The sequence below is a fragment of the Mesorhizobium carmichaelinearum genome (assembly GCF_900199455.1).
GTDB lineage: Bacteria > Pseudomonadota > Alphaproteobacteria > Rhizobiales > Rhizobiaceae > Mesorhizobium > Mesorhizobium carmichaelinearum.
In genome coordinates, this window is the sequence record NZ_FZQR01000015.1 from 56,606 (window position 1) to 110,660 (window position 54,055).

Below are 54,055 nucleotides of genomic sequence, written 5' to 3' on the forward strand. Positions count from 1 at the left end.
AAGCTCGACGAAGGTCACCACCCGCGCGCACTAAACCCCCTCCGCCATGATCTCGCGGCCGATCAGCCAGCGCCGGATTTCGCTGGTGCCGGCGCCGATCTCGTAGAGCTTGGCGTCGCGCAGCAACCGCCCGGTCGGATAGTCGTTGATATAGCCATTGCCGCCCAGCAGCTGGAGGGCGTCGAGCGCCATCTGCGTCGCCTTTTCGGCGGCAAACAAAACGCAGCCGGCGGCGTCCTTGCGTGTCGTCTGGCCGCGATCGCAGGCGGCGGCAACTGCATAGACATAGGCGCGTGCGGCGTTCATCACCGTGTACATGTCGGCCAGCTTGCCTTGCACCAGCTGGAATTCGCCGATCGGCTGGCCGAACTGCTTGCGCTCGTGCACGTAGGGGATCGCCACGTCGAGGCACGCCGCCATCAGGCCGATCGGGCCGCCGGCAAGCACCGTGCGCTCATAGTCGAGGCCCGACATCAGCACTTCGACGCCACGTCCTTCCTCGTGCAGCACATTGTCGAACGGCACTTCGACATCCGAAAAAACCAACTCCCCGGTGTTGGAGCCGCGCATGCCGAGCTTGTCGAGTTTCTGCGCCACGGAAAATCCCGTCATCGCCTTCTCGACGATGAAGGCGGTGATGCCGCGCGATTTTCGCTCCGGATCGGTCTTGGCATAGACGACCAGCGTATCGGCGTCCGGCCCGTTGGTGATCCACATCTTGGTGCCGTTGAGCACATAGCGGTCATTGCGCTTTTCGGCGCGCAGTTTGAGCGAGACGACATCCGAGCCGGCGCCGGATTCCGACATCGCCAGCGCGCCGACACGCTCGCCCGAACACAGCGGCGGCAGGAACCTTTCCTTCTGCGCCGGCGTCGCCCAGCGGTTGATCTGGTTGACGCAAAGATTGGAATGGGCGCCGTAGGAGAGGCCGACTGAAGCCGAGGCGCGGGAAATCTCTTCCACCGCAATTACATGAGCAAGGTAGCCCATGCCGCTGCCGCCGAAATCGGGATCGGCGGTGATGCCGAGCAGGCCGAGTTCTCCGAGCTCGCGCCACAGATGCGCCGGAAATTCGTTCTGGCGATCTATGTCGCCGGCGATCGGCGCGATCCTGTCCTGGGCGAAGCGCCGCACCAGGTCTCGCAACGCCTCGATGTCCTCGTTATGCCCGAAGCTGAGCGTGTTCGTGTACATGGCGTTCCTCCTGCCGCATGACCCCGAAAATCGACTTCGATTTTCGGAAAGGATCATGCGCAAAATTCAAGTGCTACAGCGTCCTTTGCACGTCCGAGGGGCGTGCGGCGCTGTAGGTATCCATCCTCGCGCCAACCAGGCGCATTGTCATTGAAAGATATGTCGCCGTTACTTCAGGGACCGACAGCCGCTCGCCCGGACGGAACCAGACGATGACGCCGGTCATCATCTGGATCAGCGCCATGGCCGTCAGGCCGGTGTCCTCGATGCTGAAGGCGCCGGCGTCGGCGCCTTCGCGCAGGATGATGCGAAGTTCCTTTTCGTAGGCCGTGCGCATGCGCAGGATCTGTGTCAGCCTGTCGGGCGACAGGCTGCGCAATTCCATGTTCGACACATGCGTGGCGTGCCGGCGCTCGATGTGGAAAGCGATGTGGTTGCGCACATAGGCCGCAAGCTGCTCCACCGGATCGGCGCTGGTTGGCCTGATATGTTCCCAGGCCTCGCGAAGCCCTTCCATGTGCTCGCGCATCAGGGTGAACAGCAGGTCTTCCTTGGTTGGGAAATAGCGGTAGAGCGCGGCCGCCTGCACGCCGACCTCGGCGGCCAGCTGGCGCATCGACATCGCCTCGTAGCCATAGCGTGCGATAAGGTTGACCGCCGCTTCGCGGACTGCCGCTTCGGTTCGCTCGCCGTCGGATCCTGTGGTGCGCGCCATGATCGCCTCGTCAATGCGAAGATAATAAAACGAACGTTCAATTAATTCAAGAGAGTCCGATGAATTCAAGACGCACATGCGCCTATGCGACGATCCTGAAGTCTCCAGGCGTGGTCCAGGTCTCGAACTCCTCCACGTCGACCCGTGAGACCGAAGCGCCCGCCGGGCCTTGCCAGAGCCGTTCGATCATGGCCGAAACCGCCGCGTCGGCGCCGGCAAGCCATGCCGTCACCGAGCCGTCTCTTTCGTTGCGCACCCAGCCCACCAGCCCAAGCCCGGCCGCTTCGCCTCTCGCCCAGATCCTGTAACCGACGCCTTGCACCCTGCCGTATATGCGGGCCTGCACTGCCCTTTTCCGATCGTTCATGGCGCGCTCCCTTGCATAGAGTCTGGCGCAAGATCGATCGAAGGCAACTGGCTTTAAGGGGAGTCTATCGAATATGAGCCGAGGCTTGTTCGCAAGATGAATGACTTGATCCAATAAATAGTTGACTTGGTCAACTTTCCGGTATGATCTGCCGACGTGGAATCTCATGGAAGGCGCCTGACATGCCAACCGACCGGAATACCTTGGTCCGCGACCTCAGGGGCTTCAACCGGTTCTATACCGGTCTGATCGGGCTGCTCGACGAAACCTTGACGCACAGCGCCTATACGCTGACCGAGGCGCGGGTGCTGTTCGAACTGGGCCGTCGACCCGGCCATATTGCCGCCGACTCCGGCAGCAAGGCAGGCTTTTTGGCGCGGGCGTTTCAGATCGATTTCGGACCGGCAGCGTCCGACATTGCCCGAGAACTCCAGTTGGAGCCGGCCTATGTCACGAGAATCCTTCGGAAATTCTCTGCCGCCGGTCTAGTCGAAACGCGCGCCGGCCCCGATCCTCTCCGCCGGCGTGTTCTCTCACTCACCGCACGCGGTCACGCCGCGCTTGCCGCACTTCAGTCGGCCGCAGATCGCGATCTCACCCGCCTGGCCGCAAACCTAGACGACGAGGAAGTCGCTGAGTTGTCGGCTATGCTGACACGCGTCAGGCATCTGCTAGGCGAAGCGCCGGCATCCGAGCGCGGCGAAATCACCTAGTTCCCTCGCGCCGCCGCCAGCGCGCCGGGCAGTTCCTCGGCAAAAATGTCCAGTTCATGGTCGAGGCCGACGCTGACGCGGATGCAGCGGTCGAGCCCTGGTGCCATCGGCTTGCGGATGAACACATCGCGCGACAGCAGCCCCTGCAGCACTTTCAGTGCGAAGGCTCCGTCATGGCCACAATCGATGGTGACGAAATTGGTCGCCGAGGCCAGCGGCTGCAACCCGTTCTGCTCGGCGATCGCCGCGATGCGCCGGCGCCCGGCAGCCACCCGCGCCACCACCGTTTCGAGATAGGCCTGGTCGGCGAGCGCCTCGACGCCGGCGATCTGCGCCATGCGGCTGACGCCGTAATGGTTGCGGATTTTCTCGAAGTCGCGGATCACCTGGGCCTCCGCAATCGCATAGCCGCAGCGCATGCCGGCAAGCCCATAAGCCTTCGAAAAGGTTCGCATGCGGATGACATTCGGTCGCGAGATATCGATCGGCGGCAGGGCCGAGGCCGGCCCCAATTCGCCATAGGCCTCGTCGAGCACCAGCATGGTGGTCTGCGGCAACGCTTCGATGAAGCGGATCACCTCGTCCGCTTCCCACCAGCTTCCCACCAGCTTCCCATCGGATTGTCCGGATTGGACAGATAGACCAGCGGTGCCTTCTCCTTGACGACCGCCGCGAGCAGGCCGTCCAGGCTTTCGTGGTCGTTCACGTAAGGAACGGCCACCAGCCGCCCGCCAACGCCGGCAACATGGAAGTTGAAGGTCGGATAGGCGCCGAGCGAAGTGACCACCGCATCGCCAGGCGCCACATACATGCGCGCCACCAGGCTGAGCAGGCCGTCTATGCCTTCTCCGACAACGACGTTCTCGACCGCCACGTCGTGATGCGCGGCAGCCGCGACCTTCAGCTCGAAATTGTCGGGATCGCAATACATCCACATGTCGCGGGCGATCTCGGCCATGCGGGCGATGACGCGCGGCGAAGGGCCAAAACTGCTCTCATTGGCACCGATGCGGGCACGGAAGGCCCGTCCGCGCTCACGCTCCTGCGCTTCCGGGCCGACAAACGGCACGGTCGAGGGAAGCGCTGCGACGAGGGGCGTGAGGGGAGGGCGCTGGTGCATGGCAGAGGCTCGCTTGGAAAGGGAGTTTCTTGCTAGCGTGGCGACAAGGTGGGCGCAAGCTTGCGGAGTGTGCAGAAGGCTGGATTCCTTCGTCGCTTTTTGCTAGCAAGATTCAATGAACAACCGTCTGCCACCCGCCTGGGCAAAACACCTCAAGTCTGGTCCCGCGCCGAAGCCGCGCTTGCCTCAAGCAAATCCGATAGTAGCAAAACCACTCGAGCGCGCGGCCAATGACGCGCGTGCGCGGGCTGATGACCAATTGCTGGTGCAGGCGTATGAACATCAACAGGCCAAGCGGCTGGCCGAGGCCCAGGACTTATGCCTCGAGGTGCTGACGCGCACGCCGAATCATCCGCTGGCTCTCTACATCATGGGCACCGTTTATCTGGGCTACGACGACGAAGCGGCTTTGCGCTATTTCGGACGTGCGATCGCTGAGGAGCCTAGAAATCCCTACTACCATCTTAGCCTCGGCGAGGCCTATGGGAAGCTGAGTGAATTTTCAGTTGCCGTAAATCATATCCAGTACGCCTTGGAAGTGCGGCCCGACCTTATAGAAGCCCTGTGTGCCTTGGGGGGTGTTTATACCCAGTATGACAAACCCGACCTGGCCTTGCCGCTTTATGAGAAGGCACTGAAGATTAACCGTAATCACCCCAAGGCGCGGATCGGCATGGCAGCTGCGCTCACTGGTCTTGGGCGCATGGACGAGGCCGGCGTCTTTCTTAAAGAGGCGATCGAACGCCGCGTCGACGTAGGGGCGGCCTATTACGACCTTGTGCAGACCCGAAAATTCACCGAGGAGCCGGCCGAACTCCAGCCGATCCTGCGCGAGTTGGAGAGTCCGGGAATTAAGCCGGAGACGAAAGCGAAACTCAACTACGCCGCCGGTAAGGTGGAAAACGACCTCAAGCGCTATGCGGAAGCCTTCGACCATTTCAAGAAGGCGAAGCAGGCCGAAGGCTATAGATTCGACATAGACCAGTACCGCCGCTTCATTGACGCATCGATCGAGACCTTCACGGCGGACTTCTTTGCAGAAAGGTCCGGCTACGGCAATCCTTCGGAAGCCCCTGTGTTCGTGGTCGGGATGCCGCGCTCCGGCACAACGCTTACCGAACAGATATGCGCCAGTCATCCGGAGGTCCATGGCGCCGGAGAGCTCAGAAAACTGAGTCGGGTAGCCAACGCGATCGGTCTGCAATCCTCGGCTTCCGATTTGAAAAAGCCGGTCATGACGGTCACTGAAAGCTTGTCCAGGACGTTGGCCGAAGAGCATCTTTCCTATCTGCGGGAGCGCGCTCCAACCGCACAGCGCATCGTCGACAAGATGCCGCACAATTTCGAATTGATCGGCCTCCTCACCCTGCTCTTTCCCAATGCCCGCATCATTCACTGCCGCCGCGATGCCATCGACAATTGCGTGTCGTGCTTTGTCCTGCCTTTCAGTTCGGCACACAGCTACAATACAGACCTGCGGACACTCGGCCTCTACTATCGGGAATATGACCGCCTGATGCGCTACTGGAGCGAGGTTTTCCCGGGTCGTATCTTTGAAAATCGCTATGAGACACTTGTAGAGGATCAAGAGGCACAATCGCGCCGGCTCATCGATTATCTCGGGCTTCCCTGGGATGACGCGTGCCTTCGTTTCTTCGATAGGGAAGGGGCGGTCACCACGCCCAGCCGCTGGCAGGTCCGTCAGCCGATCTACAAATCGTCCATGAAGCGCTGGAAGAATTACGAAAGTGAGATCCAGCCTTTGATTGAAGCGTTGGGCGACCTCGCCGACGTTTGACCGATAGTTTCACAGGCCAAGGCATGTCAAAGAGCTAAGCGCAGAAGCGAATCTGAAAGATCGCGACGCGCTTCGGCGCTTGGTAGAATCGCCAATGCGACGCCAGTGCGCCGCAGTCATCCTTCGGGCTGGACCCGGCTTGATCCGAGGATCCTTGCCGTGACCTGAGAGCGCCGCCGCAGTGCAGAACTTGCTCCACCGCACTCCTCGGCAAAAGCCATGCATGGACCCTTGGGGCCTCGCTCTGCTTCGTGTTGCCCCGCCGCAGGATGACGAAGCAGTGGGCTTCAGCCATTGCGAACATTTGCGGTGATTCATCCAAACGAACTGTGGCTGACGACATGTCTGCGACCTGGCAAGTGACACCGCGATTTCGGCTGCCGAATGCAGCACTGCGCACCTTGGCTATCGCTGATGCATGTCGCCCAAAGTGCGCAGCGCCATTGGAACAACGGTATGCATCAACACAAAAAAGAAAAACCCGGCGGTCGCCCGCCGGGTTTTCGATTTCGACTTGCCGAAATCTATTAGAACGAGCGCTGGAAGCGGAGGATGCCGCCGACGCTGTTCTTCTTGTCGGCGTTGGTCCAGTTGCGATCGTCAACATCTCCGAACTTACCGTCGTGAGCATAGTCAACTTCGGCCGTAACCGTGAGGCCGGGAACGACGTCATAGGCGATGTTCGCCGCGACGCCATAGTTCTTGTCCCCGTCAACTGACGCCTGGAGGTTGAACGAGGTTTTCTCGTTGAACTTGTAGGTGCCGCCGCCCCACACTGCCCAGTGGCCGCCCCACTGCTTGTAGAAGTTGCGGTCGATATTCTTGTCGGAACCCCAGCCGCCAATGATGAACAGCGACAGTTCGCTGGTCGCATTGACGTCCAAGCGGACCTTGCCTGCGTACTCATCCCAGGTGCTGTCATAAGCGGCGACGCCACTGATGGCCCCCCAGCCCTGCGTATACTTCACGCCGCCGACGACGTCCGGTACGTAGCTGTCGATCGAATCATTGCCCGAATTGCTGGCCTGGTAAATTCCGTGCGAAGCGCTGGCGCTACCCGAGCCTTCTTCCAAAGAAACCACAGCCGACAGGCCGTTGCCGGCATCGAAGTAGTACTGCACGACGTTGGTGTCGAAGCCGCCGTAAGGGACCAAAGTGTCGTTGATGACGTTGCCGGCGTAGCCGATGAACGTATTGAAGGCCGATTCATCCTTACCGACGCGGAGACCACCGAGCTGGATCCAGGCGAAGTTCAGCGTGATGCCCTTGTTTTCAGCATAATTGTCGCTGCTGTAGTTGTTGTGGTTGCCGAAGTTGATGCGGGTCTCGGTATAGGTCTTCAAGGTGCCGAGTTCGGTTTCCTGGCCGGTCCAGGTCTTCAGTGTGAAGCGGGTGTTCTTGAACCAGGTGCTCTGGTCTTTGCCGGACCGCTGATCCTCCGTCTTGGCACCGTCGAACGAGCCGACGTCACCGAGGCCAATGTCGTAACGGACATAGCCGCCGATGCGCAGGCAGGTTTCGGTGCCGGGGATGTAGAAGTAGCCAGCGCCGTAGACGTCGCAAATCTTGACGTATTCAGCGGGTTCCGGCTCGGCGACGACGACGGCGTCGGCGGCGCGCGCACCGGAAACTGCGATCAGGGCCGCAGCGGAGCCGAGAAGAAGGCTCTTGATGTTCATTTTCTGACCTCCAGTCAGAATCGAGATCGGAGGTCAGCGAAAAGCAGATCGGATGGCCGTTTCCCGTTTTATATCAGATAGATAGCGTCATGGGCCATCAGTGGGGCTCAATTCGCCAAAATCGTTTGCTCGCAAAAGCCTTGCCCGATCCGGTCTTGAAATACCGCTCGAGCTGCCGTGCATTGGCCTCGGTTTCGACGGCGATATACGTCTTCAAGGCGACAGGCAGATAAGCCTTGGTCGAAGTCACATAGCCCGACTGATGTGATTCGAACCGGCGTCGAAGGTCGTTTGTCGACCCGACATAGATGTCACCATTATGGAGCTGCAGGAAATAAACGTACCACATAGTCCCCCTACGCTACTTCGTAGCTTCGGGCGACACCCCACGCCCAAATGCGGCTTCGGGTGGCCTGCCACCCGAAGCCCGCAGGGCGTAGGATGGCGGAGAGGATGTCCTTCCGCCTAAGTTCCAGACCGTTCCATCTCATTCCACAAAGCCATGGCCCTCAAGGGTTCGAGGGCTAAAATAGTTCTAGACAATGCCAGAACGTTCCAGTACGTTCCAACAATGATTTGTGGGTAGGAATGTGGGATCATGTCACGGACAATCAACAATCTAAGCGCAGCCGAGGTTTCGAAAAAGAAGGAACCCGGCATGTATGCCGACGGCGGCGGCCTTTATCTGCAGGTTGCCAAAAGGACATCTAAGACGGCGGCTGACGGGGATGTAACCAAAAGCTGGATCTTCCGCTTCATGCTTGCCGGCAAGGCCCGCTACATGGGGCTCGGGGACGTGAACACCTTCTCGCTGAAGGAGGCCCGCGACAGAGCCAGGGCAGCCCGCCAGAAGGTCACTGACGGTATCGACCCGATAGAGGTTAGGAAGGAAACGAAGGCTTCCCTTCGTGCCGACGATGCGAAGCGCATCACCTTCAAGGAAGCATCAACCCGCTACATCGCCGCGCATAAGGCCGGTTGGAAAAACGAAAAGCACTCAGAGCAATGGAAAAACACGCTCGAAACCTATGCAGGGCCCATCATCGGCGATCTGCCAATTGCGAAGGTCGATGACGGACACATAAGCCAGATACTTGATCCGATCTGGGCCACGAAGAACGAGACAGCCACCCGTGTAAGGGGAAGGGTTGAGAGCATTCTTGATTGGGCTCGGGTGAAGGGCTTCCGGCCGAAAAACAGCGATAATCCGGCGCGCTGGCGGGGCCATCTGGACAAAACGTATCCCGCGCCGTCGAAGGTCAAGAAAGTCGAGCATCAGCCGGCGCTGCCTTATGCTGAACTCCCGGCCTTCATGGGGAATATCCGCGGACTGGACTTTGTATCGGCAAAGGCGCTCGCCTTCTGCATTATGACGGTGTCGAGAACACAGGCTGTCACTGGCGCAACGTGGTCTGAAATCGACATGGTTGCAAAGATCTGGACCATTCCGGGATCAAGAAAGGGAACGAAGCTCAATGACGAAGGGCGCATCCACCGCGTTCCGCTATCTGATCGTGCGATCGAAATCCTGAAGAGCCTGCCTCGCGAAGAGGGCAATCCGCATTTGTTCATTGGCGGCAAAAAAGGTAGCGGGCTAAGCACCGCAGCTATGGCGGAACTTCTGAAGAACTATGACCTGCCGTCTGACGTGCCTGGGCGGCAACCAGTGGTCCACGGCTTCCGCTCGACCTTCCGCGATTGGGCCGCCGAACGCTCCAATTTCCCGCGCGAGATTGCTGAGGCCGCGCTTGCGCACGTCGTCAAGGACAAGACCGAGGCCGCCTATCAGCGCGGCGATCTGTTGGAAAAGCGTCGGCGGCTGATGACTGCGTGGGCGCAATACTGCGCAGAGAAGCCCGCCAAGAGCGGCAATGTCGTCGTGGCTATGATGGGAGGACGTGCGTAAATGTTCGCGCCTTCTGGTTTTTTGACCGTGCTGGACGCCTTGAACGAATTGGGCCGTGAGCTTTTCAATGAAAAATGGACAGGGAAGGAAAACAGCGCCAGGGCGCGATTGATCACCGCAGAACAGTATGAACTCGATAAAATTACTCCCGGCACCGGCTCCAGGGGCAGCGCCGCGGGCTTCCCTGGACGCGGCGGTCCGGGCCGCGGCTTCTACATTGAGCCGGACCCGCTCAAGCGGTATCCGTTCGGAGATCCCCATTCCGATGAATACAAGGCGGAACTGGCAGCTAGAGAGCGATTGGAAACTGCCCGTGTCGAAATGCACCGCCGCCTGGAGGCGACAGCCATGGTGTCAAGCGTACTGGACACCAACAGCGGAGTTATGAAAGCCATTGATGCCGCGACATGGCGCCGTGCCGATGCTCCAAGCATGATCGAAGGCGGTTGGGCGCCGTCATATAGCAACGGCAAGGGTGTTCTTCTGATCGCAAAATGGCCACAGCCCACCGCTGCGGCTAAAGTTGGTGCGGAGAAAAGGCGAACCGTTAGCTTCAAAGCCCTTAGAGACTTTTTGAGCCGGATCTCCGACGAGACGAAAAAAACCGAAAAGCAATTCAGGGATGCCGCCGATCTGGAGTTTCCAGATAGACACATTCCCAGGCGATTATGGACTGATGCATTTGCTACCGTTCCGGCTTCATCGCGGCGAGGTCGCGGCGAGAACGACGCGACCCTGCGCAAGCTAGGCGTGCTCGACAAATAAATCCCCCGAATAATCCCCGCCATAATCAGCCGGTTTTTCGCCCCGGCTGATATGGCGCATAATTCTCAGATTTTGAGGAATGTCTACCTTCCTTCACATGCCGGTAGGTTCCGGCTGGAACGAAGGAAAAGGCGATGAACAACGATTTCATTGGAGGCGACCAGCCGCAGCGTTTTCTGCGTCGCCGCGACGTCCAGGCACTAACCGGCCTGCCGACCTCCACACTCTACCAAATGATGTCCAACGGCGATTTTCCGCGTCCGATCCGGCTTTCCCCGAGGATCGTCGGCTGGATCTCCAAGGAAGTAGCGGATTGGCAGAAGGCCCGTATCGCGGCCCGCGATGAGGTGGCCGCGTGACCGGCGAGCGAGAACTCCTCCTGATCGAGACGGCAGCTCAATGGTTGGCGGCAACACCGAAGAATCTGCGGCCCAGGTCGGCAACCGTAGACCTTATGGAGCGGTTCAATCTGAACCCGCTTCAAGCCGTCTCTGCGATCCGGCGATATCACCAGATGCTTATCGCGACGGGAGGCGCCGATGCAAACGCTTCTTGAAGTGCGAAAGCCCGCCGGCCAGGGCGAGCTTCGCGAAGTCATTCAAAACAGCAACACCGGTACAATAGCCGAAGATCTCCGCCTTAGGCAAGCGTCGCGGATCATCAAGCGCTTTCCGATGTCGGTGCCTGTGGCTCTCACCGTCGCGCGCCTCGCTTACGGCGGGTGCGCCGCATGACCGTTCGCCCCAACATTCCAAGTATTGACGACCTGTACCTTTTTTCGGCCCTCCAGCATCTGGCTGCCGCGCGCAACCACCTGCAGGCTGCCGTCTTCAAATTCGATGACGCGGGCTACGAACACGCCCCGACGTCAAGAGCGTACAGCTTCGTCGCCAGCATCTTCGCTGAGTTCAATGGCCGACAAGGGCCTTCCCCACCGCAGCCGGAGATGCCAGCCAATGTCATACCCGCCCATGTCGTACAGGCGGCGCGAGAGTACCGGCGCCAGACGCGGAGGGGATACTAAATGGAGAACAGCCTCAATCTTCTCTCCTATACCGACATGTGCAATCTGCCGGAGCCGGAATGGTTGGTGGAAGGGCTCATCCAGAAGCGCTCGACCGCCGTCATGTTCGGCAAGAGCAACGCCTTCAAGTCCTTCCTCGCAATCGACATCGGCCTGAGCGTCGACACAGGCCAGGACTGGCACGGCAACCCTGTCAGCCCGGGCGGTGTTCTGTTCGTGGCCACCGAAGGAGCGAACGGTGTAGGCCGACTTCGCATCCCAGGATGGTACGACCATCACCGGATCGATGAGGGCGATCGGCGGGCTTTTCTCTACCCGAAGGAGATCCGCCTGGACGTGGTTGACGACATCACAGCCTTGATCGCCGCCATGAACATTCGCGGGAACTTCGCGCTTGTCGTGATCGACATCTTCGGCGGCTCAATGGCAGGCAGCGAGATCGAGGACAAGACCGCACGTGCCTGGGTGCATGGCGTTCAGCGCATCTTGCGCGAAACCGGCGCCTCAATCCTCACGGTAGCTCATACAGGCTGGCAGGACGACAGCCGGGCTAGAATGCACACCCATTTTTGGGGCAGCTTCGATACCCGTCTGAAGGTCGAAGGAGATAAGGAAGCCTTGACCGCAACCTTGACCGTCGAGCGCCACAAGGATGCCGACAGCACCGGCTCCTGGGGCTTCCGGCTGGTGCAATCTCACGGAACTCTCGTTCCCGAGATGGATACCAGCGTGAAATCCACCGCGGCTAAGAAAACGGCCCTGTCAGCCAAAAACCGCGCAGCACTCAATGCCCTTGATGATGCGATCGTCGAACATGGTGTGCGCAAGCTGGGGTCAGACTGGCCACCGTGCAACGTCGTCATGATCGATCATTGGCGCCGGCACTTCTATCTGCACTCTGCGGACGATACCGCCGAAGCCAAACGCAAGGCCTTCCAGCGTGCTCGTGATGCTCTAAGGGAACATGGTCACGTGCAGTTCTACGATGATCATGCCTGGCGGTGTGCAGGGTGAGGCCGGGACCGGGACACCGGGACATACCTAAAGGTATATGTCCCGTCCTGTCCCGCTTTACCGTCACCAGGACACACAGGGACATGTCACGCTTTGTCCCGCTTGTCCCGCTCTAGCAAATGGGAAGTGCAAAGCAGCGCACCGACGCTCACCCGCACCCGTTGTCTTTTTCTCCCTCGGCAAGATGCAGCGAGCACGAGCGGCATGGCGGAGGGTATCTCCGCTTGAACTCCTTGCCTGCCTTGACTTTCAAGGGGATGTCTATATTCTACCCACAAATCAACCAACAAAAGATGGCTCGTGAATTGCTCGCTGATACCGACCAGATAGAAGCCGAAAGCAGCGCTGTTACCGCACCAAAGGGTGTGAAAGCGCGGTTGCGTACGCTGGACGATCTGGACCGTAGGACCAGGGCAGCACAGGCCACATTCGAGCTACGCGATTCAATCGCCAGCGACCTTGGAGGCGCCGATCGCCTCTCCGCAATGCAAAAGGAGATCGTAGACGGCGCTGCACTGCTCGGTGCGATGATCAAGGATCTCGGTGCCAACTACCTGTCAGGCGATCCCGTCGACCTTGCCGAGTTCATGGCGCTTACCAATGCGCAGCGCCGGTTGCTCGCCGACATCGGCTTGGAACGCCGTCAACGTGACGTCACGCCGACACTCGATAGCTACCTCAACAGGGGTGCTGCATGAAGCCACGCGTCACCATACGGACGGCCTTGTCTGATCCGCAGTTGCTTGGTGGAGCATTGCCGGGCGAAAGCTGGGCTATATGGCGGACACTGTTGATTGCTGCCATGGGCGAGGCCCTGACTGATGATGAGCGCAACGCGTTTGCTGCCGTTACAGGCCGTGACAGGGAGCCGCCACAGCGCGTTGACGAGATTTGGTGCGTCGTTGGCCGTCGCGGCGGCAAGACGCGTGCAGCGGGCACGCTGGCGGCGTATGTGGCCACACTTTGCGACTGGACCGACAAGCTTGCTCCTGGTGAGCGCGGCGTGCTGCCTATCCTGGCAGCGTCGACGTCACAGGCGGACCGCGCGTTCCAACATGTCCTAGGCGTCTTGCAGCATTCTCCAGTTCTCAGCGGGCAGATCATTGGGCAACCGACCTCGGACACCATCCGATTGTCAAATATGATCGACGTCATGATCAAGCCGGCGAACTTCCGCACGGTTCGATCCATCACGGCGGTTGCCGCCATCGCCGATGAACTTGCCTTTTGGCAGATCGAGGGCAGTAAAAATCCAGACAGGGAGATCCTGGCGGCGCTCAGGCCAGCATTGATCACGACTGGCGGCCCGCTGATGGTGATTTCCAGCCCGTATGCACGCCGTGGGGAGTTGTTTCGCGCCTACAGGTCGGACTACGGCCCGGAAGGCGATCCGTCCCTTCTGGTGGCCAAAGGGCCGTCCAAGGTGTTCAATTCTACCCTGCCACAGTCCGAGATCGACAAGGCTTTCAAGCGTGATCCGTCATCGGCCACCGCAGAATATGGCGGCGAGTTCAGGATCGACGTCGAGACGCTGCTGGTGCGGGAAACCGTAGAGGCCGCTGTCGATCTCAACACGACCGAACGACCGCGCCTTCCTGGGGTCCACTACTATGGTTTTGTCGACCCCAGCGGAGGAAGTGCCGATTCGATGACGTTGGCGGTAGGCCACTTGGAAGGCACCAAAGCTGTTATCGATCGCACCATTGAGAAACGGCCACCTTTCAGCCCCGAGGGAACCACAGACGAGTTTGCCGCCGTGCTGGCCTCCTTTGGTATCAATCGTGTCGTCGGTGATCGATATGGCGGCGAATGGTGTCGGGAGCCCTTCAGGCGCCGTGGCATCGAATACGCTTTGAGCGATGCGCCTAAATCAGAGCTTTATCTGGCCTTGGTGCCTGCTCTCAATTCCGGCCGCGTTGCCTTATTGGATAATGACCGCGTGATTGATCAGCTTGTCGGGCTTGAGCGCCGCACGAGCAATTCCGGCCGTGATAGCGTCGACCATGCCCCAGGCGGCCACGACGACGTTGCGAACGCCATTGCCGGCGTCGTCTTCATGCTCCTTCAGCAGCAGCCGGCGCCGACGATCTACGTTGGCAGCTATTCTCGCGGCCCGAGCCAGAACCAATATTCTTGCACCATGGGAACTCGGGACCCGTTCCGGGAACTGGAAGCCATCCTGGAAGAAGCCGCCCGAACCAACAATCGATAGGAGCCCGAAAATGAAACCCTCAGAACTGCTTGAATCCCACGCCGAAGCCGGCCGCCGATATGTGTCGGCGCTCACCGAACTGGAAGACGCGTTCATCACTTTGGCCGCGCACGACAGAGCCTTGGAAAACCAGAATGTTCCGGTCGGTCCGACACCGGTCCGTGGATTTTTTGGACATCCTGATTCCAGGCCGTGGCCACTTCGACATGCCGAGTTTGCCCCCGATGGTGGGCTGAACTGGCAAGATGCGTCCAAGACGCGCGGCAATGCGATCATCGAGGAGATGCAAAAATGAATATTCGAGCACAGCAACTCCTCAGCAGAATCCCCGATCATCCTTCGACGGCATCTTTGCGCACCGCCGCCCTTGAATGTCTCGCCCTTTCCGACCGTTTCGGCGCGCGGGCAGCCGCGATCAAGGCCGACCCCAGCTTCACTGCAATAGGGCGGGAGAAGGCCGTCAAGGACGAGGCTGCGAAAACATTCCTGCCGGGTTTGCAAGTGGCGTATGCGCCGATTGCCAGGGCGCTGGCATCGGCCAAGCAGGCCCGGGCGGCCATTTTCGCTTCGGCCTTCCCGCAGCCGGATCCTACCAACATCGCCGCTGCGCTTGAGCGGCAGGAAATTCGCGCGCTTGTCAGGGAATTGAAGCCCGGCGAGCGCATGGCGTTCATCAGTGGTAGCCGGGATGAAAGGGTTGCGGATGCAGTCCTTTCCGCACCCCCGGTCCTCTCCGGACTGTCGGATGACATGTTCGGGCAGTTTCGCGACCTGGTGATGGAACGTCGGGTTGACGGTGGCCAGGTCGCAGAAATTCAAAAGGCGGAGGAAGCCGCCGAGGCCGCCCAGGCTGCAATGATTGTCGCGCGAAACGATATCAGAACCGCCACAGGTCTTCCTGATCGGGCGTTCGAGGATCTCCAGAAATCGAGTGCGCCAACTCCCTGGCTGAAGCAAGCCGGCGACCAGGTGGTGAAGGTAATTCCGGGCGAGATGACGTACCCGGCCGCATCTGCCGACGATCTCGCGCTTGGCAAGTTTTACGCGAACGCGGACGAGTACTTCGCCGAAAATCCCGGCGCAAGAATCGCTGCAACGCCGGCTGCGGCCTGAGGGAGATGGCTATGAAAACGCTTCCCCTGGGTGGCTCCGAAGTCGTCAGCTTGCCATCCTATAATCAGCTTTCAGTCACCGTCTCGAGTGGCGGCACAGGCACGGTCGAACGCCTTGGGAACAATCCTGGCGAGCCGTCATTCGGGGCGCCGACAACGCTCAACGCGAATGCATCGTTCGGCCCGTTCCCTGTGTGGACGCGCCATATGCTGCGGTGCATCCCGTCCAGCCTTATGAGCTACGACATTGCGCCCGCAGATTTCCCGGCTGTTACCTCCGGCGTCGAGCGCATCGTCAATTTGAGCCAAGCCGAATACGACGCGCTCACTCCTGATCCCGCAACGCTCTATCTGATCGTCGGCTGAAGGAGCCACATGATGCCAACTGTCACGCTCGACGATCTCAAAGCCGCACGGGACACTGCCGCCGCGCGCTACCAAGCCGTCCTGGCTGACCTTTCGGTTGCGTATGCGGATCTGGCTGGCCTCGATATCGCCTTGGCCCAGCTTTCCGGCTCCGCCGAGATCGTCAACATCGGCAAGCATCTGGCCAAGCTGATCGGCGACCAACTGGCCAAGCCGGCTGCAATCGGAGGGGAATGAACCATGGAAACCGCCGGCAACGTCACAATCCAGATCAGCGGCAACATCGCACCCTTCGAAGCGAAGCTTGCGCAGGCGCAGCAGCTCGCGACGAAATTCGACGCTGAAATCACGGCGAAACTGAACGGTGCCGGCCTGTCTGAAGGATTGGCCAGGATCGCGGCCGGTGTCGACGCGACCAATGCGCTGCTGACCAAGCTGACGACTTCCAGCACCGGGGCAGGGTTGGCCCTGAGCAAAGTGGCGGCGTCGACCAAGGCCACAACAGAGGCCCTGACACAGGTCGCCACAGCAACGAAGCTCGTCAACGCCGAGATGGCCAGCATAGGCGGCTCTGGCGGTGGCGCGGCAGCGCTTGCAACGGGCACGATTGCAGCGAAGGATTTTGCCGCCGCATTGGAGGCCACAGGCGGCAATTTGTCGAAGATCACGCCGCAAATGGTCGGGTTGGCGACGGAAACTGAGGCTGTTGCGGTAGCAAGCAAAACCGCTGCCGTTGGCATGGCGGAACTTGGCGTTGCCGAGACTAGAACGGCTGGCCTTGGCGCTGGCGTCACGAGGGAATTTTCAGTGCTTGGCGCCGAAATTGCGCGCGGCAATTTCTCAAGAATTCCGGGCAGCCTGATCGTGCTGAACGAGCGCCTTGTCAGCACCGGCACCGGTGTCCTGACCCTCAGAAACGGGTTGACGGCCCTTGGCGGTCTCGCCTCGGCTGTCTTCAATCCGTTCACGCTCGGCTTTCTGGCCATCTCCATCGGTTCGGAGGTTGCCATCAAGGCTTTTAGCGGGATCAAGGGGAGTGTTCTCGACGTCAACACGGTCCTGGAGAACAACAAGAAACTCATCGATGACATTGCCAAGGCTTACCCAGAAGCGGCAATTGCGGCGAAGCAGTACGAGGAACAGGCAAACCAGATACCGAAGTCCATCGCAGCCGCCGATATTACTAATCAGATAGCAGATGCGAGGAAGACGCTTTCAGCGGATCTGGATGCGCTCCGCATCGACATGCATGCGCTTGGCGGTGAGTTCGCGCTGACGGGCAAGGCAGGTTCCGAGGCGTTCGAAGCCCTTTCAGGCAGGGTGCACGACGGCACGATCAGCGCCCAGGCTCTCTATAGCGAGATCGGCAAACTTGAGCTTGATCCCAAGCTGAGCGCCGAGGCGCACTCTTTCGCAAGGTCGCTGGAGGATGCGGCGAAAAAGGCCGCGGATCTGGAAAGGTCAATCTCCGCCGATACGGGGATTAACAACATCGTCCAGAACGATGCGAAGGCACAGCACACGCTCTTCGAAATCTCTGCCGGCTTCAAGGATGTCAACACCAGCGCTGGCAGTGCGGACGCCACGATTGCAAAATTGTTCGGCACGATGAACTCAGGCGGCGGCAACGGTTTCGGGGTAACGCGCTCTTTGGCTGGTCAGTTTGGCGGCCAGGTGAACGGCCAACTACAGACCACGCTCGGCATGTTCCAGCAGGTCGACGCCGCCGTTCAGAATTCCCGTCAGAACCAATTGGCCGGAATGGTCCAGCTCGAATCGCAGTTCCGCGCCACAACCACTCAGGTTGATGTGCTGAAGCAGGCTCTCGCTACCGCTGGCGGCAAGGACAATATCGACGCATTCTTCGGCGACGTCGCCAACATCAAGGACGCCAACGCCGAGATTGCCAGTGCGACCACCACGGTTCAAAAACTCTTCGCCGCGATGGCAACCGGCAACGCCAGCGTCAACGCGGTATATCAGGGCCTCGACATGGTGCGGCAGACGCTCACCAACGACGGATTCCCGGTCGACAAGGTCAACAACTTCATCGATTCGCTGGTGCGGACAAATCAGCAGCTTGTTGCCGATCAGGGCCAGGTGCATCAGTTGAACGCCGCAATCCAGGCGATGAAGGACAAGACCGTCACCATCACGGTCGTCACGCAGCAAGTCGGCACGGGCACGAAGTCGATCTATGACGTGCCCGGAGGCCCTGTAGGTGTCACCCGCTACGGCGGCCAGTCAGACATGACCCAGCAGGGCTATTCGGTTCCGTCCTACAATGGCGGCGCCGAGTCTTCCGGCTACGGTTCCTCCTATGGCCTTTCCGGCGGCACCAGCACCGTCAACGTCACGCGCTTCAGCAGCGAAGGGCCATGGCAGAACCCGAATGGCGCCACGGCGGCCGAATGGTCGCAACTCACGCCTCAGAACAAGAAGGATATCTATAACGGCAAGACCGACTACGCCCATATCCTCTACCCGGATTATTACCGTGCTGGCGGCGGTCCGGTAAGCGCACACACTCCATATTGGGTAGGCGAGCAAGGTCCGGAACTGGTTGTGCCATCCGGCAACGGCACCGTCATCCCGAACGCCCAATCCCTTGCGCTTGCTCAGTCGCTGGCCAACCCGCAATCGGCCTTCACCGGCCGCGATCCGACGCAGCAAAGCGATCGGTTGTGGACCGTCATGATGAACATCGAGGCCAACACGCGCAAGACCGCGCAGCTGCTCGATGAAGTCAATACCAGGGGCGCATCGATTGCAAGCAGCGGAGGTTCGTCGGGCGCTTCGGGCACCATGACGAAAATCGGCGGCGAACTCTACGATTCCAACGGGCTCAATGCCGGCGGCCATACCGCAGATCAGGTGGCGGCCTACAGTCGCGTCATGAGTTCCGCCATGGCCAATTATTCGGCGATCGGCGGCATGGGTCTTGTCGGCTATGGGGCGAATGGCCTGGCGGCGACCCCCCGGCAGATCGCCGATAACCTTGTCTATGGCGGCGGTCAGTCGGTGGGCATCCCCTCCGGCCGCAATGATTACGAAAACACGCTGCTCAAGACCGACATTGCCCACTACCAGCAGGAGCAGCGTCGCCATAAGGCCATCTACGGCTTTGCCACCGGCGGCATCGATAGCAGCGACACGCAAAAGGTCGAGTTCTTCAAGAACCCAAATGAGAAGGTGATCATCGCGCGTCCAGATCAGTTCGCCGATGTGCGGCCGGGATCGACGGGGACAAGTTCCAGCAGCGGCAACGACAATCGTCCGATCGTCGTCAACCAGACCCACAACTGGAATGGCAACGCGCCGCCTTCCAAGGATAGCCAGGCTGAAATCCGCAGGCAGACCGCGCTTGGCATCCGCGACGCTTTTAGGTCCGTCAATGGTCGTTGATAGGCTGATGCCGGCGCTCGCCTTCATCGCCGCCTGTGGGCTGATCCTGGCGCTGGCGTGGCCGTTCTAAGCCTCTTGGCGACGAGCCTTACCTGCCCAGCGGGGCGGCCATTTCGGCGCGCGCAATGATTTCGCGGGCATGCTCTGTCAGCCGGCGGCTGTGCTCAATGAGTTCCTGACTTTCTTTAATGTGGATCAGAGCCTGGCGCTCCCTCTCATCGAAGGGCGCAACCAGTTTTTCGGTGTCGTTGATCTGTTGCATGACGATGGCGCCTCGGTGTTCCACTAGAAATAGAAACCCGCGAGGCTGGAAATCGTTCCGTTAAAGCCATCAGGCGGAACCATTTCCTGTCGCCTGCCGTTAGGTCAGTTGGAAGGGAATTCCGCTATGATGATTGAAGAAGTAAGCAAACCGCCGCGCCCGGATAGCGGCTTCGTGGTGCGCCGTCTGGTCGATAAAACCGGCATCACCGAACCACAAGCTATCGAGGTTATCGCCTTGCTGGGGCTCAATTGGTCATCGCTGGTGCGAGAGGCCAAACTGTTGAACCCGAGGCATTAGAGCCGCACGATCTCATCCAGCCCCAAGCGGATGCGCTGGCCTTCCGCAAAGGCTAGAGCGTAGGATTCCAGTTCGTAGGTAAGGGTGGTTACCTTGCCGTCCTCGACCACGCGGACGTGCCATTCGCCGCATGCTTCGACCACTTCAACGCAAGGGCGGACCTTGCCGTTCGTCTCGCTATCCATCGCCGTTGCCTTGTAGCAAATGGTAACCAGGCGATTTTTATAAAACCGTTGAGAGCGGCCTTTCAAGCGGATTCAATTGTACATTTCATACTAAGTCGCCGGCTTCTCGTCCTTTGGAACTTTAGCCAGTCCTAATGATTGGTGATTTGCGGCAGTGGCTTCCCGCTCCGGCCGCGACCGAGTGGGCGCTTGGTCGGCCCGCGCTTCCCCGAGTAGCGCGGGCCATTTCATTTTAGCGGAACCTAACGTTCCCTGTGAGATTTATCGCTGCATGAGCACGCGCGGTACAAACTTCCTTGACCAGTGGATTCGGTCCAACGTCCCGAGGACGGTCGGTGCCGATATCATCTCAGTTGCCGAGCTGACGCAAAAACTCTTCGCCGACGCCAAAGCGATCGGCATCAGTAGCACTGAAATTGAGGAGGACACCGGCAGCGTCTACGAGGCGATCCTTGACGCAATCGTTCATCACGACGCCGGCTTGGCGGACTGAGTCCGCTTGCTCTATATCGATTAAATGGGAAAAGGCTGGACCGTTCAAACCCTCATCGACGGCAAGATGAAGCTGACGGCGTTCTGCCACGTCTCAAGCTGCAACCATAGCAAAACGCTCGACCTGGAAATGCTCAAGACCAAGCTCGGTCCTGACGCACCTGCAATGGCGGATGACTTAACCCCGAAATTACGCTGCGAGCGGTGCGGATCAAAGAAGGTCGGGCTGATCTACGCGCCAGACCCACGTAAGATGTCCGGCATGGGGCAATAGGCCCGGCTGCCGGGGGTAATCCTTGGGGGACGACAGCCGAGCCATGCCGGATGGATCTAACTCCGGCGGCGCGAACATTACCGATTCCTAATGGATTCGCAACGCCGCATCAGCCTTTGCGCAACGCCATTTCCGGCGGCTGGAGACCTTCACTCGGAATCCACTGGCCCGCAACGTATTCGCCCGATGGATGCGTCAACCGGTGCGACAGGTCGATATATCCAGCCCTCTTAAGCACAGATATCAGGACTTCCTTATCGTCCACGAAGCGGTCGAGCAGCAGCGCGGCCAATTCGTTGTAGGCGCTTTGGGTTTCCTCTTGCTTGGCCTTGAATCTGACCTGCCATTCCTCACGCTCTTTCCGCTCTCGCGCAAGCCGCGCTTTTTCCCGCGCCCTGGCCTCCGGCGATTTACTTGCTTCCTTGCGGGCGGCTTCGTCCGCTTCCTTGGCTTCCGAGAGGATCGACTTTACGGCCTTGACCGGCAGCGGCGCAGCAGATCGATGGGCTTCGTCAATGCGGGTGAGAATATCGCCGCGTACTGTGTCGGGCGCCTTCGCCATTTCAATCAAGGTCGTCGCCGGCAAATACGAAATGATTTCGCTTTTGACCCCGAGCTTTTCAGCCGCGAGCATATAGTTTTGAGCCGTGCGGGGAACGCCGGGAAACTCTGCTTCGACCCAGGCGATGAAATGGCCGTGCCCGAGACTGGCCTTCACGTCGAGCAACCTTCGGCCCATTTCCAGAATATCGGCTGACATGCGCTTGTGCGTACCGTCGATATAGGCGGCAGTCTCTTTCGCAAGCCTCGCCTGTTCCGGTGTCAGGGCATCATAGCTGAATTGCCCGGCGGGAATGGCGACCGCAACGTCCTTGGTCTCGGTCTTGATCATTCGGCTGCTCCTTTTGGCAGATAGCCCTTGGCCTCAAGTTCCGCCACGATCAGCATCTCGACATAGGCAGCGACGGTGCGCCGATCATCTTTTGCGGCGCGTTCCAGTGCTTCCTTCACAATGGGTTCGATTCTCAATCCGAGTGCGGCGGTACGGGCCATTTCGCTTCCTGTTTGCAATTGTTAGCAGACGATAGTTGACCGCTAACAGCCAATGATTTACACCTGCTAACGTTGTAACACAATGCTAGGAGAAATCCAAATGCCGAACATCACTGTTCCGGCGGCCGGCGAAGCCATGCCGTCCGCCAATCTAGCCATCATCGGAAGATTTTCAGGCCGCGCAATATTCGGTGACGTCCAACTCGCCGCTGCCGCAATGCAAATCGAACGGGATGCCGCCTCGATCGCCTCCGCCCTGGCAATTATTCACGGGGGCAACTACCGAGTCCAGATCAACCATCAAACCGGCTTTGTGCTTGTGGGGGCGTCATGAACGCGCCCGTGGCACTTCTGAAGCCCCTGGGGATGCCGAAGGGAATGAACCCGCGCGAGTGGCGCCAGTCCGTCGAGAAGCGCCTGAACGATCTCCTAGACCGCGCCATGAGCCTCATCACGGCTCTGGATCTGATGGAGGCTGATTGCGATCTGGAGGAAACGGCCGACGACGAGCCTTCGCTCGGCTGGGGACATAGCGGCGGGCAGTCATTCCTATCTGGCACCGCGCCCAACCTCCCGCCCGGCGACACTTGCGATCTGGAGCTCGACAACTGCGACGATGAGGACGGCCACGACGCCGAAGGGTATTGCCCGGAAGATTACGGCGACGGCGCCCAATGGCCCGATGATCTTGAGTCGCAGGAAGTGCTGGTGTCGATCTAAGTCACTGGTCGCGCGACCAGTGAGCGCTCAACCGGCCCGGCGGCTTCGGCTTCCGGGCCTTTTTCATTTGTGGGTAGGTGTGTGGTGGATTTTCTGTGATTTTGGGAAAATAAAGCAAAATCAAGTCGTTAGATAGCATAGATGGCGGAGAGGATGGGATTCGAACCCACGAGAAGCTTTTGACCTCTACTCCCTTAGCAGGGGAGCGCCTTCGACCACTCGGCCACCTCTCCGTTGCGCCGCTGGATAAAGAAAAGCGTCGGCACAATCAACAAGCCCGCATCATTAAATGGAAAAATAAGAGCGTACCGAGCTGCTGCCTTCCCAGGTACGGCGGTTCTGCGGCAATTCCCTGGCCGACGACTCGAGGCCCTGCCATGATTCCGTCGGCCGATCGCCGGATTCGACTGGAAACGAGCGGTTGCGGCGGGCCTGATGGTTAACGAGAGCTTTCTGAGTGAGGCCAAATCGTGTCATTTGTGCAACAACGCTGGGGGATAGCAGCCGAACAGCCCTTTCGCCGGTACGATCGTGGTTGAACGCCGCCGGCTCATGGGTAATGTCGAATTCGAAGGAGCGGCGCGGTGCGCATCTTTTTCGGTAGTGGGGATGGGGCAGGGAACGCTGTCCTTCAGCAAAGAATACCCAGACCCGTTTTTTAACTTTTGACTGGAGGTCAGAAAATGAACATCAAGAGCCTTCTTCTCGGCTCCGCTGCGGCCCTGATCGCAGTTTCCGGTGCGCGCGCCGCCGACGCCGTCGTCGTCGCCGAGCCGGAACCCGCTGAATACGTCAAGATTTGCGACGTCTACGGCGCTGGCTACTTCTACATCCCCGGCACCGAAACCTGCCTGCGCATCGGCGGCTACGTCCGTTACGACATCGGCGTCGGTGACGTCGGCTCGTTCGACGGTGCCCGCGCCGGCGACGTCAAGGACGGCAAGGACCAGGGCACCTATTACAAGCATGCCCGCTTGTCGCTGAAGACCTGGACCGGCCAGGAAACCGAACTCGGTACCTTGAAGACCTATACCGAGACCCGCTTCAATTTTGCGAACCACAACGCCGACACTGCGCCTTACGTCAACGCCGCCGGCAATAGTGGTGTTTCGCTGAACTTCGCCTGGATCCAGCTCGGTGGTCTGCGCGTCGGTAAGGACGAATCGGCCTTCGATACGTTCATCGGCTACGCCGGCAACGTCATCAACGACACGCTCGTCCCCTACGGCGGCTTCGATACCAATGTCGTGCAGTACACCTTCGATGCCGGCAACGGCTTCTCGGCCATAGTCTCGCTTGAAGAAGGCTCGGGCGGCGGCACTGCCATTACTCCCGCTACCCCTCACTTTAACGCCGGCTCTTTCACTTATTACGGCGCTGGTACCATCGACTCCTATGTTCCGCACGTCGTCGGCGGCTTGAAGTGGACGCAAGGCTGGGGCGCCATCACCGGCGTGGTTGCTTACGACAGCAACTACCAGGAAGTTTCCGGCAAGGTCCGCTTGGATGTGAACGTCTCCAGTGCATTGTCGCTGTTCATCATGGGCGGCTGGGGCACCAAAAGCCACCTCGAGGATACGACCTACGTCAGCTACGCAGGCGGTCGCGGCTTCTACAAGCCGTGGGGTGGCAGCTGGGCGGTGTGGGGCGGCGGCACCTACAAGTTCAACGAGAAGACTTCGTTCAACTTGCAGGCTTCCACCGATCAGTGGAAGAACGTCGGCGTCGCTGCGAACGTTGCCTATGACGTCGTTCCGGGCTTCACGGTCACAGCCGAAGTCGACTATTCGCATGTGGGTAAGTTCGGCACTTTTGACGGAAATTACTACAACTGGACCGGTGGCGACAAGAAGAACAGCGTCGGCGGCATGCTCCGCTTCCAGCGCTCCTTCTAAGGGCTGGTTCCTTACAGATGAAATCCAGCCCGGGCGCGCAAACGCCCGGGCTGTTTTTGTTTCGTGACTGGGTCAACGCAACAGAAGGAACAGGGGGAATCGGTAGCTGAATTGGTCCGCGGGACGATGTCGTGGGATCCGTTGATGGGCGGATGGGATCACAACCGCGTGATTAAAATCTCTTGAAAGGACGCTTCCAAGCGGATAGGGCTGATCTATCCACTCGGGGGTGTGATGAATTATGACCAACGAAGCGATTCAAGAGGGTAGCGCCCCGGATCCGTTTTCGATGTTTTCTTCTCAGAACTCAAAGATCAACTACACATACAACAAGATAAGAGAAGTAAAGTCGTACAGGGTCGGAGAGCTTTTTTCAGCTTACCGGGACATACTGTGGGATGATGGGCGGCATAAATACAATGTCAGCTCTTTCATCGGCGAAATAGACGAGATCCTCCTAGGGGAGCGTTTCAGCGCCATTGACCAAAGTACCCTTGATAACCTTATCGGCACCTTGCGCCAGCGCGGCAACAGCAACGCAACCATCAATCGAAAGATGGCTGCCCTCAGCAAACTGCTGCGCAAGGCTTACAAGATGGGAGATATCCACAGCCTGCCCGAGTTCCGCCGCCAGAAGGAGCGGGCGGGACGGATTCGTTTCCTCGAGAGGGAGGAAGAGGCAAGGCTGTTCGCTGCCATCAGAACCCGCAGCGAGGATGCCTACAGGCTTTCCGTCTTCCTGGTCGACACCGGATGCCGTCTCGGCGAGGCGCTCGGGCTGATCTGGAATGACATTCAGGAACATCGCGTCTCCTTCTGGATCACCAAATCCGGCCGCAGCCGCACCATTCCGATGACCGAGCGGGTCAAGGAGGTCATCAAACTGCCTCCGACCGAAGGCCGTCGGCCGAAAGGTCCGTTCACCAAATTGAGCCAGGCACAGTTTCGTGCGATCTGGAACGAGGCGAAAGCCGAAGTTGGCCTTGGCGCCGACGATCAGGTCGTGCCGCACATCCTGCGACACACCTGCGCCTCGCGCCTTGTCCAGGGCGGGATCGACATCAGGCGTGTGCAGATGTGGCTCGGCCATCAGACTTTGTCGATGACCATGCGCTATGCCCATCTGGCCACCAACGATCTCGACGGGTGCGTCGTGGTGTTGGAAACGCCGAGAAGCGAAGAGTCGCCGCGCGGTGCTGAAAGCTCGGTGTTCTCGTCTCCGTTGACTGCAGCTTCGACGCCAAAGCGAGGCCAGACAGGCGAGGCGGGCGCGGCGAAACCGGCCAAAGCGTCCGGGAAAAGCTCGAAGGCCAAATAGTTCGGCTGGCCTGTATATTACTGTGATGATGACCCCAGGATCAGATTTGGTCTTGGGGTTTACTTTGTTTGGTCTAGAGCATGATGCCGAAAAGTGTGAAGCGGTTTTCGGACGATATCATGCTCCAGCTCCAATGCATGTCACCTAAAATTGGCCTCGGTTTGCGAGAACGACATGCATAAAACAACGACCTAAAGCGCGTCGCATGAATCCGTTCAGACGCGACGAGCCTTAGCGTTCAGCCCGATCAAGGAAGGTCGCTATATCGCCGGGCAGGCTGCCGGTTTCGAGGAATGGCGCGTGACCTTGGCCGTCGACCGTGATCGTTTCCATCATCGGATGGTGCTCACGCATCTGCCGCATGGTGTCCGCGGAGAGCAGTCTCGAATTGGCGCCGCGGATGGTGAGCAAGGGAATGGCGGCCAATGTGTCGAACTGCGGCCACAGGGCGGGCAATGGCTGCGACAGGTCGAGATTGGCAACCGTGTCGACCAGTTTCGGGTCAAAATCCGGCAACAGCCCTTGATCCGTGTCGCGGTAGAGCGCCGACACCATCCGTGTCCAGTCGACGTCGGTGAGCACGGGAAAATCCTTGCCGTGAACGCCGCGCTGGGCATCCACCGCCTCGGCAAAAGTTTTCGGCTTCGGCGCGCGTTCGAGATAGGTCTGGATGTGGGCGAGGCCGGCCGGCTCGATCACCGGCCCGATATCGTTGAGAACAATGGCTTTCAGTGCGGCCGGCCGCAGCGCGCCAAGCACATGGATGATCAGTCCGCCGCGCGAGGTGCCGATGAAAGCCGCCTCCTCGATGCCGAGTGCGGCCAGTCCGGCAAGGATGTCGCCAGCCTCGACGCCGACATTATAGCGGCTGACGTCGGGATCGTGGGCCGATTGTCCGCGTCCGCGATAGTCGAAGGCAACCACCTTGCGCGCTACCGGGGATCGCGTCGAAAGATACAGTGCCAGCTGATGAAAATCCCGTGCATTGCGGGTCAGGCCAGGCAGGCAGACGACCGGCCAGTGTTCGGAATTCGCTTCGCCATAGACGCGCGCATGAAGTCTCAGCCCGTCTGGCGCGGCATGGAAGAAGTCGGAAAAACCTTCGATGCTCGACATCTGGACACGCCACCTTCTCGCTGCGGGATTGTCTCGGACTGCTACAGGTGACAGTGGGAGTGGTCAAACAGAAGGCGCCAACGCGCGGAGAATCTTGGAGATGTCGGAGGGACAGAGGGGGCGCGTGCAGGTCCGCCAGCCTTTGGCTAATCTGTCACCGCTTCGGTCAGCTGCGTCCGTTCACGAGGTCGCCGACAATGTCGTATTTGCCGGAAATGCGCATCTTGTAGACCTCGTAATTCTCCATCACGCGCTGCACGTAACTTCTTGTTTCCGTGTAGGGAATCCGTTCGATCCAGTCGACCACCGCATCGATGTCCTTGCCGCGCGGGTCGCCGTATTTCGCCACCCACTGGCTGGCTCGGTTGGGGCCGGCATTGTAGCCGGCGAAGGTCAGCACATAGGAGCCGTTAAAGCGATCGAGTTGCTCGCCGAGGAAGGCTGAACCGAGTGTCGCATTATAGCCGGCGTCGGTGGTCAGCCGTGCCTGCGAGAACTGCAATCCGGCCTTCTTGGCCAGTTGCCTGGCGGTTCCCGGCATCAACTGCAGCAGCCCGCGCGCGCCGGCACTGGATACGGCGCCGACGTTGAATTCGCTCTCTTGCCGGGCAATCGCATAGGCCAGTGCCTTGCCCGAGCCGGAAATATTGGCCGAATCGGGGATGACGCCGAGCGGGTGCGACAGCGCGCCGACATCGATGCCGCGTGCCCCGGCGATCTTGCCGACCTTCAGCGCCATGAAATGGTTGTCCTGCTTTTCGGCAAGGACGGCGAGCAGCGCCAGTTCGCCCGGGCTGGTCAACTGGCCGGCAAGGTCGCGATAGAGCGTCTCGGCATAGCGGTCATAGCCAGCCTCCTGCAGCCGCTTGATGGCGCTGACGGCTTCGCGGCCGGCAAAATTCTGCCGGTCGGCGGCACTTGGCGTGGGATAGACGATGTTGAGCGCCTGCCTGCCGACACGTTCGGCGGCAAGCTGGCCGTAAAAGGTCGTGCCGTAAGTGGCGGCGCGCCCAAAATAGTCCTTGGCATTGCCGGGACCGCCGACTTCCGCCGCGCGGCCGAGCCAGTAATAGGCGCGCGACAGGGTCATCGGCCCCTGCGCGAGGTCGGCAATGCGCGAAAAATGCGTCGCGGCAAGCTTGGGGTCGTTCAGGCCGCGCAACGCATACCAGCCGGCATGGAACTCCGCCTCCGCTGCATTGGCAGCACTTTCGGCGGCATGCGTGGCGACGATCTTGTACGCCGTTTTCATGTCGCCCTGGTCGACCAGTTCGCGCGACAGCACGCGGCGCTCGACCCACCACGCGTCCGGATCGACCAGAGCCTCGCGGTCCGTCGGCGCCTTCATCACAGCGGCGGCGGCGCCGGCAAAGTCCTCCTGCTTGCGCAGATATTCGGCCTGCGCGAAGAAATAGCCGGCCGAACGCTGGGATGCCGGGACTGCCTTCAAAAGTTTCAGCGCATTCTTGTCGCCTCTGTCGGCCGCGGCCCAGGCCTCGGCAAACTGTTGAGCGCCGGCAAGGCCGGCAAGGCGCAGCGCGGAATTCATCCGGTCGGCATAGAACATACGGTCCATGCGAAAACGGTGGTCGGCGGCAGGGATCAGACTGCCGAATTCCTTGATCAGCGCCGTCTCGTCCTTGGCTTCCAGGATCGTGGTGCGCCAGAACGGCGACAGCACCGAGCGTGCCGCCTTGACATTGCCCGTCGCCATATAGGCGCGGGAGAGAACCATGACGCCTTCGAATGTCTGCGGTTGGCTGCCGTCGAATGCGGCAATGACGATGTCGGGGGCGGGGTTCTCGCGATAGAGCGCGCGCTCGCTGTTCTTGCGCAAGGCAATGGTGCCCGGCCAGTTGGGCAGCATCTTCGCGGCGGCGGCGATGTCGCCGCTCGGCACCTTGTCGCCGCCGTAAAGTGCGATCGCCCAGGCCAGTATATGCTGGTCGAGCGATTGAGCGGGAAGCGTGTCGCGCACGCTACGGGCGGTAGGAATGTCTCCGGCCGCCAGTGCGTCCAGCCCGCTTTTCAACAGTGCAACGCTGGGCGTGGGGGCCTGCTGCGCATTGTCCTGCGGGCTCGGCATCGGGATCGCCGAGGTGACCCGCGCATCGACGCTGCCGCTGATCGCCACGCCGGGCATCAGCGCAGCGATGGCACCAAGCAGCGCGAAGAGGTGGGGCCGACGGGTCGGCATGATCTCGTGTCTTTCCCTAATCCAGCATTCTACCAGCCGGCGAAGATGCCTCGAAGCCTAAACTTAGGTCGTGAAGGGCTCGTAAACAAAGAGTTATCGAGGCCGTTCGAATTGCGCTTGCTGGCACCATGGCAATGCTTGCCGCGCAACCATGTCGAGACTATGGTGCGCCGCTTCGCTTTCGGTTAGAAGGCGCGCAAGACTAGACACCGATGCATGTCGCCCAAAAGTGGATACCGGTTTTGGGGCAACGACATGCATAAACCAAAGATGCATGTCGCCCAAAAGTGGATACCGGTTTTGGGGACAACGACATGCATAAACAAACAAGTCCCAAGGAGTTGGACGACATGCTGAGAGGCTCGCTTACTGCGCTCGTGACACCGTTCGAAAAGAGCGGGCGTTTCGACGAGAAAGCCTTTCGCGCGTTTGTCGAATGGCAGCTCGCAGAAGGCACGACAGGCTTGGTTCCCGTGGGCACGACCGGCGAGTCGCCGACGCTGTCGCACGATGAGCACCGCCATGTCGTCAAGGTCTGCATCGAGGTGGCCAAGGGCCGCGCTCCGGTCGTCGCCGGCGCCGGTTCCAACAACACCGCGGAAGCCGTCGGCCTTGTGCAATATGCCGAAAAGGCCGGCGCCGATGCCGCCCTGGTCGTCACGCCCTATTACAACAAGCCGACGCAGCGTGGCCTCTACGAGCATTTCGCCGCCGTCGCCAGGGCGACCAAGCTGCCGATCATCATCTACAACATCCCGCCGCGCTCGGTGATCGACATGATGCCGGAGACGATGGGCCGGCTGGCGCATGACTTCAAGAACATCGTCGGTGTCAAGGACGCGACCGGCAAGGTCGAGCGTGTGTCCGAGCAGCGCATGACCTGCGGCAAGGATTTCATCCAGCTTTCCGGCGAGGATGCCTCGGCGCTCGGCTTCAACGCCCATGGCGGTGTCGGCTGCATCTCAGTGACGTCGAATGTCGCACCACGGCTCTGCGCCGAATTCCAGGAAGCCACGCTGTCCGGTGACAGCGCCAAGGCGCTGGAATTGCAGGACCGTCTCTTGCCACTGCACAAGGCGATCTTCCTGGAGCCTGGCGTGTCCGGCGCCAAATACGCGCTGTCGAAGCTCGGCAAGGTCGAGAATGTGCTGCGGTCGCCGCTGGTCACGGTCGAGGAGTCGACAGCGGCGAAGATCGATGCGGCCATGAAGCACGCCGGCTTGATTAATTGAGGATGAGGCGCCACCTCTCCACATCATGAATCAAGTCAGAAAAGCCGATCCCAACAACAAGACCGTTGCGGAAAACCGCAAGGCGCGGTTTTCCTATGAGGTACTCGACACGATCGAGGCCGGCCTGGTGCTGACCGGCACCGAGGTCAAGTCGCTGCGCCAGGGCCAGGCCAACATCCAGGACAGCTATGCCTCGGTCGAGGGCGGCGAGATCTGGCTGATCAACTCCTACCTGCCGGAATATCTGCAGGCCAACCGCTTCAACCACGAGCCCAGGCGACGCCGCAAACTCCTGCTCAACAAGCGCGAGATGGCCAAGCTGTCGCAGAGCGTCGACCGCGAAGGCATGACGCTGGTGCCGCTGAAAATCTATTTCAACGATCAGGGCCGCGCCAAGCTGCTGCTCGCCGTCGGTCGTGGCAAGAAGCTGCACGACAAGCGCGAAACCGAAAAGCAGCGTGACTGGTCGCGCGAGAAGGGCCGGCTTCTCAAGGAGCGCGGGTGAGGAGTGGTCCGCGAAGCGGACGAAAAGCCAACGATTTGGCTTTTCGAGCTACGAACGCCCGGAGCCATAGCGAAGGGCCGGGCATCGGGCGGTAGCCCTAGAAAAGCCAAGTGTTGGCTTTCAAGTTTCGAACAACCGGAGCCTGCAAGTACCAGAGAGGATAGCCTTGAAGAACCGGATCATCCTCTGGGGGTCGGTCAGTCTGGTTTTTGCAGCGATGGTGGTGGCCGGCGGCTTCTTCTATTTCCACACCTATTCTCCCGACCGTAGCAAATATCCGGTCAGGGGCATCGACGTTTCCCATCATCAGGGCCAGATCGACTGGCGACGCGTTGCTGCCGACGATGTCGCCTTCGCCGTCATCAAGGCGACCGAGGGCGGCGATCATGTCGATCGCGCCTTTGCCACCAATCTGCGTGAGGCTCGCGCGGCTGGCATCGCCGTCGGCGCCTATCATTTCTTCACCTTCTGCCGGCCGGGCGCCGACCAGGCGAAGAATTTCATCTCGGTCGTGCCGCAAGATCAGCCCTTGCTGCCGCCGGTCGTCGACATCGAGTTCGGCGGCAATTGTCCGCAGCGTCCGTCGCCCGAACAGTTGAATGCCGAGCTCCAGGCTTTCCTCGGCCCCGTCGAGGCGGCGTTTGGCAAGACGGCGATCGTCTATCTGACCGATGAGGCAGAGGCCGCCTATGCCGGGCAGATCGCCGCGCGCCCGCTCTGGCTTCGCTCGCTGCTGATGGAGCCGGACCGCCACGACTGGGTCTATTGGCAATACCACAACAGGGGGCGCGTGGACGGTATTGTGGGTGACGTCGACCTCAACGTTTTGCAGGGCGGGCCGGAGAAATTGGCGGCGCTGCTTGCATCGGCGCGTTGAGGTCTTTCGGCCGAAGCGATCGGGTCACGCGTCCGAATCAGTTTCTTCGAAAATCGAACTATGCTGTTGCAAATATTGACGATCCGGCTGCTGCCGGCATCGTCAAACCACGTGGTTGCACGTCCCGCCATTGCTGAGCAGCTGCCGCCGCTTCAAGCCGCGGCCTGGGATATCTCCGGCGCTAGCGTCACATTCGCATCGCCCCACACTTTCAGGGCGGTGATCACCGGTTCCAGGCTTCTGCCGCGCGGCGTCAGGCTATATTCCACCTTCGGCGGCACTTCCGGATAGATTTTGCGAGCGATCAGCCCATCGGCTTCCAGTTCGCGCAACTGGTTGGTCAGCATGCGTTGCGTGCAGTTCGGAATGCGCCGGCGGATCTCGTTGAAGCGCAGCGTGCCCTCGAACAGATGGTAGAGCACAACGCCTTTCCACTTTCCGTCGATATAGCGGAGCGTTCCCTCCACCGTGCAGCCGGGGCTGCAATCGAATCGCTCATGGCGAATGCGCGGCATGACGGTATCCTTTTCGACACTATGTGCTTTATATGTGCATTCTTGCGCTTCGCGCACATAATCCGCATCTCTGCCCCAGACAAAGCTCAACAGCAATCGCGGAGATCGAAATGCGCGCCGTCGGCTATCAAATCCCAGCCCCCATCACCGATGAGGCTTCCCTTGTCGATATCGACCTGCCCAAGCCGGAGCCGAAGGGCCGTCAACTGCTGGTCGAGGTGAAGGCGATCTCGGTCAATCCGGTCGACACCAAGATCCGGAAAAGCGCGAAACCCGAAGCCGGAAGCTGGCGCGTGCTTGGTTGGGACGCCGCCGGTCGGGTCGTCGCCACAGGTCCAGACGCCAGCCTGTTCAAGTTCGAAGACGACGTTTTCTATTCCGGTGCGCTCGCGCCGCAAGGCACCAATGCCGAGTTCCACCTTGTCGATGAGCGCCTTGTCGGCCGCAAGCCCGGCTCGCTCGACTATGCGCAGGCGGCGGCACTGCCGCTGACCGCGATCACCGCCTTTGAGGCGCTGTTCGACCGCCTTGACGTGAAGAAGCCTGTGGTTGGCGCCGCGAATGCCATCCTGATCATCGGCGGCGCCGGCGGCGTCGGCTCGATCGCGGTCCAGCTAGCGCGCCAACTAACCGATCTGACGGTGATCGCCACTGCATCGAGGCCTGAGACACGCGACTGGGTGCTTGGGCTTGGCGCCCATCATGTCATCGATCATTCCAGGCCGCTGGCAGCCGAAGTCGCGGCACTCGGCATTGGCGCACCAGCCTTCGTGTTCTCGACAACCAACACCGACCGGCATTTGGCCGAGATCGCCGAATTGATAGCTCCGCAAGGCCGGTTCGGCTTGATCGACGATCCCCAGACGCTCGACATCAATCCGTTCAAGCGCAAGAGCGTTTCGGTCCATTGGGAACTGATGTTCACCCGCTCGCTGTTCGAGACGCAGGACATGGCCGCGCAGGGCGAGCATCTGAACGAGCTGTCGCGGCTTGTCGACGCCTGCACCATCCGCACCACTTTGGGCGAGACGTTCGGTCCGATCAATGCCGTCAATCTGAAACGCGCCCATGCGCTGATCGAGACCGGCAAGGCCAAGGGCAAGATCGTACTGGAAGGTTTCTGATGGACGGCGTTATTTCCGCAGGAACGCCGCGATCTCGCTGAACACGTTGACGAACATCTCTTCCGTCAAAACGCCGGTGTTGGTGTTGTAGCGCGAGCAGTGATAGCTCGAAAACAGCGTGATGCCGCCGGCCGGCAATTGCCCGCCATGTTTGAACGGATGGGCAGCAACGCGCCCGCCGAGCGCGCGCACGGTGGACTGGTGCGCGATCGATCCCAGCGCCAGCACGGCGCGCAGGTTTGGGAAGCGGGCGATCGTCGGCACCAGGAATGTCCGGCAGGTGGAGATTTCGGCGCCGACCGGCTTGTTCTCCGGCGGCACGCAGCGCACCGCATTGGTGATTGCCGTGCCGACGAGCTCCAGCCCGTCATCTGGCCGCGCTTTGAACTCGCCACGCGCAAAACCGTGCGCGATCAGCGTCGAGTAGAGCAGGTCGCCGGCATAGTCGCCGGTGAAGGGGCGCCCGGTGCGGTTGGCGCCGCGCAGGCCAGGCGCCAGCCCGACGATCAGAAGCTGGACGGTATCCTCGCCCTGCGGCGGCAGGAAGGTTGGCACCGGTGCGTTGAACCAGGACGGCTCGCGCTGCCGCCACTGCGCAATGAAATCATGCAGCCGCGGGCAGAGCGGGCAGTCGTGGTTCGGTTCGGACGTGGGGAGGGCGGTCAAGGCGACCGGCCTCAGTAATCGTCCTCGTCGACTTCAGCCGGTTCGGGCCGGCGCACGGGCCGCTCGGAAGGATCGCGGCCGACTTCGTTCTTCAGCGTCGTCAGGTCGATGAAATGGTCGGCCTGGCGGCGCAGATCGTCCGAGATCATCGGCGGTTGCGAGGCCATGGTCGAGACGATCGACACTTTGCGGCCACGCCGCTGCAGCGCCTCGACCAGCGTGCGGAAGTCGCCGTCACCGGAGAAGATGACATAGTGGTCGACGACGTCGGCGAGCTCCAGCGCATCGACGGTGAGTTCGATGTCCATATTGCCCTTGATCTTGCGACGGCCGGTCGAGTCGGTGAATTCCTTGGCCGGCTTGGTCACCACCTTGAAGCCGTTGTAATCGAGCCAGTCGATCAGCGGGCGGATCGAGGAGTATTCCTGATCCTCGACCAGCGCGGTGTAATAATAGGCTCGCAACAGATAGCCGCGCTTCTGGAAGCTCGACAAGAGCTTGCGATAGTCGATATCGAAGCCGAGCGCCCGCGACGTCGCATAGAGATTGGCGCCGTCGATGAACAGGGCGATTTTTTCACGAGGGTCGAACATGGAAAATATTCCTTTTCGAAAAATGCGGCCGTCTAAACGAAATGCGGTAGCGCTATCGGTCAGGCTCATAATAAACCGGCTGACCTTGTCCATCCGAGATAACGCCAGTTTGCTGGCAATCCAAGGCGTGATGGGGCAACGCAAGCAATTGTGATCGCGGCGTAGGACGCCATGGGCACAACGGCGTTTTGCTTCAATCGGGTGTTTGACCGCGGGATTACGTGTCCTGCAGCGCCAACTTTGGCATGATGCTTGTATTTTGGCGGCGTTCGGGTTATGGACCGCGCCTGTTTTCCATCAAATCCAGGCATGAAAGGGGCAGTCCATGGCCCGCGTAACCGTTGAAGATTGCATCGACAAGGTCGACAACCGCTTCGAGCTGGTGCTTTTGGCCGGCCACCGCGCTCGCCAGATCAGCCAGGGCGCGCAGATCACCGTTCCTCGTGACAACGACAAGAACCCGGTCATCGCCTTGCGCGAGATCGCCGACGAGACGCTGTCGCCCGACGACCTCAAGGAAGATCTGATCCATTCGCTGCAGAAGCATGTCGAGGTCGACGAGCCCGAGGCCGATGGCGAAGTGATCGCCGATCAGACCGGGGGTGCTGTTGCGGCCGCCGAAACCGATGACGCCGAGGAGAATGTGACGTTCGATCGCATGACCGAGGAAGACCTGCTGGCCGGCATCGAAGGTCTGGTGCCGCCGGAAAAGAGCGACGACTACTAAGCGAGCGCTCTGGACCTGCCTGGAATACGTTTCCGGCACTTCCGTCCAGTCAGTTTCGTGGCTATCTATGAGATGCGCCGTACGCTAGTGCGGCGCATCAATCATTTCAGCACCGCGAGATTCCGCCCATGATGCGTCAGTATGAGCTTGTCGAGCGCGTCCAGCGCTACAAGCCTGACGTCAACGAGGCGTTGCTCAACAAGGCCTATGTCTATGCCATGCAGAAGCATGGCCACCAGAAGCGCGCTTCCGGCGACCCCTATTTCTCGCATCCGCTCGAAGTCGCCGCCATCCTCACCGAAATGCACATGGACGAGGCGACGATCGCCGTCGCCCTGCTGCACGACACCATCGAGGACACGACCGCGACGCGGGCCGAGATCGACGATCTGTTCGGTCCTGAAATGGGCAAGCTGGTCGAGGGCCTGACCAAGCTGAAGAAGCTCGATCTCGTCTCCAAGAAGGCAGAGCAGGCGGAAAACCTGCGCAAGCTGCTGCTGGCGATCTCGGAAGATGTGCGCGTGCTGCTGGTCAAGCTCGCCGACCGCTTGCACAACATGCGCACCCTCGACCACATGCCCGAGGCCAAGCGCCTGCGCATCGCCGAGGAGACGATGGACATCTACGCGCCGCTGGCCGGGCGCATGGGCATGCAAGGCATGCGCGAGGAGCTGGAAGAGATCGCCTTCCGCTTCATCAATCCGGAAGCCTACCGCGCCGTCACCGCGCGGCTTGCCGAGATTTTCGAGCGCAACAAGGACGTGCTGACCGACATTGAAAAGGCGCTGTCGGCGCTGTTTGAAAAGCATGCCATCAACGCCAGCGTGAAAAGCCGGCAGAAGAAGCCTTGGTCGGTGTTCCGCAAGATGGAGGCCAAGGCGCTGTCCTTCGAGCAGCTGTCCGACATTTTTGGCTTCCGTGTCGTCGTGGACTCAGTCGAGGACTGCTATCGCGCGCTCGGCGCCATCCACACCACATGGTCGATGGTGCCCGGCCGCTTCAAGGACTACATCTCGACGCCGAAGCAGAACGACTACCGCTCGATCCACACCACCATCGTCGGGCCGTCGCGCCAGCGCGTCGAGCTGCAGATCCGCACCCGCGAGATGAACAAGATCGCCGAATACGGCGTCGCGGCGCACTCGATCTACAAGGACACCGGCGGCAAGACGAACGGCGCCGGACATGCGATCTCGAAGGAGACCAACGCCTATGCCTGGCTGCGGCGCACCATCGAGCAGCTCGCTGAGGGCGACAATCCCGAGGATTTCCTCGAAAACACCAAGCTCGAACTGTTCCAGGACCAGGTGTTCTGCTTCACGCCGAAAGGCATGCTGATTGCGTTGCCGCGCGGCGCCACGCCCATCGATTTCGCCTATGCGGTGCACACCGATGTCGGCGACACCTGCGTCGGCGCCAAGGTCAACGGCCGCATCATGCCACTGATGACGGAACTGAAGAACGGCGACGAGGTCGAGATCATCCGTTCCAAGGCGCAGGTGCCGCCGGCCGCCTGGGAATCGGTTGTCGTCACCGGCAAGGCGCGCGCCGCCATCCGCCGGGCCACCAAGAACGCCATCCGCAAGCAGTATTCGGGCCTCGGCGCGCGCATTCTGGAGCGCGCCTTCGAGCGGGCCGGCAAGACCTTCACCAAGGAAAGCCTGAAGCCGGTGCTGCACCGGCTGGCGCGCAAGGACATCGAGGACGTTCTGGCGTCCGTCGGCCGTGGCGAACTGGCCTCAACCGACGTCATGAAGGCGGTCTTCCCCGACTACAAGGACGAGCGTGTCACGCCGGCAGCGCCCAAGCAGCGCGAGGAGGGCTGGTCGAAGATCCGCAACGCCGCCGGCATGCTGTTCCAGATTCCGGGCCGCGCCGCGCGCAAGGACAAGGACCAGCCGCGCGACGGCGCCGTGCCGATCCGCGGTGTGCGCGGCGACCTTCCGGTGCGCTTCGCACCGGAAGGGGCGGTGCCGGGCGACCGCATCGTCGGCATCGTCCAGCCGGGCACCGGCATCACCATCTATCCGATCCAATCGCCGGCGCTGCAGGCCTTCGACGACCAGCCCGAGCGCTGGATCGACGTGCGCTGGGACATTGACGAACGCACAAAGGAACGCTTTCCGGCGCGCGTCTCGGTCACCGCCATCAATGCGCCGGGGTCGCTCGCCGATATTGCCCAGGTCGTCGCGTCCAACGATGCCAACATCCATACGCTGTCGATGGTGCGCACCGCGCCGGACTTCACCGAAATGCTGATCGATCTCGAAGTCTGGGATCTGAAGCATCTCAACCGGCTGCTATCGCAGCTCAAGGACAATTCCAGCGTCAGCGACGCACGGCGTGTGAACGGCTGACACGACTGATCTACGAGGGGATAGGCGCAGATGAAGACCGATGAAGTGCTGGGCATTTTCCGTGAAGCGGGTGCCGTTCTGGAGGGGCATTTCATCCTGACGTCTGGCCTGCGCAGCCCGGTCTTCCTGCAAAAGGCACGGGTGTTCATGCATGCCGACAAGACCGAGCGGCTGTGCAAGGCATTGGCCAAGAAGATCCGCGCCGGGGTGCCGGGCAAGATAGACTATGTCGTCGGCCCGGCGATCGGCGGACTGATCCCGGCTTACGAGACTTCACGCCATCTCGGCGTGCCGGCGATCTGGGTCGAGCGGGAAGGGGGCGAGTTCCGCCTGCGCCGCTTCGAGATCGCTCGGGGAGCGCGCGTTGTCATCGTCGAGGATATCGTCACCACTGGGCTCTCGATCCGCGAAACCATCGACTGCCTGCGTGAGCTTGGCGCCGAGGTGGTTGCCGCTGCTTGCATCATCGACCGTTCGGCCGGCAAGACCCATGTCGGCGTGCCGCTGATCGCGCTCGCCGAATACGAGGTTCCGGCCTACCCGCCGGACCGGCTGCCGCCGGAACTCGCCGCGATACCGGCGGTGAAGCCCGGCAGCCGCAATATCTGACCATGCATGTCGCCCAAAAGTGTGCGGCGGTTTTGGGAGTGACGACATGCGTGAAGGCAAATTCGAGATGATCGTCGGTATCGATCATTTCGTGCTGACGGTGGCGTCGCTCGAAGCGACCTGCGCCTTTTACCAGCGCGTGCTGGGCTTTGAGCGCATCGACACGCCGGGCCGACCGACGGCGCTGGCTTTTGGCAACCAGAAGATCAATGTCCACGAAGTCCGCCGCACTTTTGAGCCGAAGGCGAAGGTGCCGACGCCAGGGTCAGGCGATTTCTGCTTGATCACCGAACGGCCGCTCGACGAAATCCGTGCCCGTCTCGACGCCAATGGCGTTGTGCTCGAGCTGGGACCGGTCGAACGCATCGGGGCGCGGGGTCCAATGATGTCTGTCTATTTCCGCGACCCGGACGACAACCTTGTCGAAGTCAGCCAGTACTTGCGGTAGTGTCTCAAGCATCCGGCTGCGACAATAAGCCGAAGCCATTCTCAAATTCGCCGTGATTGTCCGGTGTTGGAAGGACGACCCTTACCAAAATCGTGGCGGTGCGGCCGCCGTGCAGGTGGCCTTCGGTTGTTGTCGGGGTTGCGTATGGCTATATCTAAGTTGCGATTGCCTTTCGGTGACCGCAAAGCGCAAGATGTGGCGGTTGAGGCCGGCTGAAAACAGCCGGCGTGCAAGCTGTAAAGTATCAGGAATAGGAAGAGAGTGCTTTTTCGTCGCCGCAAGCCTGATGGCCTTTTCGAACGGGTGCGTACCTACCTTTGGCCGCGCCGCTCGTTTTCGCGCTCGCTGCAGTATTTCTCCAAGCGCATCCTGCGGCTGAAGGCCACGCCGCATGCGGTGGCCGCCGGAGTGGCGGCCGGTGTCTTCGCTTCGTTCTTTCCCGTGGGCTTCCATTTCATCATTGCCGCCGTTCTGTGTTGGGTGATCGCCGGCAATCTGGTGGCTGCGGCGCTCGGCGCTGTTTTCTTCGGCAATCCGCTGACTTTTCCGATTCTGTGGGGCGCATCCTGGGAAACCGGCAAGCTCATCCTGCACGATCGCCTGCCGGCACATGGTCCGCCGGCGCATCTGGGCGAGATGCTGCACACGCTTTCCTTCGCGAAACTGTGGCATCCCGTGCTGGAACCCATGCTGATCGGCGCGGTGCCGCTCGGGCTGGTCTTCGGCCTCCTGTTCTACGGTGTCACGCGCTGGGGCATGACTGTCTTCCGCGAGCAAAGGCGCAAGCGGTTGGCCGAGCGCGCGCATCGCCACGCGCAATCGTCTCATCCCGGCGGAAGCGTCGGTTCCGCCGCACAATGATCATCGGCATCGGCAGCGATCTGATCGATATCAGGCGCATCGAGAAATCATTGGATCGTCACGGCCAGCGCTTCGTCCAGAGAATCTACACCGAGGTCGAACAGGCGCGTTCGGAAAACCGACGTGCCCGCGCAGCTTCCTACGCCAAGCGCTTCGCCGCCAAGGAGGCCTGCGCCAAGGCGCTGGGCACCGGACTGGCGCAAGGCGTCTTCTGGCGCGACATGGGCGTCGTCAACCTGCCCAGCGGTGCGCCGACCATGGCGCTGACCGGCGGCGCACTGGCGCGGCTGCAAAAGATCCTGCCGAAAGGCCATCGGGCGGCGATCCACCTCACCATCACGGATGATTTTCCGCTCGCTCAAGCCTTTGTGATCATCGAGGCGTTGCCCGTCGAAGAAGCGCCACATTGATTGCATCTGACGACCGGCATTGACGTTGCCCAGCGCGCGCCGAGACTCTATACATCCAACGCACAATCGAGGACGACATGAGCGTGGCTGAAAAATCCCAGAAGAAATCCGGCGGGCTTGGCGAAACCGTCAGCGTCATCGTCCAGGCGCTTTTGCTCGCCCTGGTCATCCGCACGCTCTTGTTCCAGCCCTTTTCGATCCCGTCGGGATCGATGCGACCGACGCTTCTGGAAGGCGACTATCTGTTCGTCACCAAATGGTCCTATGGCTATTCGCGCTATTCGCTGCCGTTCGGACCTGACATCTTCTCGGGTCGCATCTGGGGTTCCGAGCCCAAGCGCGGTGACGTGGTGGTGTTCAAGTTCCCGCCGGATCCGTCCGTCGACTATATCAAGCGCGTGGTCGGCCTGCCCGGCGACAAGATCCAGATGAAGGATGGCCAGCTGTTCATCAACGGCGTCGGCGTGCCGCGCGTCAAGACCGGCCAGATCGACAATCCCGATATCACCGAAATGCCTCAGCCGATCGATGTCTATCGGGAAACCCTGCCCAACGGCGTCAGCTACGACACGCTCGACCTCAATCCGAATTCGATCGGCGACAACACGCGTGAATTCGACGTGCCGCCCGGCCACTATTTCATGATGGGCGACAACAGGGACAATTCCGCCGACAGCCGGTTCACCGTCGGCTACGTTCCGGCCGAGAACCTGGTTGGCCGCGCCAACCTTGTCTTCTTCTCGATCGCCGGCAAGGCAAGCCCTCTCGAAATCTGGAAATGGCCGTCGCTGATGCGCGTTTCGCGCCTGTTCCATTTCGTCAACTAGGGATGGCAGCGGCAAAACGGCTGACCGCCGACGCGCTCGCCGAAGCGCTTGTGGAACGCACGGGCCATGCCTTTGCCGACCGCCAGCGCTTGCAGCGTGCGCTGACCCATGCCAGCGCCCGCAGTGCCAATGCCGGCACCGACTATGAGCGTTTTGAATTTCTCGGCGACCGGGTTCTCGGCCTGGTCGTTGCCGACATGCTGCTGGCCGCGTTTCCCGATGCGGCGGAAGGCGAATTGTCGCTGCGGCTCAACGCGCTGGTCAATGCCGAGGCTCTCTCCGAGATCGCCGAACATATCGGGCTGCCGGACCTGATCCGCGCCGGATCCGATGTGCGCGGGCTCGATGGGCGCAAGCGCGTCAATCTGCGCGCCGATGCGTTGGAATCGCTGATCGCGGTGCTCTACCTCGACGGTGGGCTGGAGGCGGCGCGTGCTTTCATCCATAAATACTGGCAGCCGCGTTCGCAGGCTTCCGGTGCGGCACGCCGCGACGCCAAGACCGAATTGCAGGAATGGGCGCATCAGGCTGCGAGTGCCGTTCCGGCCTACCAGATCGACAGCCGCGAGGGGCCGGACCACGATCCGCTGTTCACTGTCAGCGTCAGGGTTGGCGCTTTTCAGCCGGCAACCGGCAGTGGCCGTTCCAAACGTGAAGCGGAGCAGGCTGCTGCGGCTGCCCTTCTGCTGCGCGAAGGTGTATGGAACGCGACATGACGGATATTGAAACTGCTGAAGCTCCCGCCACGCATTCCGGTTTCGTTGCGCTGATCGGCGCGCCGAATGCCGGCAAGTCGACGCTGGTCAACCAATTGGTCGGCGCCAAGGTGTCGATCGTCACCCACAAGGTGCAGACGACCCGTGCCATCGTGCGCGGCATCGCCACGCATGACAATGCGCAGATCGTCTTCGTCGACACGCCGGGCATCTTCAAGCCCAAGCGACGCCTCGACACGGCAATGGTGACCACCGCCTGGGGTGGTGCCAAGGATGCCGATATCGTGCTGTTGCTGATCGACGCCGAGCGCGGCATACGAGGTGATGCTGATGCCATCCTCGAACGGTTGAAGGATGTGCGCCAGCCGATGGCGCTGATCCTCAACAAGGTCGACAGGGTCAAGCACGAGACGCTTCTGGCCCTATCCGCGGCGGCGAATGAGAAAGTTCCGTTCAAGCGCACCTTCATGGTCTCCGCACTGACCGGCTCCGGCTGCAAGGACCTGCTCGACTATCTGGCGCAGGCGCTTCCGGCCGGTCCCTGGTACTATCCGGAAGACCAGATTTCGGACCTGCCGATGCGCCAGCTGGCGGCCGAGATCACCCGCGAAAAACTCTATCTAAGGCTGCATCAGGAACTGCCCTATTCCTCGCATATCGAGACCGAGAAATGGGAAGAGAAGCCGGACGGCTCGGTGCGCATCGACCAGACCATCTATGTCGAGCGCGACAGCCAGAAGAAGATCGTGCTTGGCCATAAGGGCGAAACCATCCGTGCCATCGGCCAGGCGGCACGCATGGAGATTGCAGGCATCCTCGAGCAGAAGGTGCACCTGTTCCTGTTCGTCAAGGTGCGTGAGAACTGGGGCGATGATCCCGAGCGTTACCGCGAGATGGGGCTTGAGTTTCCCCACTAGAACCGATGGACGGCACGCTCGCCATCGACACAGCTCTGGTCCGCCAGTTGGCCGCAACGCGGTGCTCGCCGATCACAAGCTTGGGCGTGATCGGCGAATCCAGCACATGGTTCAGGCGGCAAGCGCGGCCGTTCGCCGCCGGACGAAGCTCTCGGTTCCATAGTAGGCGATGATGGCAACAGCGATGATTGCCCAGATCGCCACGGCGATCCATTGCTGCTGCACATAGTCGCCGCCGATGAACACCTTGCCCAGGAAGCGGACGCTGTTTTGGTGCGTGACGTGCATGATGATGGCAAGAAGCACGCTGCCGGTGTTCTGATAGAGCCAGGTGAACACCACACCCGCTAGAACGACGTTGATCGTGCCGTAGAGGCTGAGGTCGCCGACAAGGCCGAGCGGGAAGTGCCAGATGGCCCAGATCACGCCGAGGGTCAGGCTGCCGGCAAGTGCCGGCTGACTGGCAAACAGACGCGGCGTCGCAAAGCCACGCCACCCCGGCTCTTCGCCGAGCGGGCCGCTGAAGACGGCATAGAGCGCGATGATCGGCAGCATCTCGGACAGCGCCGGGATGTTGCCCCAGGCCGGTGCTGCCGCGCCAAGCAGCGGATTGATCAGGATAGAGGTCAACTGCGTTCCGAACGGCAGGCCGAACGCCACCAGGTACCATATCGGACGAACCCGCCACCTCACCATCGCGCTGAGGATGGCCCTGACCGAACTCCAGCGGCCGGACACGGCCGCGACGATAAAGCCCGAGATCATCGGACCGAACGTGAACCAGGGAATGCTGTCACCATGCGACAGGCAGAAGGGAATGAAGGCCAGCCAGGTCAGGCCAAGCGTCAGGCCAAAGAAGGTGCTCAGCTGGTGCCTTCGCACCAGGCTCAACATCGGAGTCATCACAGGTCCTCTCAGCGGGCAGGGTCTGTGAGAGGTCGCCGGACTGCCCGATCAGTCGACATGCATCTGAAACGAGCTGGCCGAATTGTTCGGCAGCCGTGTCGACCACATCGGTCAACTCGAGATTTTTGGCGCCTTCGCGGCCAAAAATCCCGAGCAGCTTCTGAAGGATTTCCGATTTTTTGACGAGCCGGATCGTTTGCGCCGCCCCCAGCGGTTGGCTGCTGTCACAATCATCCATGCGGCTACACTCCAGGCGATTTTTGGGCCAGGCGATTTTTGGTTAGCCCTGGCAAGGCCGATCGGCTGGATGGGCACTGTCGGCGATCCGCCGCAGCGCTGGCGTGCGGTCATCATATGAATTGCCATGGCCTTTGCGGCGAAAAATTAATGAATATATCTCCGAAATAGTGGAATAATATTGGTGCTTGTCGAGGAATTGCGAAAAGGTAATATCTCTAAAAGATAGTTAGTCGAGAAACTATCGAGATATATATTGATTATATGACGTTGTGCTAATTGTGCCATTCGAGTGTTATTTGTGCAACACAGCATAAAACTGTTCGCGGAATCGCTGTTATTTCAAAAACCGTCATTGAAGGCGGAGGTTTGATGGGTATGTTCGCCGCGAAAAGGGGACGCGGTGCGCGCCTTTTTCGTTGTGGGGGTGAGGCGGGAAAACATATCCGCCAGCCACAAATCCGAAGCCATTTAAACTATGACTGGAGAGGTCAGAAAATGAACATCAAGAGCCTCCTTCTCGGCTCAGCCGCGGCACTGATCGCGGTCTCCGGCGCTCGCGCCGCGGACGCTGTCGTCGTCGCCGAGCCGGAACCGGCCGAATACGTCAAGATCTGCGACGTCTACGGCGCCGGCTACTTCTACATCCCGGGCACCGAGACCTGCCTGCGCATCGGCGGCTATGTCCGTTATGACATCGGCGTCGGCGACGCCGGCTCGCTCGATGGTGTCAACCATGTCCCTGACGTTCAGGGCGACGGCACTCATTCGACCTACTACAAGAACGCCCGCTTCACCCTGAAGACCTGGACCGGTCAGGAGACGGAGCTCGGCACCCTGAAGACCTACACCGAGACCCGCTTCAATTTCGGCAACAGCAACGGTGACTATCTCAATCAAAAAGCCGCCAATGCCGACGACTGGCAGGGCCGTAACAAGTCGCTCTCGCTGCGTTTCGCCTGGATTCAGCTGGGTGGCCTGCGCGTCGGTAAGGACGATACGGCTTTCGATACGTTCATCGGCTACGCCGGCAGCGTCATCCAGGATACGCTGGTTCCGTATGGCGGACAGGAGAGCAACGTCGTTCAGTACTATTTCGACGCGGGCAACGGGCTGACCGGGTTGGTCTCTCTCGAAGAGGGCGCCGGCAAGGTCGGCACGATCGACAGCTATGTTCCGCATGTCGTCGGCGGCTTGAAGTATAAGGGCGACTGGGGTGCGATCACCGGTGTCGTCGCCTATGACAGCAACTATGAAGAAGTTGCCGGCAAGGTTCGTTTGGACGTCAATGTCAGCAAGGAATTGACGCTGTTCGTCATGGGCGGCTACGGTTCTGACAACAACCTCAACGACAATGCGGGCAACGCCATCGATGCCAGCGGCCGCGGCTTCTACAAGCAGTGGGGCGGCAACTGGGCAGTCTGGGGCGGCGGCACCTACAAGTTCAACGACAAGACTGCCTTCAACGCCCAGGTCTCCTACGACGACTGGAAGAACCTCGGCATCGCCGCCAACGTTGCCTATACCGTTGTGCCCGGCTTTACGGTCACGGCTGAAGTCGACTACCTCAATGCGGGTAAGTTCGGCGACGCCGACTTCAACAACTGGACCAAGGCTACCAAGAAGAGCAGCCTCGGCGGCATCCTCCGCTTCCAGCGCAACTTCTAATCGATCGACTGACCTTACCAAGCCGCCCGCAGCGTATCGCTGCGGGCGGTTTTTTATGCGTTGTTGCGGAAGCCGACCCAGACGCCAGGTCCATACCTTGATTTCGCCACCCGATCGGTGAAAGCTCCGGCCATGGAATGGCGCGACGAGGGAATCATTCTCGGCACCCGCAAGCATGGCGAAACCAGCGCCATCCTCGAGGTGATGACCCGCGCGCACGGCCGCCATCTCGGTCTCGTCCGCGGTGGTCGCTCGCGCAAGCAGCAACCCGTTCTCCAGCCCGGAAATCGCGTCGATCTGTTATGGCGCGCACGCCTTGACGAGCATCTCGGCACGTTCCAGGCCGAGGCGATCGAGATGAATGCCGCGCGGCTGATGGACAGCGCCGTTGCTGTCTATGGCCTTCAGACCATGGCCGCGCATTTGCGCCTGTTGCCCGAGCGCGATGCCCATGGCGGCCTTTACGAGGCGCTTTCGGTGATGATCGTCCATCTCGACGATGCCGATGCCGCCGGCGAACTGGTGGCGCGCTTCGAACTTCTGATCCTAGATGAACTTGGCTTCGGCCTCGATCTCAGCCAATGCGCCGCCACCGGCACAAGGCAGGATCTGGCCTATGTTTCGCCGAAGTCGGGCCGCGCGGTGTCGCGCGAAGCCGGTGCGCCCTGGCGCGACAAGATGCTGGTACTGCCGGCCTTTTTGCAGCGCGGCTCCGGCCTGCGCGCCGATCCTACGGCGGTCGAGGATGCCTTCCGGCTGACCGGCTTCTTCTTTACCCGCCATGTCTATGAGCCGCGTGCTCTCGAACAGCCCGACGCCCGCGCCGGCTTTCTTGCCGCACTGCGCAAACATCACGCGGCGCACAAGGCCATTGCCGGAGACAATGCTGCCAGAGAAATCACCACATGAGCGAAGTCGAACTCTATCCGGGCCGGGTCTCGCCGCTCGGCCTCGGCACCATTCCGCACGCCGACATCCTGAAATACACTGGCTTGGAATTGCTGCAGCGAATCATCGACGGCAAATATCCGGCACCGCCGATCTCGTTCCAGCTCAGCTTCGCGCTGACCGAAGTGTCGGAAGGTCGTGCCGTGTTCCGCGGCGTGCCGAATGAGCGCCACCTCAACCCTCTGGGCGGCGTCCATGGCGGCTGGGCGGCGACGTTGCTTGATTCAGCGCTGGCCTGCGCCGTGCAGACGCTGCTCGAAAAGGGTGAGGCCTACACGACGGCCGAGTTCAAGGTGAATCTCACGCGGCCGATCACGCCCAGGACCGGCGAGGTGGTTTGCGAAGGCAAGGTGGTCCACAAGGGCCGCACGCTTGCCGTTTCGGAAGCGACGCTCAGGGATGCCGGTGGCAAGCTCTTGGCTTTCGGCACCGAGACATGTTCGATATTTCCAGCCGCCAATCTGGCGACACGTTGAGTTTTCCAGCCGTTTAGCCGCCGCATTTGAATGTCAGTGAGATGAAACGTCAGTGAAAACTGGCCTGGTTTGGGGGAACCGCCATGTTTGAAAGCCTGATCGGCCTTGTCGCCATCATCGCCTTGTTCGTCATCATTTCGCGTCAGCAGAGCCGCATCGGCCTTGTCGAGCGCGAACTTGGCGCACTGCGCAGTCTCGTCCTGTCGGGCGCCGTGCCGCCGGTGGCCAAGCCGGCAGAACAGATAGCGACCGATGCAAAGGCCGACGCGGCGCCGGCGGCAGCGGCAGCGGCCGATATCGCCTCGCAAGCGGTGAGCGAACCGGTCACGCAGGCGCCGGCTACAGAAACGGAAGCTCCGGCTGGCGGGGCTGTGCCCGGCCCCTGGTCCGCGGGCGAGGCTCCGAAGGTAGCAGAACCTGTCGAGCCGATTGCAGCGGCCAAGGCCCCCGGCAAGCCGGATATCGAAACGGCGCTCGGCACGCGCTGGGCGGTCTGGGTCGGCGGCATCGCACTGGCGCTGGGTGGTCTGTTCCTGATCCGCTACACCATCGAGGCCGGCATTTTCGGCCCCGGCGTGCGGCTCACTATGGCAGCGGTGCTCGGGTTGGTGCTGGTTGCCGGCGGCGAGTTCATTCGCCGCACCGGCTTCAAGGTGCCGGTGCAAGGTGTTGCCGGCGCCTATATTCCGGCGATCCTGACGGCGGCCGGTGCCTTCATCCTGTTCGGCACCGTCTATGCCGCCCATGGTATTTACGGCTTCATCGGTCCGGCGCTTGCCTTCACGTTGCTCGGCGCCATCGGCGTGGCGACGATCGTCGCCGCTCTCGTCCACGGTCAGGCCCTGGCCGGCATCGGTCTCGTCGGCTCCATGGCGACGCCGGCGCTTGTGTCCTCGCAGGCGCCAAACCCATGGGCGCTGTTCGTCTATCTCGCCATCGTGCTTGCCGCCACAGCAGCGATCGCCCGCATGCGCGACTGGAAGTTCCTGATAGCGGCCGCCTTCTTCGGCACCGGCGCCTGGACCATCGCCTACATGACGAACGCGCCCGGCGCCGACCTAGCCGTCATTCTGTTCATCGACGCCGTGACGCTTGCCGTGCTTGCCCTTGTCTGGCTGGGCAGTCGTGGCGGTGAAGAGGAAACGGCAAAGCAGGGTTTCGACTGGCCGTCGATCGTGCCGGGCTTTTTTGTTGCGTTTTCGGCGCTGGGCCTATCCGTCGACTCCACACTTGTCGCAGCCGGCGATGCCTTGCCTGGCGCTTTGGTCCTCGTCGCCCTTGTCGCCACCGCGCTCTACCGGCCGCGCGCTTTGCCGCTGCTGCACACCGCCGGGGTGGTGAGCATGATGATCTATTTCGGCATCATTCCGCCCACCACCATCGGCCCTGATTTGTCCCAGGGCAACATAGGCTTTGACGGCCTGCGGGTGGCGGCCGGAAATCCCTTGACGCTGCGCATCGGCATAGGTCTCGGCCTGGTCTTCGTCGGCGCCGGTTTCTGGGCCGCCCGCCGTTTCGCCGCTGTCGCGCGGATCCGCGCGGCATGCTGGGCGGCATGGGGCATCGCTGCGCCGCTGGTCATCCTGCTGGCGCTGTGGCTCACCTACGGCAATCTCGACCGCGACTTTGTCTACGCCGCCGCAGCAGCGCTGCTGGTGGTGGTTTTCGCCGCCGGCGGCGAGTGGATCGCGCGTGCCGAAGAGCCGTCGCTCAAAGGCGGCATGGCGGTGTCGTTTGCCCTCGGTGGCGCGGCGATCGCCGGCCTCTTGATGCTGCACATGGCTTTCGATTCCGGCTGGACCACCATTCTGCTCGGTGCCGCCGCCATCGTACCGGCGCTGGCAACGCGTTGGCGCTCTTACCCGGTGCTTGGCTGGATTTCGGTTGGCGCGGCGATCGCCGTGCTTGGCCGCGTTGCCTTCGATCCGACTATCGTCGGCGCCGAATTCCTCTCCAGGACACCGGTGTTCAACTGGTTGCTGCCGGGCTATGGCATCCCGGCGCTCGCCTTTGGCTTCGCCGCCTGGCAGCTCGCCCGCACCACCAACGGCCGGCCGCGCCTGGCCATGGAAGCGGCGGCCGCGCTGTTTGCGCTGCTTGCCGTTGCCATGCTGGTGCGCCACGCCATGCATGGCGGCGTCATCGACACCGGGGCGATGACACTCGCCGAGCAGGCGATCTACACGCTGATTGCCATCGGTGCCGGCGCCATCCTGGTCGCCATCGACATGCGCTCGCCAAGCTCGGTGCTGCGCTATGGTTCGATGGCCGCCGGCGTGGTTTCGGTCGCCTTCATCGTCATCCGGCACTTCGTGGTGCTGAACCCGCTGCTCACCGACGAATCGACAGGCCAGATCCCGGTATTCAACCTGTTGTTCCTCGCCTATCTCCTGCCGGCCATCGCGGCCGGCGGGCTGGCGCTGTATGCCCGCGACAAGCGGCCGAAATGGTATGCGCAGATGTTGGCGGTGGTGGCGGCCGTGCTTGCCCTGGCCTATGCCACGCTGTCGGTGAGGCGGCTGTTCAAGGGCGAGTTCATCGGCCTGTGGAGCGGGCTCGGCCAATTGGAGACCTACACCTATTCGGCGCTCTGGCTGGTGATCGGCGTGGCGCTGCTCACCGCCGGTGTCTGGCTGAAGTCGCAGGTGCTGCGCATTGCCTCGGCCGCGCTGATCGCGATCGCCGTGCTGAAGGTCTTCCTCTTCGACATGTCGGAACTGGAAGGCGTGCTCAGGGCGCTATCCTTCATCGGCCTGGGCGCCGTGCTGATCGGCATCGGCCTGTTCTATCAGCGGCTTTTGACCAGGGCGGCGAAGGAAAACGGATAAAGGCAAACAAGAACAATAAGATTTCAGTCCGGCCGGGAATAAACCGGCACGCGCCAGCGTTGTCTGATTGCTTGGGTGACCGGGGCGGTGGACCGCTTCGCGCTGGCCGCTTGCGTCGCGCCCGGAAGGCGCGTTGAATCGGGATCAATAAGGGCGATTTCAGAACCAGCGGTCATGGACGAAAAGAAGGCAGCAATCCTTGGCGAAATACCGCGCCTGCGCCGCTACGCACGCTCGCTGTTGCGCGACCGCGATTCTGCCGACGACCTCGTTCAGGACTGCCTCGAGCGCGCACTCATGCGGCTCGACAACTGGCAGACGGGAGAGAGCCCCAGGAGGTGGCTGTTTACGATCATGCATCATTTGTTCATCGACCAGATGCGCAAGGTGAACCGTCGCGGCGAAGCGGCGATGTTGCCCCTCGAAGCAGGCGAGGCGGTTGCAAAGCCGGCCGAGCAGCTGGAGGGCATCGCCTCACGCGAGATCATCGACGCGCTGCAGGCAATCAGCCCCGATCGCCGCGCCGCCCTTGTCATGGTCGCCATCGAAGGCTTTTCCTATGCCGAGGCCGCCAACATTCTGGGCGTGCCCGCCGGCACGCTGATGTCGCGCATTGCGCGCGGGCGTGAGGAATTGCGCGGCTTGCTGGATGACACGGCGCGCCGCCGCGCGATAAGGATCGTCGAGAAATGATCCGCCGCGATTTTTCAGAACGTGACATCCACATGGCGCTCGACGGCGAACTGCCGACCGACGAGCGTGCCGCCTATGATTCCTGGCTCGATGCCAATCCCGAGATGAAGGCCAGAAGCGCCCGCTTCACAGCTGACCGGGAGGCATTGCGCTCGGCCTTTGCCGGCGTGCTGGATGAGCCTGTTCCCGCGCGCTTGCGCAAGGTGGTGCTCGGCGAAGCGCCTGTTAGGGCCGCGGTGCCACGCTCGCGCTGGTGGCTTGCCGCTGCCGCGGCCGTGCTTTTGGCCACGGGCGGATTTGGCGGCTACTTTGCCGGCATTGATGGCATCGGACAGGAGGATCCGGCGGAGGATCGGCTCGCCGAACAGGCAATTGCCGCCCATGTCATCTACGCCGCCGAGAAGCGCCATGCGGTGGAAGTGCCGGCCAGCGACAAGGATCATCTGCAGACCTGGCTGTCCAACCGGGTCGGGCTGAAGCTGGTGGCGCCGGATCTGACCGCGAACGGTTTTCAACTGGTCGGCGGCCGGTTGCTGCCGGCCGGCGAAGCCAAGGCTGCGATGCTGCTCTACGAGGACGACAAGGGCGAGCGCATATCGCTTTTCGTCACCGCGGAATCGGCTGAGAATGCCAAGGGCACCTATGCTTCGGCGCAGGACGGCCCGCAGGCCGTCTACTGGCTGGACAAGGGCTATGGCTGCGCTGTCGTCGGCTCGTTGCCGCGCGAGCAATTGGCGGTCGTGGCTAAGAGTGCCTATGGCCAGCTTCTGGCAGGCCTCGCAAGCTGAGTGGGCCGCAATTGTTCACGGCCGGTGGCCTATCAAAACAGCGATCCTGTTCAAAGCCCGCGGGCTTCCTTGCCGCCGTGGAAACTGTCACAATTCGGCCCTAATCAAGGAGCGATAGCGCTTGATGAATACCGGCGCTTCAGCCGGTGTTTGCGACGCTTTTGACCGGGGCCGTTTCCGCAACGCAATCGAGGTTTTCTCAAGTCGCATGCCTGCCGAGATCCGCACGGCCCGCGCGTCTGACGTCGATGATCTCGCCGCCATCGAGAAAGCCGTTTTCTCGAGCGATCGCATTTCCCGTCGCTCCTTTCGCCTGTTCATTGAGCGCGAGACCGCCGAGACGCTGGTCGCCGAAGTCGATGGCCGAGTCGCCGGCTATGCGATCGTGCTGTTTCGCAAGGGCAGTGGGGTGGCGCGGCTTTACTCCATAGCCACGGGTCCATTTTTTGGCGGGTTGGGTGTCGGCCGCATGCTGCTCGCGTCGGCGGAAGACGCAGCCTTCGAACACGACCGCATGATGCTGCGCCTCGAAGTGCGTGAGGACAACAGCCGGGCCATCCGCATCTACGAGCAGGCCGGCTACCGCAAGATTGGCCGTGAGCCGGGCTACTATGAGGATGGCGAGACCGCACTTCGCTATGAGAAAACCTTGCGCGGCGACGTTCCGATCGCCACCAGGGTGCCGTTCTATCAGCAGACCTGCGAGTTCACCTGCGGCCCATGCTGCCTGATGATGGCCATGGCCAATTTCGACCGCGCCTTCGTGCCCGATCCGGTGATGGAAATCCGCCTCTGGCGCGAGGCGACGACCGTCTTCATGATGTCGGGGCCGGGCGGCTGCGAGCCGTTTGGCCTTGCTGTGTCGGGGTACGAAAGCGGGCTCGCGGCGGAGATTTTCGTTTCCTTCTACGGCGCGCTGTTCCTGCAATCGGTGCGCAGCGAGGACAAGCGCCGGGTCATGGAACTGGCCCAGGTCGACTTTCGCCGCCGCGCGGAGCTATACGGCATCCCGGTGAATTACCGCTCATTCAGCATCGATGACATCCGAACCGCGATCGCTGCGGGAAAACTGGTGCTGGTGCTGATCAGCGGCTTCCTGATGTTCGGCAAGAAGGTACCGCATTGGGTGCTGGCCATAGGCGATGATGGCGATCATATTCTGATCCACGATCCCTGGGTCGAGGACGAACGGCAGGAAACCATCCTTGATGCCGCCAACATTCCCGTGCCCTACGGCATCTTCATGAACATGGCGCAGTTCGGCCGCGACGGACTGCGTGCCGCCATAACTCTGGGGAAGCGCGACACACAATGACCTGGGTCATCCTTACCGGCCGGCAGAGCGATCTCGACCAGGTGGCGACACCGCACAAGATCATCACCAATCGCGATTATCTCGCGCATCCGTCGCTGTTCCGTGGCCAGCGGCCGAAGGTCATCAACCTGTCGAACAACTATGGCTACCAGAGCCGCGGCTATTATGCCTCGCTGCTGGCGAGCTCGCGCGGCCACAAGGTCATCCCGACCGTCGAGACAATGATCGACCTGTCGGAGCGCAAGCTCTACGAACATGCGCTGCCGGAGTTGGAACTGGCGCTCAACAAATGCCGCAAGGACCTCGGCGGCGCCTTTCCGGCCAAGGTGTGCATCTTCTTCGGCATCGGCCCGTCGAAAGTCTGGGACCGCTTCGCCAAGCTCCTGTTCGACTGGTTCCGGGCGCCGGCGCTCGAGGTCCATATCAAGGACAGCGCCGAATGGGCCTCGATCCGCAAGATCGGCTTCCATCCGCTGGCGCGCATGACCGAGGACGAAGAAAAGAGCTTCATCCAGTGCCTGGAGACCTACACCAACCGCGAATGGCGCGACACCAAGGGGCGCACGCCGGCGCGCTACACTTTCGCCACGCTGGTCGATCCGCATGAGGAATTGCCGCCGTCGGAAATCTCGTCGCTGCGCTACTGGGCCAAGATCGCCGAAAAGATGGGCGTCGAAATCGAGCCGATCACCAAAAAGGATCTCGCCAAGCTCGCGAACTACGATGCGCTGTTCATCCGCGAGACCACCTCGATCTCCAACCACACCTATCGCTTCGCCCGCCGCGCCCAGCAGGAAGGCATGCCGGTCATCGACGATCCGCTGTCGATGATCCGCTGCACCAACAAGGTCTATCTCAACGAACTGATGTCCTACAACAAGGTGCCGGTGCCGCCGACAGTGATGATCGCTGGCACCTCTGACTTCGAACTGGCGGCACAGACGCTTGGCTTCCCGCTGGTGTTGAAGATCCCGGACTCCTCCTTCTCGCGCGGGGTCAAGAAATGCGAGAACCTAGAGGAACTGACACGGCTTGCGACCGAATGGCTGGAGGATTCCGACCTCCTCATCGCCCAGAAATTCATTCCAACCGAATATGACTGGCGCGTCGGCGTGCTCGGCGGCCAGCCGCTGTTTGCCGTGCACTATCTGATGGCCAAGAAGCACTGGCAGATCGTCAACCACAAGGCCAATGGCAAGCCCGACCAGGGCGGTATCAAGACCTTCACCCTGAAGGAGACGCCGCCCCATGTCGTCGAGACCGCGGTCAAGGCGGCACGCTGCATCGGCGATGGCCTTTACGGCGTCGACCTCAAGGAGACCAAGGACGGCGTCTTCGTCATCGAGGTCAACGACAACCCCAATCTCGACCATGGCTGGGAGGATTCTGGCGAGAAGGACGAGGTCTGGGTGCGGTTGACGCAGTGGTTCCTGGAGCGGCTCGACCGGCCAGGACGACAATAGTTCAACTGGAGCCGCTCTATCTCTTTGTTTTGAAGCAATTCCTGTGGGAAAACCGCTTCACACTTTTCCTGGAATTGCTCGGGGGGAAACATGCAGTTCATCGTGATCGAGGATTTCACCGACTGCGATCGCAAGGATATCTATCGC

General features: G+C 61.0%; 61 protein-coding genes, 1 tRNA gene and 1 pseudogene (2 of these 63 cut by a window edge). 46 read left to right on the forward strand and 17 right to left on the reverse strand.

Annotated features, from left to right (window positions below; genetic code table 11):
* Window positions 1–34, forward strand: partial view of a type II toxin-antitoxin system HicB family antitoxin gene (locus CKW40_RS28685; protein WP_095203200.1) — the 3' portion only. Its footprint begins 335 nt before the window's first position; 34 of the gene's 369 nt are visible here — the last part of the coding sequence; its start codon lies off the left edge, out of view; the stop codon is at window positions 32–34.
* Here the strand turns inward: CKW40_RS28685 and CKW40_RS28690 are convergent.
* The 3 genes from CKW40_RS28690 to CKW40_RS28700 all read right to left on the reverse strand — a co-directional run bounded on the left by CKW40_RS28690 (window position 31) and on the right by CKW40_RS28700 (window position 2,276).
* Window positions 31–1,194: an isovaleryl-CoA dehydrogenase gene (locus CKW40_RS28690; RefSeq protein WP_095203201.1), complete on the reverse strand. Its 1,164-nt coding sequence runs from the start codon at window positions 1,192–1,194 to the stop codon at window positions 31–33. The two genes, CKW40_RS28685 and CKW40_RS28690, sit on opposite strands and share 4 nt — an antisense overlap.
* Before the next feature lie 73 nt (window positions 1,195–1,267).
* On the reverse strand, window positions 1,268–1,909 hold the full coding sequence (locus CKW40_RS28695) for a TetR/AcrR family transcriptional regulator (protein ID WP_095203202.1): 642 nt from the start codon (window positions 1,907–1,909) through the stop codon (window positions 1,268–1,270).
* An 82-nt stretch (window positions 1,910–1,991) separates the two neighbouring features.
* Window positions 1,992–2,276: an acylphosphatase gene (locus CKW40_RS28700; RefSeq protein WP_095203203.1), complete on the reverse strand. Its 285-nt coding sequence runs from the start codon at window positions 2,274–2,276 to the stop codon at window positions 1,992–1,994.
* Window positions 2,277–2,458: 182 nt separating this feature from the next.
* On the opposite strand from CKW40_RS28700, the gene CKW40_RS28705 reads away from it, so the two are divergent.
* Window positions 2,459–2,989, forward strand: a complete 531-nt coding sequence (locus CKW40_RS28705; protein ID WP_095203204.1) for a MarR family winged helix-turn-helix transcriptional regulator — start codon at window positions 2,459–2,461, stop codon at window positions 2,987–2,989.
* On the opposite strand, the pseudogene CKW40_RS28710 reads toward CKW40_RS28705, so the two are convergent.
* Window positions 2,986–4,109: pseudogene (locus CKW40_RS28710) on the reverse strand (pyridoxal phosphate-dependent aminotransferase). The gene CKW40_RS28705 and the pseudogene CKW40_RS28710 sit on opposite strands and share 4 nt — an antisense overlap.
* Before the next feature lie 115 nt (window positions 4,110–4,224).
* Here CKW40_RS28710 and CKW40_RS28715 point away from each other — a divergent pair.
* A complete protein-coding gene (locus CKW40_RS28715) occupies window positions 4,225–5,907 on the forward strand; it encodes a tetratricopeptide repeat-containing sulfotransferase family protein (protein WP_095203205.1) in 1,683 nt (560 codons plus the stop codon).
* A gap of 527 nt (window positions 5,908–6,434) precedes the next feature.
* Here CKW40_RS28715 and CKW40_RS28725 read toward each other — a convergent pair.
* Together CKW40_RS28725 and CKW40_RS28730 are read right to left on the reverse strand one after the other, a co-directional pair.
* Window positions 6,435–7,586, reverse strand: coding sequence for a porin (locus CKW40_RS28725; protein ID WP_095203207.1), 1,152 nt, complete (start codon window positions 7,584–7,586; stop codon window positions 6,435–6,437).
* Between the two features lie 97 nt (window positions 7,587–7,683).
* A complete protein-coding gene (locus tag CKW40_RS28730; protein ID WP_095203208.1) occupies window positions 7,684–7,935 on the reverse strand; it encodes a GIY-YIG nuclease family protein in 252 nt (83 codons plus the stop codon).
* 249 nt (window positions 7,936–8,184) lie between these two features.
* Between CKW40_RS28730 and CKW40_RS28735 the strand changes: the two genes are divergently transcribed.
* The 13 genes from CKW40_RS28735 (at window position 8,185) to CKW40_RS28795 (ending at window position 19,390) form a co-directional block, all read left to right on the forward strand.
* Complete coding sequence (locus CKW40_RS28735; RefSeq protein WP_095203209.1) at window positions 8,185–9,492, forward strand: tyrosine-type recombinase/integrase; 1,308 nt, start codon at window positions 8,185–8,187, stop codon at window positions 9,490–9,492.
* Window positions 9,493–10,257 carry a hypothetical protein gene (locus CKW40_RS28740; RefSeq protein WP_095203210.1) on the forward strand — a complete coding sequence of 255 codons (765 nt, stop codon included), beginning with the start codon at window positions 9,493–9,495 and terminating at the stop codon, window positions 10,255–10,257.
* Between the two features lie 134 nt (window positions 10,258–10,391).
* Window positions 10,392–10,616 (forward strand): helix-turn-helix transcriptional regulator, encoded by a 225-nt coding sequence (locus tag CKW40_RS28745; protein WP_095203211.1) that lies wholly within the window; start codon window positions 10,392–10,394, stop codon window positions 10,614–10,616.
* 180 nt (window positions 10,617–10,796) lie between these two features.
* Window positions 10,797–10,991, forward strand: coding sequence for a hypothetical protein (locus CKW40_RS28750; RefSeq protein WP_095203212.1), 195 nt, complete (start codon window positions 10,797–10,799; stop codon window positions 10,989–10,991).
* Window positions 10,988–11,281 carry a hypothetical protein gene (locus CKW40_RS28755; protein WP_095203213.1) on the forward strand — a complete coding sequence of 98 codons (294 nt, stop codon included), beginning with the start codon at window positions 10,988–10,990 and terminating at the stop codon, window positions 11,279–11,281. Before CKW40_RS28750 ends, CKW40_RS28755 begins: the two co-directional genes overlap by 4 nt.
* Window positions 11,282–12,295: an AAA family ATPase gene (locus CKW40_RS28760; protein ID WP_095203214.1), complete on the forward strand. Its 1,014-nt coding sequence runs from the start codon at window positions 11,282–11,284 to the stop codon at window positions 12,293–12,295.
* A 224-nt stretch (window positions 12,296–12,519) separates the two neighbouring features.
* Entirely contained in the window at window positions 12,520–12,993 is a 474-nt protein-coding gene (locus CKW40_RS28765) for a hypothetical protein (protein WP_244571324.1), read from the forward strand.
* Complete coding sequence (locus CKW40_RS28770) at window positions 12,990–14,507, forward strand: terminase large subunit domain-containing protein (RefSeq protein WP_179298146.1); 1,518 nt, start codon at window positions 12,990–12,992, stop codon at window positions 14,505–14,507. Before CKW40_RS28765 ends, CKW40_RS28770 begins: the two co-directional genes overlap by 4 nt.
* Before the next feature lie 10 nt (window positions 14,508–14,517).
* A complete protein-coding gene (locus CKW40_RS28775) occupies window positions 14,518–14,802 on the forward strand; it encodes a hypothetical protein (RefSeq protein ID WP_095203215.1) in 285 nt (94 codons plus the stop codon).
* Entirely contained in the window at window positions 14,799–15,620 is an 822-nt protein-coding gene (locus CKW40_RS28780; protein ID WP_095203216.1) for a hypothetical protein, read from the forward strand. Before CKW40_RS28775 ends, CKW40_RS28780 begins: the two co-directional genes overlap by 4 nt.
* An 11-nt stretch (window positions 15,621–15,631) precedes the next feature.
* Complete coding sequence (locus tag CKW40_RS28785) at window positions 15,632–15,985, forward strand: phage upper tail fiber protein (RefSeq protein ID WP_095203217.1); 354 nt, start codon at window positions 15,632–15,634, stop codon at window positions 15,983–15,985.
* Between the two features lie 12 nt (window positions 15,986–15,997).
* On the forward strand, window positions 15,998–16,222 hold the full coding sequence (locus CKW40_RS28790) for a hypothetical protein (RefSeq protein ID WP_143748382.1): 225 nt from the start codon (window positions 15,998–16,000) through the stop codon (window positions 16,220–16,222).
* A gap of 3 nt (window positions 16,223–16,225) precedes the next feature.
* Window positions 16,226–19,390 carry a hypothetical protein gene (locus CKW40_RS28795; RefSeq protein WP_095203219.1) on the forward strand — a complete coding sequence of 1,055 codons (3,165 nt, stop codon included), beginning with the start codon at window positions 16,226–16,228 and terminating at the stop codon, window positions 19,388–19,390.
* Between the two features lie 88 nt (window positions 19,391–19,478).
* Here the strand turns inward: CKW40_RS28795 and CKW40_RS43935 are convergent, their stop codons facing one another.
* Window positions 19,479–19,652: a hypothetical protein gene (locus CKW40_RS43935; RefSeq protein WP_179298147.1), complete on the reverse strand. Its 174-nt coding sequence runs from the start codon at window positions 19,650–19,652 to the stop codon at window positions 19,479–19,481.
* 126 nt (window positions 19,653–19,778) lie between these two features.
* Between CKW40_RS43935 and CKW40_RS43940 the strand changes: the two genes are divergently transcribed.
* Entirely contained in the window at window positions 19,779–19,952 is a 174-nt protein-coding gene (locus CKW40_RS43940; RefSeq protein WP_095203221.1) for a hypothetical protein, read from the forward strand.
* Here the strand turns inward: CKW40_RS43940 and CKW40_RS28810 are convergent.
* Window positions 19,949–20,137 carry a hypothetical protein gene (locus CKW40_RS28810; RefSeq protein WP_095203222.1) on the reverse strand — a complete coding sequence of 63 codons (189 nt, stop codon included), beginning with the start codon at window positions 20,135–20,137 and terminating at the stop codon, window positions 19,949–19,951. The genes CKW40_RS43940 and CKW40_RS28810 overlap by 4 nt on opposite strands.
* A gap of 271 nt (window positions 20,138–20,408) precedes the next feature.
* On the opposite strand from CKW40_RS28810, the gene CKW40_RS28815 reads away from it, so the two are divergent.
* Together CKW40_RS28815 and CKW40_RS28820 are read left to right on the forward strand one after the other, a co-directional pair.
* Window positions 20,409–20,630, forward strand: coding sequence for a DUF768 domain-containing protein (locus CKW40_RS28815; RefSeq protein ID WP_095203223.1), 222 nt, complete (start codon window positions 20,409–20,411; stop codon window positions 20,628–20,630).
* 24 nt (window positions 20,631–20,654) lie between these two features.
* Window positions 20,655–20,903, forward strand: a complete 249-nt coding sequence (locus CKW40_RS28820; RefSeq protein WP_095203224.1) for a hypothetical protein — start codon at window positions 20,655–20,657, stop codon at window positions 20,901–20,903.
* A gap of 109 nt (window positions 20,904–21,012) precedes the next feature.
* On the opposite strand, the gene CKW40_RS28825 is transcribed toward CKW40_RS28820, so the two are convergent.
* Entirely contained in the window at window positions 21,013–21,795 is a 783-nt protein-coding gene (locus CKW40_RS28825; RefSeq protein WP_095203225.1) for a DUF3102 domain-containing protein, read from the reverse strand.
* Window positions 21,792–21,956 carry a type II toxin-antitoxin system antitoxin gene (locus CKW40_RS43945; RefSeq protein WP_179298040.1) on the reverse strand — a complete coding sequence of 55 codons (165 nt, stop codon included), beginning with the start codon at window positions 21,954–21,956 and terminating at the stop codon, window positions 21,792–21,794. The genes CKW40_RS28825 and CKW40_RS43945 overlap by 4 nt, the downstream gene beginning before the upstream one ends.
* A 100-nt stretch (window positions 21,957–22,056) precedes the next feature.
* Here CKW40_RS43945 and CKW40_RS28830 point away from each other — a divergent pair, with 100 nt between their 5' ends.
* Together CKW40_RS28830 and CKW40_RS28835 are read left to right on the forward strand one after the other, a co-directional pair.
* Complete coding sequence (locus tag CKW40_RS28830) at window positions 22,057–22,290, forward strand: hypothetical protein (protein ID WP_143748383.1); 234 nt, start codon at window positions 22,057–22,059, stop codon at window positions 22,288–22,290.
* Window positions 22,287–22,676, forward strand: coding sequence for a hypothetical protein (locus tag CKW40_RS28835; RefSeq protein ID WP_095203227.1), 390 nt, complete (start codon window positions 22,287–22,289; stop codon window positions 22,674–22,676). The genes CKW40_RS28830 and CKW40_RS28835 overlap by 4 nt, the downstream gene beginning before the upstream one ends.
* A 142-nt stretch (window positions 22,677–22,818) precedes the next feature.
* Here the strand turns inward: CKW40_RS28835 and CKW40_RS28840 are convergent.
* A tRNA-Ser gene (locus CKW40_RS28840) sits at window positions 22,819–22,909 on the reverse strand.
* A 450-nt stretch (window positions 22,910–23,359) separates the two neighbouring features.
* Here CKW40_RS28840 and CKW40_RS28845 point away from each other — a divergent pair.
* The gene (locus tag CKW40_RS28845; protein ID WP_095203228.1) at window positions 23,360–24,571 is read left to right on the forward strand and encodes a porin; all 1,212 of its coding nucleotides are present in this window, start codon (window positions 23,360–23,362) and stop codon (window positions 24,569–24,571) included.
* A 241-nt stretch (window positions 24,572–24,812) separates the two neighbouring features.
* The gene (locus CKW40_RS28850; protein ID WP_179298148.1) at window positions 24,813–25,889 is read left to right on the forward strand and encodes a tyrosine-type recombinase/integrase; all 1,077 of its coding nucleotides are present in this window, start codon (window positions 24,813–24,815) and stop codon (window positions 25,887–25,889) included.
* Between the two features lie 231 nt (window positions 25,890–26,120).
* Here CKW40_RS28850 and CKW40_RS28855 read toward each other — a convergent pair whose 3' ends face one another.
* Both CKW40_RS28855 and CKW40_RS28860 read right to left on the reverse strand, forming a co-directional pair.
* Window positions 26,121–27,005 carry an alpha/beta fold hydrolase gene (locus CKW40_RS28855; RefSeq protein WP_095203230.1) on the reverse strand — a complete coding sequence of 295 codons (885 nt, stop codon included), beginning with the start codon at window positions 27,003–27,005 and terminating at the stop codon, window positions 26,121–26,123.
* Between the two features lie 166 nt (window positions 27,006–27,171).
* Complete coding sequence (locus CKW40_RS28860; RefSeq protein ID WP_095203231.1) at window positions 27,172–29,202, reverse strand: lytic transglycosylase domain-containing protein; 2,031 nt, start codon at window positions 29,200–29,202, stop codon at window positions 27,172–27,174.
* Between the two features lie 350 nt (window positions 29,203–29,552).
* On the opposite strand from CKW40_RS28860, the gene dapA reads away from it, so the two are divergent.
* The 3 genes from dapA to CKW40_RS28875 all read left to right on the forward strand — a co-directional run bounded on the left by dapA (window position 29,553) and on the right by CKW40_RS28875 (window position 31,816).
* Window positions 29,553–30,434 carry a 4-hydroxy-tetrahydrodipicolinate synthase gene (gene dapA, locus CKW40_RS28865; protein WP_095203276.1) on the forward strand — a complete coding sequence of 294 codons (882 nt, stop codon included), beginning with the start codon at window positions 29,553–29,555 and terminating at the stop codon, window positions 30,432–30,434.
* A gap of 25 nt (window positions 30,435–30,459) precedes the next feature.
* Window positions 30,460–30,939: an SsrA-binding protein SmpB gene (gene smpB / locus CKW40_RS28870; protein ID WP_006202221.1), complete on the forward strand. Its 480-nt coding sequence runs from the start codon at window positions 30,460–30,462 to the stop codon at window positions 30,937–30,939.
* A gap of 166 nt (window positions 30,940–31,105) precedes the next feature.
* Window positions 31,106–31,816 carry a glycoside hydrolase family 25 protein gene (locus CKW40_RS28875; protein WP_095203232.1) on the forward strand — a complete coding sequence of 237 codons (711 nt, stop codon included), beginning with the start codon at window positions 31,106–31,108 and terminating at the stop codon, window positions 31,814–31,816.
* Window positions 31,817–31,968: 152 nt separating this feature from the next.
* Here CKW40_RS28875 and CKW40_RS28880 read toward each other — a convergent pair whose 3' ends face one another.
* The gene (locus CKW40_RS28880; protein WP_179298153.1) at window positions 31,969–32,331 is read right to left on the reverse strand and encodes a winged helix-turn-helix transcriptional regulator; all 363 of its coding nucleotides are present in this window, start codon (window positions 32,329–32,331) and stop codon (window positions 31,969–31,971) included.
* Between the two features lie 110 nt (window positions 32,332–32,441).
* Here CKW40_RS28880 and CKW40_RS28885 point away from each other — a divergent pair, with 110 nt between their 5' ends.
* Window positions 32,442–33,455 (forward strand): zinc-binding alcohol dehydrogenase family protein, encoded by a 1,014-nt coding sequence (locus CKW40_RS28885; RefSeq protein ID WP_095203233.1) that lies wholly within the window; start codon window positions 32,442–32,444, stop codon window positions 33,453–33,455.
* 9 nt (window positions 33,456–33,464) lie between these two features.
* Here the strand turns inward: CKW40_RS28885 and CKW40_RS28890 are convergent, their stop codons facing one another.
* Together CKW40_RS28890 and CKW40_RS28895 are read right to left on the reverse strand one after the other, a co-directional pair.
* Window positions 33,465–34,121 (reverse strand): uracil-DNA glycosylase, encoded by a 657-nt coding sequence (locus CKW40_RS28890; protein WP_095203234.1) that lies wholly within the window; start codon window positions 34,119–34,121, stop codon window positions 33,465–33,467.
* Window positions 34,122–34,132: 11 nt separating this feature from the next.
* Window positions 34,133–34,714, reverse strand: coding sequence for a LabA-like NYN domain-containing protein (locus CKW40_RS28895; RefSeq protein WP_010915096.1), 582 nt, complete (start codon window positions 34,712–34,714; stop codon window positions 34,133–34,135).
* A gap of 325 nt (window positions 34,715–35,039) precedes the next feature.
* Between CKW40_RS28895 and rpoZ the strand changes: the two genes are divergently transcribed.
* The 9 genes from rpoZ to era all read left to right on the forward strand — a co-directional run bounded on the left by rpoZ (window position 35,040) and on the right by era (window position 42,586).
* Window positions 35,040–35,441 (forward strand): DNA-directed RNA polymerase subunit omega, encoded by a 402-nt coding sequence (gene rpoZ / locus CKW40_RS28900; protein ID WP_095203235.1) that lies wholly within the window; start codon window positions 35,040–35,042, stop codon window positions 35,439–35,441.
* A 128-nt stretch (window positions 35,442–35,569) separates the two neighbouring features.
* On the forward strand, window positions 35,570–37,798 hold the full coding sequence (locus CKW40_RS28905; RefSeq protein ID WP_095203236.1) for a RelA/SpoT family protein: 2,229 nt from the start codon (window positions 35,570–35,572) through the stop codon (window positions 37,796–37,798).
* A 30-nt stretch (window positions 37,799–37,828) separates the two neighbouring features.
* Window positions 37,829–38,407: an orotate phosphoribosyltransferase gene (gene pyrE, locus CKW40_RS28910; protein ID WP_095203237.1), complete on the forward strand. Its 579-nt coding sequence runs from the start codon at window positions 37,829–37,831 to the stop codon at window positions 38,405–38,407.
* A gap of 46 nt (window positions 38,408–38,453) precedes the next feature.
* A complete protein-coding gene (locus CKW40_RS28915) occupies window positions 38,454–38,855 on the forward strand; it encodes a VOC family protein (RefSeq protein WP_095203238.1) in 402 nt (133 codons plus the stop codon).
* Window positions 38,856–39,116: 261 nt separating this feature from the next.
* Window positions 39,117–39,716, forward strand: coding sequence for a DUF2062 domain-containing protein (locus CKW40_RS28920; protein WP_095203239.1), 600 nt, complete (start codon window positions 39,117–39,119; stop codon window positions 39,714–39,716).
* The gene (gene acpS / locus CKW40_RS28925) at window positions 39,713–40,126 is read left to right on the forward strand and encodes a holo-ACP synthase (protein WP_095203240.1); all 414 of its coding nucleotides are present in this window, start codon (window positions 39,713–39,715) and stop codon (window positions 40,124–40,126) included. Before CKW40_RS28920 ends, acpS begins: the two co-directional genes overlap by 4 nt.
* 77 nt (window positions 40,127–40,203) lie before the next feature.
* Entirely contained in the window at window positions 40,204–40,953 is a 750-nt protein-coding gene (gene lepB, locus CKW40_RS28930; protein WP_095203241.1) for a signal peptidase I, read from the forward strand.
* 2 nt (window positions 40,954–40,955) lie between these two features.
* Window positions 40,956–41,669, forward strand: coding sequence for a ribonuclease III (gene rnc, locus CKW40_RS28935; RefSeq protein WP_095203242.1), 714 nt, complete (start codon window positions 40,956–40,958; stop codon window positions 41,667–41,669).
* Entirely contained in the window at window positions 41,654–42,586 is a 933-nt protein-coding gene (gene era, locus CKW40_RS28940) for a GTPase Era (protein ID WP_095203243.1), read from the forward strand. The genes rnc and era overlap by 16 nt, the downstream gene beginning before the upstream one ends.
* Window positions 42,587–42,697: 111 nt before the next feature.
* Here the strand turns inward: era and CKW40_RS28945 are convergent, their stop codons facing one another.
* Window positions 42,698–43,489: a CPBP family intramembrane glutamic endopeptidase gene (locus tag CKW40_RS28945; RefSeq protein ID WP_095203244.1), complete on the reverse strand. Its 792-nt coding sequence runs from the start codon at window positions 43,487–43,489 to the stop codon at window positions 42,698–42,700.
* 85 nt (window positions 43,490–43,574) lie between these two features.
* Here CKW40_RS28945 and CKW40_RS28950 point away from each other — a divergent pair, with 85 nt between their 5' ends.
* The 10 genes from CKW40_RS28950 to CKW40_RS28995 all read left to right on the forward strand — a co-directional run.
* Complete coding sequence (locus CKW40_RS28950) at window positions 43,575–43,850, forward strand: hypothetical protein (protein WP_095203245.1); 276 nt, start codon at window positions 43,575–43,577, stop codon at window positions 43,848–43,850.
* Window positions 43,851–44,227: 377 nt separating this feature from the next.
* The gene (locus tag CKW40_RS28955; RefSeq protein ID WP_095203246.1) at window positions 44,228–45,397 is read left to right on the forward strand and encodes a porin; all 1,170 of its coding nucleotides are present in this window, start codon (window positions 44,228–44,230) and stop codon (window positions 45,395–45,397) included.
* Between the two features lie 132 nt (window positions 45,398–45,529).
* A complete protein-coding gene (recO, locus tag CKW40_RS28960; protein ID WP_095203247.1) occupies window positions 45,530–46,306 on the forward strand; it encodes a DNA repair protein RecO in 777 nt (258 codons plus the stop codon).
* The gene (locus tag CKW40_RS28965) at window positions 46,303–46,821 is read left to right on the forward strand and encodes a PaaI family thioesterase (RefSeq protein ID WP_095203248.1); all 519 of its coding nucleotides are present in this window, start codon (window positions 46,303–46,305) and stop codon (window positions 46,819–46,821) included. The genes recO and CKW40_RS28965 overlap by 4 nt, the downstream gene beginning before the upstream one ends.
* An 83-nt stretch (window positions 46,822–46,904) precedes the next feature.
* Window positions 46,905–49,649, forward strand: coding sequence for a DUF2339 domain-containing protein (locus tag CKW40_RS28970; protein WP_095203249.1), 2,745 nt, complete (start codon window positions 46,905–46,907; stop codon window positions 49,647–49,649).
* A 174-nt stretch (window positions 49,650–49,823) separates the two neighbouring features.
* Window positions 49,824–50,342: an RNA polymerase sigma factor gene (locus CKW40_RS28975; protein ID WP_095203250.1), complete on the forward strand. Its 519-nt coding sequence runs from the start codon at window positions 49,824–49,826 to the stop codon at window positions 50,340–50,342.
* Window positions 50,339–51,130 carry an anti-sigma factor family protein gene (locus tag CKW40_RS28980; RefSeq protein WP_095203251.1) on the forward strand — a complete coding sequence of 264 codons (792 nt, stop codon included), beginning with the start codon at window positions 50,339–50,341 and terminating at the stop codon, window positions 51,128–51,130. Before CKW40_RS28975 ends, CKW40_RS28980 begins: the two co-directional genes overlap by 4 nt.
* 208 nt (window positions 51,131–51,338) lie before the next feature.
* The gene (locus tag CKW40_RS28985) at window positions 51,339–52,445 is read left to right on the forward strand and encodes a peptidase C39 family protein (protein WP_095203278.1); all 1,107 of its coding nucleotides are present in this window, start codon (window positions 51,339–51,341) and stop codon (window positions 52,443–52,445) included.
* Entirely contained in the window at window positions 52,442–53,908 is a 1,467-nt protein-coding gene (locus CKW40_RS28990) for a RimK family ATP-grasp domain-containing protein (RefSeq protein WP_095203252.1), read from the forward strand. The genes CKW40_RS28985 and CKW40_RS28990 overlap by 4 nt, the downstream gene beginning before the upstream one ends.
* 90 nt (window positions 53,909–53,998) lie before the next feature.
* Window positions 53,999–54,055: the 5' portion of a DUF3303 domain-containing protein gene (locus tag CKW40_RS28995; RefSeq protein WP_095203253.1), read on the forward strand. Its footprint extends 216 nt past the window's final position; the window shows 57 of its 273 coding nt (coding positions 1–57); its start codon is at window positions 53,999–54,001; the stop codon falls past the right edge of the window.

Excerpts from the sequence above, each read along its gene's own strand:
- CKW40_RS28690 (WP_095203201.1), bottom strand. The coding sequence starts at position 1,194 with ATGTACACGAACACGCTCAGCTTCGGGCATAACGAGGACATCGAGGCG.
- CKW40_RS28695 (WP_095203202.1), bottom strand. The coding sequence starts at position 1,909 with ATGGCGCGCACCACAGGATCCGACGGCGAGCGAACCGAAGCGGCAGTC.
- CKW40_RS28700 (WP_095203203.1), bottom strand. The coding sequence starts at position 2,276 with ATGAACGATCGGAAAAGGGCAGTGCAGGCCCGCATATACGGCAGGGTG.
- CKW40_RS28705 (WP_095203204.1), top strand. The coding sequence starts at position 2,459 with ATGCCAACCGACCGGAATACCTTGGTCCGCGACCTCAGGGGCTTCAAC.
- CKW40_RS28715 (WP_095203205.1), top strand. The coding sequence starts at position 4,225 with ATGAACAACCGTCTGCCACCCGCCTGGGCAAAACACCTCAAGTCTGGT.
- CKW40_RS28725 (WP_095203207.1), bottom strand. The coding sequence starts at position 7,586 with ATGAACATCAAGAGCCTTCTTCTCGGCTCCGCTGCGGCCCTGATCGCA.
- CKW40_RS28730 (WP_095203208.1), bottom strand. The coding sequence starts at position 7,935 with ATGTGGTACGTTTATTTCCTGCAGCTCCATAATGGTGACATCTATGTC.
- CKW40_RS28735 (WP_095203209.1), top strand. The coding sequence starts at position 8,185 with ATGTCACGGACAATCAACAATCTAAGCGCAGCCGAGGTTTCGAAAAAG.
- CKW40_RS28740 (WP_095203210.1), top strand. The coding sequence starts at position 9,493 with ATGTTCGCGCCTTCTGGTTTTTTGACCGTGCTGGACGCCTTGAACGAA.
- CKW40_RS28745 (WP_095203211.1), top strand. The coding sequence starts at position 10,392 with ATGAACAACGATTTCATTGGAGGCGACCAGCCGCAGCGTTTTCTGCGT.
- CKW40_RS28750 (WP_095203212.1), top strand. The coding sequence starts at position 10,797 with ATGCAAACGCTTCTTGAAGTGCGAAAGCCCGCCGGCCAGGGCGAGCTT.
- CKW40_RS28755 (WP_095203213.1), top strand. The coding sequence starts at position 10,988 with ATGACCGTTCGCCCCAACATTCCAAGTATTGACGACCTGTACCTTTTT.
- CKW40_RS28760 (WP_095203214.1), top strand. The coding sequence starts at position 11,282 with ATGGAGAACAGCCTCAATCTTCTCTCCTATACCGACATGTGCAATCTG.
- CKW40_RS28770 (WP_179298146.1), top strand. The coding sequence starts at position 12,990 with ATGAAGCCACGCGTCACCATACGGACGGCCTTGTCTGATCCGCAGTTG.
- CKW40_RS28775 (WP_095203215.1), top strand. The coding sequence starts at position 14,518 with ATGAAACCCTCAGAACTGCTTGAATCCCACGCCGAAGCCGGCCGCCGA.
- CKW40_RS28780 (WP_095203216.1), top strand. The coding sequence starts at position 14,799 with ATGAATATTCGAGCACAGCAACTCCTCAGCAGAATCCCCGATCATCCT.
- CKW40_RS28785 (WP_095203217.1), top strand. The coding sequence starts at position 15,632 with ATGAAAACGCTTCCCCTGGGTGGCTCCGAAGTCGTCAGCTTGCCATCC.
- CKW40_RS28790 (WP_143748382.1), top strand. The coding sequence starts at position 15,998 with ATGCCAACTGTCACGCTCGACGATCTCAAAGCCGCACGGGACACTGCC.
- CKW40_RS28795 (WP_095203219.1), top strand. The coding sequence starts at position 16,226 with ATGGAAACCGCCGGCAACGTCACAATCCAGATCAGCGGCAACATCGCA.
- CKW40_RS43935 (WP_179298147.1), bottom strand. The coding sequence starts at position 19,652 with ATGCAACAGATCAACGACACCGAAAAACTGGTTGCGCCCTTCGATGAG.
- CKW40_RS43940 (WP_095203221.1), top strand. The coding sequence starts at position 19,779 with ATGATGATTGAAGAAGTAAGCAAACCGCCGCGCCCGGATAGCGGCTTC.
- CKW40_RS28810 (WP_095203222.1), bottom strand. The coding sequence starts at position 20,137 with ATGGATAGCGAGACGAACGGCAAGGTCCGCCCTTGCGTTGAAGTGGTC.
- CKW40_RS28815 (WP_095203223.1), top strand. The coding sequence starts at position 20,409 with ATGAGCACGCGCGGTACAAACTTCCTTGACCAGTGGATTCGGTCCAAC.
- CKW40_RS28820 (WP_095203224.1), top strand. The coding sequence starts at position 20,655 with ATGGGAAAAGGCTGGACCGTTCAAACCCTCATCGACGGCAAGATGAAG.
- CKW40_RS28825 (WP_095203225.1), bottom strand. The coding sequence starts at position 21,795 with ATGATCAAGACCGAGACCAAGGACGTTGCGGTCGCCATTCCCGCCGGG.
- CKW40_RS43945 (WP_179298040.1), bottom strand. The coding sequence starts at position 21,956 with ATGGCCCGTACCGCCGCACTCGGATTGAGAATCGAACCCATTGTGAAG.
- CKW40_RS28830 (WP_143748383.1), top strand. The coding sequence starts at position 22,057 with ATGCCGAACATCACTGTTCCGGCGGCCGGCGAAGCCATGCCGTCCGCC.
- CKW40_RS28835 (WP_095203227.1), top strand. The coding sequence starts at position 22,287 with ATGAACGCGCCCGTGGCACTTCTGAAGCCCCTGGGGATGCCGAAGGGA.
- CKW40_RS28845 (WP_095203228.1), top strand. The coding sequence starts at position 23,360 with ATGAACATCAAGAGCCTTCTTCTCGGCTCCGCTGCGGCCCTGATCGCA.
- CKW40_RS28850 (WP_179298148.1), top strand. The coding sequence starts at position 24,813 with ATGACCAACGAAGCGATTCAAGAGGGTAGCGCCCCGGATCCGTTTTCG.
- CKW40_RS28855 (WP_095203230.1), bottom strand. The coding sequence starts at position 27,005 with ATGTCGAGCATCGAAGGTTTTTCCGACTTCTTCCATGCCGCGCCAGAC.
- CKW40_RS28860 (WP_095203231.1), bottom strand. The coding sequence starts at position 29,202 with ATGCCGACCCGTCGGCCCCACCTCTTCGCGCTGCTTGGTGCCATCGCT.
- dapA (WP_095203276.1), top strand. The coding sequence starts at position 29,553 with ATGCTGAGAGGCTCGCTTACTGCGCTCGTGACACCGTTCGAAAAGAGC.
- smpB (WP_006202221.1), top strand. The coding sequence starts at position 30,460 with ATGAATCAAGTCAGAAAAGCCGATCCCAACAACAAGACCGTTGCGGAA.
- CKW40_RS28880 (WP_179298153.1), bottom strand. The coding sequence starts at position 32,331 with ATGCCGCGCATTCGCCATGAGCGATTCGATTGCAGCCCCGGCTGCACG.
- CKW40_RS28885 (WP_095203233.1), top strand. The coding sequence starts at position 32,442 with ATGCGCGCCGTCGGCTATCAAATCCCAGCCCCCATCACCGATGAGGCT.
- CKW40_RS28895 (WP_010915096.1), bottom strand. The coding sequence starts at position 34,714 with ATGTTCGACCCTCGTGAAAAAATCGCCCTGTTCATCGACGGCGCCAAT.
- rpoZ (WP_095203235.1), top strand. The coding sequence starts at position 35,040 with ATGGCCCGCGTAACCGTTGAAGATTGCATCGACAAGGTCGACAACCGC.
- CKW40_RS28905 (WP_095203236.1), top strand. The coding sequence starts at position 35,570 with ATGATGCGTCAGTATGAGCTTGTCGAGCGCGTCCAGCGCTACAAGCCT.
- pyrE (WP_095203237.1), top strand. The coding sequence starts at position 37,829 with ATGAAGACCGATGAAGTGCTGGGCATTTTCCGTGAAGCGGGTGCCGTT.
- CKW40_RS28915 (WP_095203238.1), top strand. The coding sequence starts at position 38,454 with ATGCGTGAAGGCAAATTCGAGATGATCGTCGGTATCGATCATTTCGTG.
- acpS (WP_095203240.1), top strand. The coding sequence starts at position 39,713 with ATGATCATCGGCATCGGCAGCGATCTGATCGATATCAGGCGCATCGAG.
- lepB (WP_095203241.1), top strand. The coding sequence starts at position 40,204 with ATGAGCGTGGCTGAAAAATCCCAGAAGAAATCCGGCGGGCTTGGCGAA.
- rnc (WP_095203242.1), top strand. The coding sequence starts at position 40,956 with ATGGCAGCGGCAAAACGGCTGACCGCCGACGCGCTCGCCGAAGCGCTT.
- era (WP_095203243.1), top strand. The coding sequence starts at position 41,654 with ATGGAACGCGACATGACGGATATTGAAACTGCTGAAGCTCCCGCCACG.
- CKW40_RS28945 (WP_095203244.1), bottom strand. The coding sequence starts at position 43,489 with ATGACTCCGATGTTGAGCCTGGTGCGAAGGCACCAGCTGAGCACCTTC.
- CKW40_RS28955 (WP_095203246.1), top strand. The coding sequence starts at position 44,228 with ATGAACATCAAGAGCCTCCTTCTCGGCTCAGCCGCGGCACTGATCGCG.
- recO (WP_095203247.1), top strand. The coding sequence starts at position 45,530 with ATGGAATGGCGCGACGAGGGAATCATTCTCGGCACCCGCAAGCATGGC.
- CKW40_RS28965 (WP_095203248.1), top strand. The coding sequence starts at position 46,303 with ATGAGCGAAGTCGAACTCTATCCGGGCCGGGTCTCGCCGCTCGGCCTC.
- CKW40_RS28970 (WP_095203249.1), top strand. The coding sequence starts at position 46,905 with ATGTTTGAAAGCCTGATCGGCCTTGTCGCCATCATCGCCTTGTTCGTC.
- CKW40_RS28975 (WP_095203250.1), top strand. The coding sequence starts at position 49,824 with ATGGACGAAAAGAAGGCAGCAATCCTTGGCGAAATACCGCGCCTGCGC.
- CKW40_RS28980 (WP_095203251.1), top strand. The coding sequence starts at position 50,339 with ATGATCCGCCGCGATTTTTCAGAACGTGACATCCACATGGCGCTCGAC.
- CKW40_RS28985 (WP_095203278.1), top strand. The coding sequence starts at position 51,339 with ATGCCTGCCGAGATCCGCACGGCCCGCGCGTCTGACGTCGATGATCTC.
- CKW40_RS28990 (WP_095203252.1), top strand. The coding sequence starts at position 52,442 with ATGACCTGGGTCATCCTTACCGGCCGGCAGAGCGATCTCGACCAGGTG.